This is a genomic window from Mesorhizobium sp. USDA 4775 (assembly GCF_054062655.1).
Genome location: NZ_JBSSFM010000001.1, coordinates 2,387,400 through 2,445,070, shown reverse-complemented (window position 1 = coordinate 2,445,070; position 57,671 = coordinate 2,387,400). Strand labels below are relative to the sequence as shown.

Here is a 57,671-nt window from a genome sequence, read left to right as displayed (position 1 = left end):
GCTTCTGCTCCTCATGGAAACGCCTGATGTTGTCTATGCCGAAGCCGATGCTTTCCACGACATCCTTCTCGACCTTGTCGAAGGCCGCATCGAACTCGGCTTCCGACACCTGCAGTCCGCCTTCGGCGACATTGGCCTTGTCGAGCTCCCTGGCGAAGCGGATCAGCGCGGCGTCACCCTCGTCCTTGACGGCCTGGATGATCGGGCGGACCTTTTCGACGAAGACCGACAGATCGGCCTCGGCGCGCTTCAGCAGGCTGGACCGCTGGGTGGCGTCGAGCGATGACAGATCGTGGAAGCTGACGTCGGACATGGATATTCCTCTTTGTTGGAACGCAACGCTCCGGCCGGTTACGTTGCGCAAGACGTTGATTTCGAACCTTTAGCGCTGCCTCAAATCGATGCCAGGAAGCCGCCATCCACCGGAATGGACTGGCCGGTTATGTAGGCCGCCGCATCCGAGGCAAGGAAGACGGCAACGCCGTGCAGGTCGCTGAGATCGCCGAAACGGTGCTGCGGGATCTTGGCGAGCATGGACTGCTGCCATGCCTCGTTGCTGTAGAACACATCGGTCATCGCCGTCCGGAAGTAACCCGGGGCGATGGCGTTGACCCTGATGCCGAGACCCGCCCACTCCGCCGCCAGCGCCCTGGTCATGCCGAGCAGGCCCGACTTCGACGAACCATAGGGCACCGCGGTGGGAATGCCGACTTCTGATGTCAGTGAGCAGAGATTGATGATGGCGCCGCCATGCCCGGCATCCCGCATCTGCAGCGCGGCCGCCTGGGCGCAGAAGAACGCCCCCTTGAGATTGGTGTCGATGATCCGGTCCCACAGCGCTTCGTCGACGTCGAGAGAGGGCCTGACCTCTTCCATTCCGGCATTGTTGACGAGGATGTCGAGACCGCCAAGCAGGCCCGCAGCCTCGGCGGTGGCCGTCCGGCAGCGGTTGACATCGGTAACGTCGAGAGCGACGGCATGCGCAACCCCGCCGGCCGCGCGGAGCGCCGCCGTGACCTCATCGAGGGACGCCAGGCTGCGCGCGGTGACCGCGACGTCGGCGCCGGCAGCGCTCAACGCTTCGGCAATGCTGCGGCCGATTCCGCGGCTGGCGCCGGTGACAAGCGCTTTCCTGCCGGCGAGATCGAACAGAGAAGCATTGCGCATGTGATCCTCCTTGCCGGTGTCGCGCTTCCGTTCCGATAGCGAGACTACCAGATCAAGTTACATATACAAGCATATACAAACAATTTCGGCTGCGCTACTTCTAGCAAAAATTCGCTGCACCAGTGCGCCTGTCAATGACCTGACTCACCCCGGGAACGATGCGGCGAAACCCAGTGTTTCAGAACCCGGTCGATGATGGGGTCCGCCGGCCGACCGCAGAGGAGCCCGCTCGTGTCGAAAGCATCAGACATGGTCCGAACCGAAGTCACGCGCCTGTCGCCTTACAATTCCGGACTGACCATCGCCGAAGTCATGCAACGATATGCTCCGGCCAGGATCGCCAAGCTGGGGTCGAATGAAAACCCCCTCGGCCCGAGCCCGACGCTGGCCACGATGGTGCAGGCCGGCGCCGAGATGTTCCGGCTCTATCCAGATCCGGCCGGGCGCGAACTGCGCCAGGCGATCGCCGCCAGATATGAATTCGGCGAGGACCAGATCATCCTCGGCAATGGCTCGGAGGACCTTCTGTCCGTCATCAGCCGTGCCGTGCTGAGGCCCGGCGATACCGTCGTCACGCTTTATCCATCGTTCCCGCTGCACGAGGACTACGCGACGCTGATGGGCGCGAGCGTCAAACGAGTGACCGTCAACAACGACCTCACCATCAATGTCGATGCCCTGATCGACGCGGTGCGCGAGCGGCCCCGCATGCTGCTGTTCTCCAACCCGATGAACCCGGTCGGCAGCTGGCTGTCCGCCGGCGACCTGTCGAAGGTTCTGGATGCGGCCGGCGACGAGACGCTGATCGTCGTCGACGAAGCCTATGCCGAATATGCGGAAGGCGACGACTATGCTTCGTCGCTGCATTACCTCCGCAAACGCGACCGACCCTGGATCGTGCTGCGGACATTTTCCAAGGCGTTCGGGCTCGCCGGATTGCGGATCGGCTTCGGCATCGTCGGCGACCCGGAATTGCGCGCACTGCTCGACAGGGTGCGCACACCATTCAACGCCAATGGCATGGCACAAGCCGCAGCGCTGGCGGGGTTGGCGGACGAGGAACACCTTGCAAGGGTCGTCGCGCTGGCCAAGGCGGAAAGAACGCGGGTCGAGAGTTTCCTCCGGAACATGGGCCTCGACGTCGCCCCTTCCCGCGGCAATTTCCTGTTCTTCAACTGCCGGCAAAATGCCTCCGCCTTCGCCGAGGGCCTGCTGCGCGAAGGCGTCATCGTCAAACCCTGGAAGCAACAAGATTTCGACAGCTATGTGCGTGTCAGCATCGGCTCGCCAGCGGAGAACGACCACTTCATGGCGGCGCTGTCGCCGCTGTTGTGATTTCCCGATAGCCATGCTGAATTGCCTGGCGCGCGCCGGGCACGATATTGGACGGTCTGCCGTTCCCAATATGGAGTTTTCGCAAGTGGCGCATCGCTTTCGGCCAACGGCTTCCATCCAGCCTCTCGGGCCTGTGTTCCTCCCGGGTCACCTTGACGATACCCAGCATGCTTGAGAGCAACCCACCGAAAAGCCTCTACCGCGAAACGGCCGGCGGTACCGGCAATTACCCTGCCCTTGCCGGGGCGCAGCGGGCAAGGGTCGCCATTGTCGGCGGCGGCTTCACCGGCCTTTCCACCGCCTTGCATCTGGCGGAAGCGGGCGACGACGTTGCCGTGCTGGAAGCGGCCCAGCCGGGCTGGGGCGCTTCGGGCAGGAATGGCGGCCAGGTCAATCCCGGCCTCAAATACGATCCCGACACGATCGAGGCGATGTTCGGCCCCGACCTTGGGCCGCGGATGATCGATTTCTCCTACGGCGCGCCGGATTTCACCTTCGGCCTCATCCGGCGCCTGTCGATCGCCTGCGAGGCCCGGCAGAATGGCACGATCCGCGCGGCCATCCGGCCGAAGCCGGAAGCCGCGGTGCGAACCACGGCCGCGCAATGCGAGCGGCGGGGCATGCCGGTCAGCATGCTGGATGCACAGGCGATGGCGACACGAACCGGTACCGGCAGATACATAGCCGGCATGTTCGACGCCCGCGGCGGCGACCTCCATCCCCTGAAATACACGATCGGCCTGGCAGCCGCCGCGCGGAACGCCGGCGCGCGGATTTTCGGTGGCAGCGAAGTGCTTTCGCTGAAGCGAGAGGCTGGACGATGGGTCCTCAAAACCGCCAACGGCTCGGTCAGCGCCGAGAAGGTGCTTGTAGCAACCAACGGCTATACCGGAGCCCTGTGGCCGGGCCTGGAGCAGTCGGTTGTTCCGGTGTTCAGCGCGATCGCGGCGACCGAACCGCTTGCGCCGGCAGCCGCGGCCGCAATTCTCCCTGAAAGGCCGGTCGTCTACGAAGCCGGCAATATCACCGTGTACTACCGCATCGACGCGCAGAACCGTCTTCTCATGGGCGGCCGGGGACCGATGAAGCCGATCGGCGATGCTGCCGCCATCCGCTACCTCACCGACTATGCGCTGCGGCTGTGGCCGGCGCTCGCCGGAGCACGCTGGACGCATGGCTGGAACGGCCGGGTCGCGATCACCAAGGACCATCTGCTGCACATTCACGAGCCGGAGGACGGCGTGCTGATATGCCTTGGCTACAACGGTCGCGGCGTCGCCATGGCCTCGGCGATGGGCGCTGCCCTGGCGCAACGGCTGCAAGGCCGCGAGACGTCGCCGTTTCCCATGCCGATATCGGCGCTCGAGCCAATCCGGTTTCACCGCCTCTGGCCGCTCGGGGTGAAGGCCGCGATCCTGTCGGGGCGGCTGAAGGACCGGTTCGGCCTCTGACGCGAAGCGTTCGACCGACCTGACGGCTCGTGAGGTTGGAAAAGCTGCTCCTAACTAGCGATACTTCGGAAACGCGTCGCCGGCCGGCGCGTTGGCCCAGCTCTGCAATGTCTGGCCGCCGTCGATCAGCCAGTCGACGCCGGTGACGTGCCTTGCCTCGTCCGAGGCGAGGAACGCCACGGCGGCCGCGACATCGTCCGGCTGGCCGATGCGGCGCAGCGGGATGCGGTCGGCGAAATGCTGGACGCTGCTCTTGAAATCGCCATCGGCTGTCCGGCACCTATGCTTTCGGCGCGACGGTTGCCGATTTCTGGGGCGAGCGCGGCGAGAAGGACAATGCGCGCATCGCTCACGAAGTCGATGCCGACCGCTTCTTCAAGCTGATGTTCGACCTGTTGCGGGATTAGCCCGCTCGGGGATATGCCGTTGCTTCAGCGTGACCCGGTGCCACGAACCGGGTCAGCCAGTCTTTCGGCGTGCCATCTCAGATGGTCGTCCATGAATGTCGAAATGAAGAAATACGAATGGTCGTAGCCGTCCTGCATACGCAAGGTCAGCGCAATGCCGGCCTTGGCGCAGGCCGCTTCCAGCAGCCACGGCCTCAGCCCGTCCTTGAGAAAGCCGTCCGACGTCCCCTGATCGACGAAAAGCTCGGGGAAACGGTGGCCATCCTCGATGAGCAAGGTGGCATCGTAGCCCCGCCATGAAGCCTCGTCGGCGCCGAGGTATTTTTCGAGGGCGGGCCGCGACCAGCCGGCGGTGCTTGGCTGCACGATCGGCGCGAAGGCCGAGCAGCTTTTGAAGCGCTCGGGATTTTTGAGCGCGATCGTCAGCGCGCCATGCCCGCCCATCGAATGGCCGAAGATCGCCTGGCGCGTCATATCGGCCGGAAACTCCTGCGCGATCAACGCCGGCAATTCCTCGGTGACATAGGAATACATGCGGTAGTTCGTGGCGTAGGGCGCCTGCTTGGCGTCGAGGTAGAAGCCGGCGCCGCTGCCGAACTGCCAATTGTCCTTCTCGTCGGGAATATCGGCGCCGCGCGGGCTGGTATCGGGACAGACGACGATCAGGCCAAGCTCCGCGGCCATGCGCCGGTATTCCCCCTTGTCCATCACATTGGCATGGGTGCAGGTGAGGCCGGAGAGGTACCAGACGACGGGGCAAGGTTTCTCACGCGCCTGCGGCGGCACGAAGACGGCGAAAATCATGTCGCAAGAGCAGGCGTCCGAAGCATGGGAATAGACGCCCTGCACGCCGCCATGCGACTTGGCCGAGGAGAGGGTCTTCATCCGGTCCGACATCTTGTTTCTTCTCCGCCAACGTCCTTCACGGCCGCCTGTCTACGGCATGGGCCGGGACCGCGGCAACCCTGATGGATTTGGACCATGGTCGCGAGAGCAGCTCCGGCCTATTCCGCCGCCAGAGCCGTCATTTCCCGCCGGAACGGCAGCGCATCGCCGATATCATGTTCGTCCAGCTCCCGCGCCAAGCGGTGGCCGCCATGGGTCGCGGCGGCTTCGGCATCCGAGGACAACGCACATCGCCACGACATTATTAGCGCGGATCCAGCAGGATCATCTCCGCTGCCTTCTCGGCGATCATGACGACCGGAGAGTTGGTGTTGCCCGAGACGATTGTCGGCATGATCGAGGCATCGACCACGCTCAGTCCGGCAAGCCCGTGAACGCGTAGCCGGTCGTCGACCACCGCCATCGAGTCCGAACCCATCTTGCAGGTGCCGACCGGGTGGAAAATCGTCGTGCCGATATCGCCGGCCTTGCGGATAAGGTCTTCGTCGCTGTCATATTGCGTACCGGGCAGCATCTCTTCGGGCGCAAAGCGTGCCACGGCCCGTGCCTTCATCAGGCTGCGCACATGGCGCAGCGATGCGACCGCGACGCTGCGGTCTCCCGTGGTGGAGAGATAGTTCGGCCGGATCTTCGTCGCTTCGCGCGGATCGGACGATGCCATATGCACGGCACCCCGGCTTTCCGGGCGCAGATTGCAGACCGACACGGTGACCGCGGGAAAGCGATGCAGCGGCTCGCCCAGACGGTCTGTGCTGAGCGGTTGCACATGATATTCCAGATCAGGTGTTGCGAGGCGCGGATCGCTCCTGGCAAAAATGCCGAGCTGGCTCGGCGCCATCGACAACGGCCCGCTGCGTTTGAGCGCATACTCCACACCCATCGCCGCGCGGCTGATCAGATTGTGATAGCGCTGGTTGAGCGTCGCGGCATTGGCGACCTTGAAAACCGTGCGTATCTGCAGATGGTCCTGCAGATTTTCGCCAACACCCGGCAAGGCGTGTCGAACATCCACGCCAATGCTCGAAAGCAGGTCAGGGCGCCCCACCCCCGACAGTTCGAGGATCTTCGGCGAGTTGATGGCACCGGCAGCAAGGATCGTCTGTCCGGCGCTGACCTTGTGCAGGCGGTCGCCTTGGCGGAAGCGCAGTCCGGTGACGCGTCGGCCGTCGAATTCGAGCCGTTCCGTCTCAGCCCCCGTCACCACGCGCAGATTCTGACGCGCCGCAATGCCGCGCAAAAATGCCTTCGATGTGTTCCAGCGCACCCCTTGCCGCTGGTTGACCTCGAAATAGCCCGAGCCTTCATTGGTGCCGGTGTTGAAATCTTCGGTGCGGGGAATGCCGAGTTCCTCGGCGGCTTCCCGGAACGCGTCGAGGATCGGCCAGGACAGACGCTGCCGTTCGACCCGCCACTCGCCGCCGCTGCCGTGCATGGCGCTCTTGCCGCCGTGATAGTCTTCCGACTTACGGAAATACGGCAGCACATCGTCCCAACCCCAGCCGACATTGCCGGCCTGTCGCCAGCCGTCATAGTCGGCTGCCTGGCCCCGCATGTAGATCATGCCGTTGATCGACGAACAGCCACCAAGCACCTTGCCGCGCGGATAGTTGAGGCTGCGTCCGTTGAGACCGGCTTCCGGTTCGGTCTTCATCATCCAGTCGGTACGCGGATTGCCCATGCAGAAGAGGTAGCCGATCGGGATATCGACCCAGTGATAGCGGTCGCTGCCGCCGGCTTCGAGCAGCAGCACCCGGTTGCGCGGATCGGCCGAGAGCCGGTTGGCGAGCACGCAGCCGGCGGAGCCGGCGCCGACGATGACGTAGTCGTAATCGCCGAAAGGGGATGGTGAAGTTTCGCTCACGTGCGTGCCTGCCGTGCGGCGATGCGCTCCCACATCGGAATCATCGCCTGGTTGATCTCGCCATAAAGGCGATACCCTCCCGCGTAGGCCTCGGCAACCGCCACCCATGGCCGCTGCAGCCGATGGCAACGATCTCGCCGGCACCGATGCCGGCTTCGGCTATGCTTTGGCCGATGACCGAAACCGCGTTGCGCCAGAAGCGCCGTGGTGTCGGTCCCCTAGTCTAGATATCGATGCGCTGCTCGCTGCCGGGGTCGAACAGGTTGGCGCTGGCCGGATCGACGGCAAGGAATATCGGCTCGTTTCGCCGGCCTGCAAACCTCGGCGGCAGGCGGGCGATGATCGACTGGTCGCCAACCTGCACCGTCACCATGGTTTCAGGCCCTGTAGGCTCCACGACATCGATCACCCCGGTGACCGAAGCTTCATCGCGCCCGGCCACCTTCAGTTCTTCAGGCCTTATGCCCAGGATCACAGGGCGCTCTGAATCAACCGGCCGCTTGCCGGTCTGCAATGCGACCGACACGCCGCTCGCCGCGAAACGCACGCCATTCGCGTCCGAGACCAGACGCCCGGGCAGGAAGTTCATCGCCGGCGATCCGATGAAACTTGCGACGAACACGTTGGCGGGCCGTTCATAGATGGTGCGAGGATCGGCAAACTGCTGGATATGGCCGCCCTTCATCACCGCCACCTTGGTGGCCAGCGTCATCGCCTCGATCTGATCATGTGTCACATAGACGATGCTCGTGCCGAGACGCTCGTGCAGGCGCTTGATCTCCGTGCGCATTTCCACACGAAGCTTTGCATCGAGATTGGAAAGCGGCTCGTCAAAAAGGAACAGCTCCGGGTCGCGCACGATCGCCCGCCCCATTGCAACGCGCTGCCGCTGTCCTCCCGAAAGATTGGCAGGGCGTCGGTCGAGCAGATGCGAAATCTGCAGCAGCCGCGCGGCGTCGTCGACGGCGCGCTTGCGCTGATCGGCGTCCACGCCACGCATTTCCAATCCGAAGCCGATATTTCGCTCCACCGACATGGTCGGGTAAAGTGCATAGGACTGGAACACCATCGCGATATTGCGGTCCTTGGGCGCGAGATCCACGACCGAGCGTCCGCCGATCAGGATGTCGCCGCCGGACGTGTCGTCGAGGCCCGCAATCATGTTGAGCAGGGTCGACTTGCCGCATCCCGACGGCCCGAGCAGAACCAGAAAGCCTCCGTCCTCGAGCTCGATATCGACCCCGTGAAGGACCTCTACGGAGCCATAGGACTTGCGCACGTCCTTGATGGAAAGTGTCGCCATGCGAATGCTCCTAAGGACACGTCGATAAATTGCTGAATCGATAAAGCTCGTTTTGGGGGATTCCGAAATCCTGCGTTGCTTTGTAGACATGGGCGGTGATCGATGTCGCCGCTATAAAGCTCCGCTATGATGCGGTTAGCCCCGTGCTGGACGAGCGTGGTCGTCGCCGCTTTGCGGCGGCGGAAGCGCTCACCGCGGGCTGGGGCGGGATCGCGGCGGTGTCCGCGGCAACGGGGATCGCGCGTAGCACCATCGGATATGGATTGCGGGAACTGCGCGGCGCGGCGCCGGATTCAGCTCTTGGCGGCATCCGGCGCAAGGGTGCCGGACGCAAACCTTTGACGCAGACGGATCCGACACTTCTCAGCGACCTGGAAAGGCTTGTCGACCCCGCCACGCGTGGCGATCCGATGTCACCCTTGAAGTGGACATCGAAAAGCTTGCGGAACTTGGCGGCGGCGCTTTGCGCCATGGGCCATCGTGTCGGTCATGACGTCGTCGGTACTCTGTTGAAAACGCTTGGGTATTCTCTTCAGGGCAATCGAAAGACGCTGGAGGGATCGAGCCACGTCGATCGCGACGCACAGTTCCAGCACATCGCCAGGACGGTCAAGGACGCCATTACGGCCGGTCAACCTGCGATCTCCGTCGATACGAAGAAGAAAGAACTCGTCGGCGACTTCAAGAATGGCGGACGTGAATACCGACCGGCCGGAGCACCAGAGCCGGTCCGCGTCCATGATTTCGTCGACCCGAAGCTCGGTCGTGCCGCGCCCTACGGTATTTATGATATCGCCGATGACAAAGGGTGGGTCAGCGTCGGGATCGACCACGATACCGCTGCCTTCGCCGTCAACGCCATACGCTCCTGGTGGATCAGCATGGGGCGTGATCGCTACGCGCACGCTCATACCTTGACGATCACCGCCGACGGCGGCGGAAGCAACGGTTCGCGCGTGCGCCTGTGGAAAGTCGAACTCCAAAAGCTGGCCGACGAGTTGGGGTTGACCATCGCTGTCCTCCATCTCCCGCCCGGCACCAGCAAATGGAACAAGATCGAACACCGCCTCTTCTCGTTCATCTCGAGAAACTGGCGTGGACGACCGCTCACCGATTATCGCACCATCGTCGAACTCATCGGCGCCACAACCTCGACGGCGGGACTGACCGTTCGTTGCGAACTTGATGAAAACCGCTATCCCGCCGGGATCAAAGTCTCCGACGAGGACATGGCCAGCTTGAACATCATTCGCAACGAATTCCACGGTGAATGGAACTATACAATCAAGCCGCAATCCCAAAAATTAGCGCGATAAATTATCGACACGTCCTAACCTTTGATGGCGCCCGCGGTCAGCCCCTGAACCATGGTTCGCTGGACGATGGCGAAGAGGACGATGACAGGCAGGATGCTGAGAATGCCGCCTGCCGCCAGCACACCCCATGGAAGCTGGAATTCGCCGACCATCAACTGCAGGCCCACGGGCCAGGTGCGTGATCCCTGCCCTGTCGTCAGCATCAGGGCGAACAAGAACTCGTTCCAGGCAGCGATGGCAATGAACACCGAACTTGCCACCAGACCGTTGCGCGCAAGCGGCATGACGATGCGGACCATGGCGCCAAGCCTTGTCGAGCCGTCGATGCGCGCCGCGCTCTCGAGTTCCTTGGGTGCGGAATCAAAGAAACCTTTGAGCATCCACACGAACAGCGGCAAAAGGAAACTCGTATAGGCAAGCGCAAGTCCGAAACGGCTGTCGACGAGGCCGACGCCACGCATGACGACATAAAGGGGAATGATCATCATCACGGCGGGGAACATGCGCACGACGAGATAGCCGAGCATGAGCTGCGTTCGGCCGCGAAATGCGAAGCGTGAAAATGCATAGGCGGCGAGCGTGCCCGTGGCGACGCAGATCGTCACCGTCAGGAAGGTGACGACCAGGCTGTTGGCTATCAGCCGCGGGAAACCGGACTGCGTCCAGATCGCCACATAATTGTCGAAGGTGACGCGCCTCGGTATGTACTGCATGGTCTGGGTGACGATGTCGGCCTCGTATTTTAGCGATGTCAGAAACATCCAAATCATCGGACCGATGCAGAACATCGACAGGGTCGCGAGGACCAAGTAGGTGGCGATGTTGGCGATCACCCGCCGGCGGCGCTTGCTTTCAATCATCGCCGTCTCCCTTGGTGATCCTGGACAGGCGGATATATGCCGTCGCGAAGATCATCAGGATTACGAACATCACCACCGACAGGGCGGATGCGTAGCCGAAATTGAATTCCTTGTACGCGGTCTGGAAGGCGTATAGCGACAGGACCTGCGTGGCATCTCCCGGTCCGCCACCGGTGAGAATGAGGAGCAGATCGGGCGAATTGACCAGCCCGATGACGCGCAGGATCACCGCCGCCGCAATCACGGTCTTGAGCATCGGCAAGGTGATCAGCCTGAGCTGCGCCGGGACGCCCGCGCCGTCCACCGCGGCTGCCTTGTAGAGATCTTCGGGAATGCTCTTCAGGCCCGCGAGCAACAGCAGCGCGAAGAATGGAAATCCGTGCCACGCCTCGACAAGGACGGTCGCCGCAAGCGCGGTATTGGGATCCGCGAACCATGCCTTGTAGGTGTGCAGGACGCCCGCGCGGACGAGAAGATCGTTGATGACCCCAAGCCTCGGATCGAGCAGCAGGGCCCACATATGACCCGCCACGACGTTGGGCAGGAAATAGGGAAGCAGGATCAGCACGGCGAAGATCTTCGTGCCCGGCAAATCCCTGTTGAGGGCGGTCGCGGCGAGAAGGCCGAGCGCCAATTCCAGCACGACGGCCGCGGTGACCCAGACGACCGTGTTCTTCAGGGCGATCCAGAAGACAGGATCGGACCACATTGCCGCATAATGTTTGAAGCCGACCCAGCCACCCAGACCGGGACGCGTCAGACGCATCTCGCGAAAACTGATGGCCATGCCGTAAAGCGTCGGATAGGCGATCACCAGGAGGATCATGACGAGGCTGGGAAGGAGCAGCAAATACATCCAGTAGCGGGTCTCGGACAATTCGCCGAGAGCCCGCAATGGCCGATATCCGCTTGAGCTTGATGTCATGGATCCGCGATGCGAATGCATCGTCCCGTTGCGTTCAACGCATGGCCGCACGCCGGAGCCGGCCGTGCAGGGATGTATCAGCGAAGGGCGGCCTCGAGGCCCTGGATCATACGGTCCACAGCCTGCTCCGGTGTCGACTGGCCCGTGAGCACTGCTTGGAAGGCGGGATTGACGACATTTTCGGACCAGCCCGCCGCGCCCACGAAATTGTTCGGCAGACGTCCGAACTCGAGCGTTTCGACCGCCGCGTGATAGATTGGATTGCCGGTGATCCGCGGATCTTGCAGGGCAGCGGCGGAGGCCGGGAAATAGCCCGTGCCTTCGAGCAAGGCCAGGGCAGCATCGGTCTCGCCCCAGAAACTCACCCAGCGCCAGGCGGCCTCTATATTGTCTTCCTTCATGATGCCATTGCCGGCGTAGGCAACGCGAGCGACATGCGCCTTCGGACCCGCCGGCATGGGTGCGGTCGAGAATTGTTTGCCCTGCTTCATCGCGGCCGAGATTTCATTCAGCGAACCGGTGTGGTGCCACACCATTGCCGTCTGCCCGGTGCGGAAGCCCTCCATGATCTGGCGGTAGCTGTCGTTGGGCGCGCTCGGCGGCACGACCTTTTCCTTCAGGAAGAGATCGGAATAGAACGTTATCGCCTCGATCGCCGCGGCCCTGTCGATGGCTGGCTGCCCATCCTTGACGATCGGCGAGCCGAACGCCTCCATGACATCGATAACATATTTGAAACCGCCGGCGCCGGCGCGCATGCCGAAGGCATATCTACCCTTCGACGGATCGGTCAGCTTGCGGCAGGCGCTCAGGAATTCGTCGAAATTCCGGGGCGGCCCGGCCAGCCCGGCCTCCTCGAAATAGTCTGCGCGGTAGTACATCCAATCGACGAAGGCGAAGGCGGGAACCGCATAGATCGCGCCGTTGCTGGAAAGCCCGGTCCAGCGATTCTCGGGGAAATTGGCCTTGCCCTTCCACCCGTTCACCCGATCGGCAAGATCGATCAACCCCTCCATCGCGGTAAGATCAGCGAAACGCTCGGCGATCACCATGGCGGTATCCGGACGGCCACCGGCCAGCACGGCCGAAGAGACCTTCGCCATATATTCAGAGTTCGGGATGTTCTCCTGCGTCACCGCCACATCGGCATTGGCCGCCTGAAACAATGCGATGATCTTCAGCAGGCTGGCCATTTCCGACTGGCTGGTGAAATGGTGCCAGTAACTGATGGCACTCGCGGCACGGGCGCCGCCGATATGCCCTGCCATCGCCAGGGCCGCCGTACCCATGAGAAACTGCCTCTTGTTCAACTGCATCCCATCTCCTCCAAGATATCAGATCATCAATCTGATCGATCAGTTGAAGTTTGGGTAGCATCCTTTCCCACGCCATGCAACCGCCCGGCGCGCAACTGGACTAAGCGACGGATCACGATTGACCTGTCAGACGAGACCCAGGCTTCGCTGCATCGCCGCCTGGAAATGCGCCTGCAGTTTTGCCTCGGCGGCGTCGGCATTCCTTGTGCCGCAAGCCTCTAGGATATCGAGGTGCTCCTTGAGCGTCCGGACCATGATGGGTGTCGTGATCTTCCTGTCGAGCCGCAGCAGACGCAGATAATTGTGCATGCGCCGGTAGGTGCTGTCGATCAGGGGATTGTGCAGCGCGGCGATGACCGCGCCGTGCAACTCTCCCTCCAGCGCGTCCATCTCCTCCAGTTGTTCTTTTCCGAGACCATCGCGCTCGACGCGCCGAAGCAGCCTGGAATGCCGGATTTCCAAGGCATTCATGACGGCCTCATCGCCTTGTTCCGCAAAGACACGGATCGCGGCGCGCTCGACGATGGAGCGGAATTGGTAGGTGGCACGCGTAAGCTCCAGGCCAGGCCTGACGAACTGGATGCCGGAGCGCGGGTGGATGGTCAGGATCCCTTCCGCCTCAAGAACACGCAGGGCGTCGCGAAGCGGGGCGACAGGCACGTTGACGATCGCGGACAATTCGTTTTGCGAGATGAATGCCCCGGCCGGCACGCGCCGGTCGAACAAGCCCTCCAGGATTCGTTCATAGGCGACATCGCTCATGCGGGCGGCCGCCACGAGGGGAGAAGAGTCCGTTTTTGCCTTGCCCGCCACTTGCGGCCCCTCCATTGGTCCGGTACTAAGATGCCATCTGATAGATCAGTTGGATATCGTAACCGATCAGAAAGCCCTTGTGATGAGCCTTTCGCATTTTCGTATAACCCGATTTCAGTTCGCCCGCGACCGGGTAATCGGGGACAGCCAGGTTCGGGCCGACGATGTCAACGTCGCCGCGCTGGAGCTCGTTTCCGAGAGTGGCGAGGTGGGGCTGGGATTCATCCAGACGCTCTTCAATCCACTGCCTGATCAGCAAGAGATCGAGAGCGTTTTCGAACATGAGGTTTGGCCGAGCCTGAAGGGAAACAGGGCGATCGCCCTGGTCCACCGTGTGCACCGCCCGCGCGGCGGCAATCAGCGGGCTTACTCCCTGCCCTTTCACGAAGCGATTCAGGTGGCGCTTTGGGATCTTGCGGCCAAAGAAGCTGGCCTGCCCCTTCATGTCTTGCTTGGAAGTCGCCGCAACCGGGTGAAAGCCTATGCCAGCGGTCTCGATTTTCACCTCGACGATGAGGCCTTCGTCTCGCTGTTCTCCCACGCGGCTTCGATTGGCTACTCGGCTTTCAAGATCAAGGTCGGCCACCAGGATTTCGACCGCGACCTGAGGCGCTTGGAACTGTTGAAGGCCTGTGTCCCGGCCGGGTCCAAAATCATGATCGATCCGAACGAGGCCTGGACCTCTAAGGAGGCGCTCACGAAGTTGGTGGCGATCCGCGAGGCCGGCCACGAACTTCTGTGGGTCGAGGATCCAATCCTGCGTCACGACCATGAAGGGTTGAGAACACTCAGGCATGCCGTCACATGGACCCAGATCAACAGCGGCGAGTATCTGGATCTCCAGGGCAAACGGCTGCTCCTGGAAGCCCATGCGGCCGATATCCTGAATGTCCACGGCCAGGTGACGGATGTCATGCGCATCGGCTGGCTGGCCGCCGAACTCGGGATACCGATCAGCATCGGCAACACGTTCCTGGAGGTCGGCGTGCATATGGCGGCCGCGCTTCCCGAGGTCGAATGGCTGGAATATTCATTTCAGAACTTCGATCATCTGGTGGAACAGCCTATCGAAATCCGGGACGGCTACGCCTACGCGCCCGATCGGCCAGGCCATGGATTGGTCCTATCGGAAAAGGCGCGCGGCGAGTGGATCAGGCCAAGGCGCCTGGCACGGTCGGAGCTCGGCGCCGCGCCGGAAAATCCACGCCTTCCCGTGAAGCAGTAGAGAAGATGAAGCCCAGACCAGGGCTGCGGCGGTCGGCCCACTATCGTCGTTGGTTCAAAGTGAGGGGCTTGGACCGGGGCGCAATGGCTGTTGATGTCAATGTCTGCTTTTTGAAGGGACAAAAATCGTCGCCAAAGGGGGCGAAAGTTCATGGAGATGCAGCAGGTCCGCTACTTTCTGCCCCTGTCCAGCACGTTAAGTTTCACGAGAGCGGCCGAGGAATGCATGGTCCGCCAAAAAGTTACGCTTTTTGATTTTAAAGGGCAAATCGCCATGAACGATATTCTGAGATTTCAGCATCAGTCGCAGTCAATCGCGCTTTTCGGTCGACTTCAGGTGCCGATATGTCCTCGCCGCCAGAAACTGAAAAGTACCGTTACGTGTCTTTCCTGGAGTATCCATCCACTGCCCCGCTTGCCGCCGCCGATCTCCGACTGACCTACCTTTGGCCGCTCGGCCGCTTTGCGCCAGTCCTGTCGCCACGACTGCAATGTCCACACAGTGAATTGCAGCACCAGTCAGAACCCTGAAGGCGATGCACCATCAATGCGATCAGTTAGATGATTGCTTTATCATTGCCTGATGAACATCCCCGTGTAGGTCTGGCCGGCAAGCGTATAGGTTCCGGCCAGGGTGTCATCCGACAGCATCACAAGACTGACGTCCGCGCCGTTCGGTAGGCGCCCAAGTTTCAATGTCCTGCCTATGATTTTTCCGACGCCGGCGGCCTCTCCTGGATTGTTGTCGCCCAGATTCCCCCATGCAAAGGTGACCGTCACTTCGCCATTTGGAGAAATCGTCTGCACCGCGACTTTGGCTTCATACGTCCCCTCCAATCGTCCAGCCCACATACCCGAAAATGCGGCGTACTTTGTCGGAATGCCCTTTGCAGGGGGAGTGATTGTCACGGATTGATCCATGATTGCCGAGCGAGGAGGAACCACGCCGGGATCCAAGACGGGTTGAGGAGGGACGGTAGCAGGCTCTGACGCAGGCTCGAGAGCGGTGTGGTGGGGCACTGGAGGAGGCGATTGGCACGCAGCCAGGGCAACTGCCACGAAACCCAGGATGGTGTTTCGCATAGAATTCTCCCCGTCATCAAGCGTCGTTGGGCAGTGGACGCGCCTAATTCCACGTCATTCTAGACCGCGGCCCGATGTCATGTTTATCGCGCTTTACATCCGCGCACGACTGCGTTTCAGATCAATCAGCCTGTGTAGTATGCCCGAAGCCGAGAGTCACCTAGTGGCAGCGCCGTGCGCTGCCTGGAAAGACTTTTCGTGCTTGGAGATGCAGTTCGACCCACGACGACCAAACGGGTGGTGGCGCCGGCCAACCGCCGGCTTGGCCAAGAGAGGAGCGGCCAGCCGCTGCTCGACGCTCATGTTGAGGCCGCCGCCGGTGGTGACGTTGATGACCGCGTCGGTCGCCTGCTTGATGCGCGGCAGGAACTGCATGAAACGCCGCCGGGTCCGGCGTTGGACGGCCGTCCTTCGGATCGCGTGCGTGCAGATGCAGGATCGAGGCACCTGCCTCGGCCGCTTCGATCGACTGGCGGGCAATGTCGTCCGGCGTGAAAGGCAGCGCATCCGACATGGTCGGCGTGTGGATGCCGCCGGTGACGGCACAGGTGATGATGACTTTCTTCGACAGGTCGGCCACGGGCTGATCCTTTCCTTGCACGGGAAGCGACGATTGTTCTAATGGTCCTGAAAGGCTACGCGCCGGCGTGTGGGCACCAGCGAGAGGCCGGTATTCGACGCGGTGTTTCATCACCTTTGTTCCCGCTTTGGAGAGACACTTCGAGCGAGGAGGTCGCCAGCAGGCCTGGTGACAGCTTGTCTAACAAGGGCCAGAATTTCGAAGCCATTGCACGGATAGTTTTTGCTTGTGCATGCGCAGGCGGATTGTAGCTTGCCCTTGTGTTGTTCGGCAGGGGTAGCTCGCGAGGTGACCGCCAGCATGTTTCCCAAGGACAAATCATGCATCTGAAAGCAGCGGCCCACATCGAGGCCATGTCTGCGTTCGCACTGGCGAATTTCGGCGGCTACGATCGGACGACCCTTGCACAGAACGAAAGCGCCTTTCCGCCCAGCCCCAGAGCGATTGCTGCCGGCAGAGACGCGATGACCCGCAGCCATCTCTATCCTGATCCGGACTGGACGGAATTACGCAAGGCGATTGCGCAGACCTATGGTGCCGAGCCGGATTTGACCTTGTGCGGTGCCGGTTCGATGGATTTGATAAGCTGCACCATCGCAGCCTTTTCGGGACCGGGCAGCCAGGTTCTGGGCACCTCTTACGCTTATAATTTCGTGGCCTCCGCCGTTGCGCGCGTCGATGCGATCTATCTTAAGGCCCCTGAACGGGATTTCGCCGTTTCGGTTGACAACATTCTCACGACCCTCACGCCGGCAACGCGGATCGTCTTCGTCTGCAATCCCGGAAATCCGACCGGCACTGTAATCCCGAACGCCGAACTGCTGCGCTTGCGCGCCGGCTTGCCAAGGGATGTGCTGCTGGTTGTCGACCAAGCCTATGGCGAGTTCGACGATCAGGATCCAACACCTGTCTTTGCGCTTGTCGCGCGTGGCGATACCGTCGTGTTGCGCACGCTTTCCAAGGCCTATGGCCTGGCTGGCGCGCGCGTCGGATGGGGATTGTTTCCGCCTGCGGTCGCGGCGCAAGTGCGCAAAATGCAGAATTCGAACCAGGTCACGACGTCAAGCCTCGCCATGGCCGTGGCGGCCATGGCGGATCAGGCCTATATGCGCGAAACGGTGGCCCGGACGGCCGGAATTCGCGATCAGTTTGCGCACGATCTGCGGTCCGCCGGCTACCATGTTCCCGAAAGCCGAACGAACTTCGTGCTGATTGGCTTCTCCAGCGCAGCCGCCGCGGAGGCAGCAGAGAAGGCATTGCGCGGCGCCGGGATCATCGTCCGCAGCTTGGGCGGTTACGGCCTCAGGGACTGTTTGCGCGCGACGGTCGGTCCGCAAGAGATGATGGACCGGGCCCTGCACATACTCATCGACATGCGCGGTGAATAGATCCAGCGACTGCATGTCTTGCGACTGCATCCTGAGGAGATTTGAGAATGCCGTATTTGCCCGTCCGTGATTTCATCGGCTATGGCGACAAGCCTCCGGCCGCTGAGTGGCCGGGCGGCGCCAAGCTGGCACTCAACATCGTCGTCAACTATGAGGAAGGCGCCGAATACAGCATCGGCGAAGGCGACGGTGTCTCCGAGGCGATCCTGTCGGACCTTGCCGTGTCTCCGGCGGTGCCGGGCCTGCGCAACCGCAACATGGAATCGCTATACGAATACGGCTCACGCGTCGGCGTCTGGCGATTGGCCTCGCTGTTTCGGGAAAAGAACATCATTCCGACCTTCTACGTTGTCGGACGAGCGCTGCAACTCAATCCGACGGCCGGCAAGGCAATCGCGACCCTTGGCAGCGACATCGTCTGCCATGGCTGGCGCTGGATCGATTACGCGCCGCTGAGCGAAGCCGAGGAGCGCAATCACATCGCGCTGACGGTGGACACCGTCCAGCGCCTGACCGGCATTCGCCCGCTCGGCTGGTACACCGGCCGGCCCAGTCTCAACACGCGGCGGCTGGTGGTGGAGCACGGCGGTTTCCTGTTCGACTGCGACGACTACAATGACGACCTGCCCTATTTTGTCGACGTCGATGCCAAGCGGCATCTGGTCGTGCCGCACAGCTTCGACAACAATGACAGCCGGTTCTCGCGCGGCTCCGGCCTGGAGACAGGCAGCCAGTTCTTCGAATATGTCAGCGATGGGGTGGACTGGCTGCTGGCCGAAGCCGGGCGCACGCCACGCATGATGACCGTCTCGCTGCACTGCAGGCTGGCGGCCCGGCCCGGCCGGATGATCGGGCTCGCCCGCTTCCTCGACAAAGTCAGGGCCAATCCCGACATCTGGATCTGCCGCCGCTCCGACCTTGCCCAACATTGGCTGGATCGATTCGGTGGCTGACACGATGTCCGGCTGCATTGTTTTGACGCAATTCCGGACGGAAAACCGCTTCACAATTTTCCTGGAATTGCTCTGGCCGCCGGCAACACGCTACTTGTTCGGAACCTCGTAGACCTTGCCGTGCCAGGGCGCTGCATCGATCTGGTCGAGCGCCATCACGTAGAGCACCTTCTCATCCGGTCCGAAGGCGAAGTTCGGCATGGATGGTGACGGCACCGAAAGCATGCGAAGCAGCTTCGCGTCCTTGTCGACAACGATGATCTTGCCTGGCGCGTCGAGCGAGCGGGAGCTCTGACCGATATACATCTCGCCGGCCTTGTCCATCTTGATACCGTCAGGCCAGATATGTGGCTGGTTCGGGAACAGATCGTCGAGGCGCAGGAAGACACGGCGGTGCAACAGGCTGTGGTCGGGCTGGACGTCGAACTCGATGATCCTGTTGTCCTCGGTCTCGACCAGGTACAGGTTTTTCCCGTCGCTCGACATGACCAGACCATTGGCATTGTGCAGGTCGCCGGCGACCTTCCTCACGCTGCCGTCCTTGCCGATGTAGTAGGCCGAGGCGTCGATCAGCGGTCCGCCCTTGCCGGACCCAGTGAAGTAGATGCCGCCATCCTTGTCGGGCGCAAAGTCATTCGGTCCGCTGAACGGATTGCCGTCCGTGTCCTTGTCGTAGGCCGGCAGCGTCTTGCCGTCGGCGGAGATGCGGCCGATCGAGTTGCTGTCGTAGCAGGTGACAAGAAACTCGCCGGTGGTCGTCGGCAGTACCGCCGAAGGGCCACAACCGTCCATCTTCCAGAAGATTTCGTTCTTCTTGCCGTCCCACACGGTCACAGTGCCGCGGCCATATTCGACGTAGAAGAGCTTGTCCTGATACCAGATCGGACCTTCGGCGAACCATGCGTCTTCATTGATGACCTTGACGTCTCCCGCATGCGCGGAGGATGTGAGGGCCAGGGCAAACATGGTGCCCAGCAGATGCCGTTTGATCATGCGATTCCCCTTTGTTGGCAGGCGGTCGAAATCTTCCTCGTTCAGCTTCGCCGGCGTTTCCGGCCTGCTAACGGTTTCCGCTGTTGGTTCACCGGGCGAACGGATAGCCGAGGCTCTACGAGCGCAGCCGCTTGCCTTCGGGGTCGAATGGCGGATGCGGCAGCAGGATCGCCTCGTGCGGCCTTCCCAGTATAGCGACCGAGACCTTGTCGCCGGCCCTGGCGGAGCCTGCCTTGACATAGCCGAGCGCCAGCGACTGCTCGACGAAATAACCGTAGGCGCCTGAGGAGACCTGGCCAATCGGCGTGCCGTCGGCGAGGAAGATCGGCTCGCCTCCGGTCGCGTCGGCATCTCGGGCGTCGATCGACAGCATGATCAGTTCGTCGCGTGCCGGCTTTTCGGCAATGGCGGCATAGGCATCGCGATTGAGGAACGCGCCCTTGTCCATTTTGACAAGGCGATCGAACTTGACCTCCTGCGGCCAATATTCGGGCGAGTATTCGCGGCTCCAGCTGCCATAACCTTTTTCGACGCGCAGCGACATCAGCGCGCGCGATCCGACCGGTCCGGCCCCGACTTCGTTGCCGGCCTTGAGCAGCGCGTCGTAAAGCTCGACCTGGTCGGCGGCCTTGCAATGCAGTTCCCAGCCAAGGTCGCCGGTGAAGGACACCCTGAGCGCCACCACATCGATGCCGGCGACGGTGATCCGGCGCGACTCCATGAAGGGGAATGCCTCGTTCGACAGATCCTCATTGGTCAAGCGCTGCAGCAGGTCGCGCGAACTCGGTCCCGCCACGTTGAAGCCGCAAAGGTCCTCGGTGCGCGAGCGGAAGGTCGTGCCCTGCGGCAACGGGACGGCCTTGAAGAACCTTTGATGGAAGCGCTCGGCCATGCCGGAACCGATGACCATGAATTCGTCTTCCGCGAGCCTGGTCACGGTGAAGTCGCCGGCAATGCCGCCGCGCTTGCCGATCAGCGGTGTGAGGCAGGAACGGCCTAACCTTGTCGGCATGCGGTTGGCGAACAGCGCATTGAGCCAGGACTCGGAGCCGGGACCCTTGACCTCGTATTTGGCGAAGTTGGAGATGTCGATGATGCCAGCGCGTTCGCGCAGCATGCGCGCCTCGCGACCCACCGGTCCCCACCAGTTCTGCCGGGTGAAGCCAATCGTCTCCTCGCGCGGCTCGCCCTCGGCGGCGAACCACAGCGGGTGCTCCCAGCCGAAATTGAGGCCGAAAACAGCGTTCATCGTTTTTTGCCTGTCGTAGGCGGGCCGGGTTCGCACGGGCCGTCCGGCGGTGCGTTCCTCGTTGGGGAAGTGGATCTTGAAGCGATGGCTATACTGATCCTCGACGCGGGCCTTGGTGAAGGACTTCCCGGCCCACTGACCGAAGCGCGCCATGTCCCAGGCGAACATGTCGAGCGAAGGCTCACCCTCGATCATCCACTCGGCTGCCAGCTTGCCCATGCCGCCCGACTGCGAGAAGCCGGGAATGATGCCGTTGCAGCAGAAATAATTGTTGAGTTCGGGCACCGGTCCGAACAGGACAGCGCTGTCCGGCGACCAAATCATGGGTCCGTTGATCACCTTTTTGACGCCGGCAGTGCCGACCGCCGGGACGCGCGCGATCGCGCGCAGCATGTTCTCTTCGATACGGTCGAGATCGTCGGGAAACAGTTCGTGGCCGAAATCCAGTGGCGTTCCGTCCTCGGCCCAGAACTTCATCTTGCGCTCGTAGGCGCCGATGAGCAGTCCCAGCCCTTCCTGGCGCAGATAGTACTCGCCGTCGCGATCGGCGACCGAAGGCAAGCGGCGGCCCATGGCGGCGATTTCCGGGATGGTCTCGGTGACGAAATACTGGTGCTCTGTCGGGATCAGCGGCAGCTGCAGGCCAGCCATCGCGGCGACCTCCCTACCCCACAGGCCGGCGGCATTGACCACCCATTGCGTGTGGATGTCGCCCTTCGGCGTGCGTACGATCCAGCTGCCGTCGGGTTGCGCCTCGGTGGCGGTGACCGGCGTGAAGCGATGGATCTCGGCGCCGCGCTGGCGCGCGCCGGCGGCGTATGCAGCGGTGACGCCGGACGGATCGACATTGCCGCCTTCCGGCTCGTACATGATGCAGCGTATGCCGTCGAAATCCACCAGCGGGTGCAGGCGCTCCGCCTCGTCACGCGCGACTTCGTAGAAATTCATCTTGTAGCGCCGCGCCTTGGCTTCCTGCAGCCTTAGCTGGTGCTCGCGCGCTTCGGTCTGGGCGAGATAGAGCGAGCCCGGCTGGAAGATGCCGCAGCCCTGGCCGGTCTCGGCTTCCAGTTCCTTGTAGAGCGCCATGGTGTAGTGCTGGAGGCGGCTGATGTTGGTGGAATCATGCAGGCCGTGAATGTTGGCCGCCGCGTGCCAGGTCGAGCCGGAGGTCAGTTCGCTGCGCTCCAGAAGGACGACATCCGTCCAGCCGAACTTGGCAAGGTGATAGAGGATCGAGCAGCCGATCAGACCACCGCCGATGACGACGGCTTGTGCATGAGTACGCATGTTTCTTCCCTTTGTTCGGCGACTTTATCTTGGCGTTTGATTTAGCTGATGGGTCAATCGCAGTCGCCCGGCGAGGTCAGGGGCGCAACATGCGCCCCTGAGATATTTGCTGTGACGGCCCGGCCTAGGCCTTGTCGAGCCAGACCTTATCCAGCTGCAGTTCGAATGTCTGATGCATGCCGAGATTTTTCACATAGGTCGCATGGTGCCGGTAGAGCGAACGCCAGAACGCCTGGATGAGGATGCCGGAATCCTGCAGAATTAACTCGACGTCCTTCATCAGTTCCTTGCGCTTGTCGACGTCCGCCACGGCGAGCGCCGCATTGAGCTTCTTGTCGAATTCCGGATTGGCGTAGCCCGACTCGTTCCAGGCCTCACCGCTGCGATAGGCGATCGCCAGCACCTGGACGCCGAGCGGCCGCATGCCCCAGTCGGTGGTCGACCACGGGTATTTCGTCCAGTCGTTCCAGAAGGAGGCTCCCGGAATGACGGTGCGCTTGACCTTGAAACCGGCCTCGCGCATCTGCGCGGCGACGACGTCGGCAGGGTCTTTGACATAGTCCGAATCGTAGGAGATGAGCTCGAATTCATGATCCATCTGACCGGCCTCGGTCATCAGCGCCTTGGCCTTGGCAATGTCGCGCGGCACTTTGGGCAATTCATAATATTCCGGATGGATCGGGCAGACATGGTGGTTTTCCGCGACCTGTCCGAGGCCGCTGTAGCCGAGCTTCAGCACGGTTTCGTTGTCGACCGCGAGCTGGATGGCGTTGCGCACGCGTTTGTCGTCATAGGGCTTGTTGGTCACGTTGGTGCGCAGCACGATGGTGCCGGCGGTGACGACCGCCTCCTTGACCAGGCCCATGCTGTCGTAGAGATCGACGGTGCCGCCGACGGTCTGGTAGTTGCAGTCGATCTCGCCGGCCTCGAAGGCGCTAGCGATGGCGGGGTTGGAGGCGTCCGATCCGTAGTCGGTCCAATCGACGCCGTCGAGATAAGGTTCGCCGCCGAACCAGGTGAAGTCCTTGCGCCGCCGCACCGAGGCCGACTCGCCGACCTTGTACGAGATCAGCTCATAGGGACCGGTGCCGGGCGTCTTGAGCATGTCCGCGCCGTTCTTGTCGAAGTCGCGATGGACGATGACAGCCGGATAGTCGGAAAAGCCTGGAATGATGGTGACGTCGGACTGATGGCATTTCAGTTTCACCGTGTGGTCGTCGACCTTGGTGATGGCGCCCGCGGCGGCTTTCTTGGTGGCGGGATCGATCAGGGAGCCCATGCGGCCGGCCATCGAATTGCCTTCGGCCGCCTTGTCGCACCAGCGCTCGATGTTGTGGACGATGTCGTCGGCGTTGAAGTCGTCGCCGTTCGACCACTTCACGCCCTTGCGCAGATGCAGCGTGTATTCCGTGGCGTCGTCGCTCACCTCCCAGCTCTCGACCAGATGGCCCTCGAAGGTGAAGTCGGTGGTGTAGCGGATCATGTAGTCGTTGCACTGGCGCATGACGTTGGCGATCTCTGACCAGTCCCAGGAGCGCGGATCCTTCATGTCCTTGATGATCATCTGCATCTTGAGGATGCCGCCCTTCTTGCCGGGCACGATCGCCGCGGCCTTGGCCGGGGCGATGCCGGCCATCGAATAGGCGAATGCCGTGGAAGCGCCCATCGCGCTTGCCATGGCCAGGAATTCGCGGCGATCCATCCTGCCGCTTTTGACTTCGGCTGCGTAGCTTTCGATGACCGCCGGGACGCGATCACCGTTGCTCTTGAACATTGTCATCGTTGTTCTCCGGTTCAGGGCTTTCCGCCCGTTACATTCCCCTTGCGACAGCCATGTTAGGGGCGATGCAAAAATCCCGGAAGGGCTCAAGCCCCGAAGAACCGCCAAAACCCGGTTCTAAAGGCCTAAAAAAACGATGCCATTGGCGTGTCAATTTTTTGAGCGCGAGCTTGCCGGCCGCTCGCGGATGGCTTTCAGGCGCCGTCTTCGCGGGCTCGCGAGAGGATCCATTCGCGCACGATGCGCGCGATGTTGCCTTTCGAGAGCTGGCTCTCGGTGAGGTAGTAATTCCAGGGGCTCGGCGGCCGAACCGGAAAGGGTTCGACGAGCAGCCCGCGACGCAGATAGGCGTGGGCAAGCGACCGCTGGGTGGCCACCAGTCCGGCTCCCATGGCGGCGAGTTCGAGCGCGATGTTGGAGGCGTTCGTCGACAGGCCCTTGTCGTGGTCGTCCATGTCGAGGCCAAGCGCCGTGGTGACCACCTGCCAGTATTCCTGGCGGCCGTGCACGAAAATCCAGTCCACCTTGAGAATGTCGCGCGGCGTCTTCAGCGCGTCTTCGCCATCCAGCAGCGCCGGGGCGCACAGCAGCAACAACTCGTCGTTCCAAAGCGGTATGCCCGCGGGCGGGCGGTCGTCGAAACGCCGCGTTGAAATGGTGATGTCGGCGATCTGTTCGCTCATATCCTCCCAGATCGTACCGTGCAGCACGATCTCGATCTCAGGATGCTTCTTGCGAAACGCGGCCATGCAACCCGCCAGCCAGTTCTCCGCCAGGCTCATCGGGCAGGAGACGACCACGGTGCGGTTGCGCGAAGAGGTCACGATCGCCTCCGTCGCCTGATCGATCTGATCGAGGGCCTGGCGCAAGGTCGGCAGGAACGCCTCGCCCATTTCGGTGAGCTTGAGGCTGCGCGGATAGCGGATGAACAATTGCCGTCCGATGTAATGTTCGAGCGCGCGGACATGCGTGCTGACAGCGGCTTGCGTGTATCCGAGTTCGTTGGCGGCGGCGGTGAAGGAGAGATGCCGGGCCGAACTCTCAAAGGACCTGATATAGTTCAACGGGGGTGGCGGCTTCATCGCTAACTCCTGCAAGACGCAAGGGGATAGCTATCCCACAGACGGGCCGGCGTTCAATCGCGCCTGGTCGCAAGACGTGAATTTTTTTGGCCAATGCCGCCGAACTAATTGCGTGAAAGCACGATGAACCCAAATTAATGATGTCGTGACGCAGAGGGGAGTAATGCCAGTGGCTGTGCCGTCGCATCGGCGTGAAGGGCCTGACGCGTGTACCAGCGTTGCCGTTCGCCTGGCCGACTTCGTGTTGCGGCGGCCGGCAGATGTGTTCCCTGTCCTGGAACGGGCGCGATATCTTCTGCTCGACACGCTCGGAATCGCCATTGCGGCTGGTCCTATGGAAGCCGGGCGGATCGCCCGCGACACCGCCACCCTTCTCTACGGCTCGGCCGATCCGCTGCATTCGGCGCGCATGCTTTTCGACGGCCGCCGCGCCAGCATCGCCGGAGCCGCTTATGCGGCCGCAACGCAGATCGACAATCTCGACGGCCACGACGGCTACAGCCCGACCAAGGGGCATATCGGCGTCGCCGTCGTGCCGGCGCTGGCAGCGCTTGCCGAGGCGCTCCCCGACCTCAGCGGCCCGGAAGCGCTGGCCTCCCTGGTCGTCGGCTACGAAGTCGCCGGCCGGGCAGGTATCTCGCTGCATGCAACCGTGTCCGACTACCACACGTCGGGCGCCTGGAACGCGCTGGGCGTGGTTGCGATGGCGGCCAGGTTGCGGCGGCTCGGCGACGATCAGCTGCGCCAGGCGCTTGGCATCGCCGAATATCACGGCCCACGTAGCCAGATGATGCGCGAGATCGCGAACCCGACGATGCTGCATGACGGCTCGGGTGTCGGCACTTTGATCGGCCTGTCCGCGGCCGTGCTCGCCGAACGCGGCTTTACCGGCGCCCCGGCGATCACGATCGAGGAGCCCGACGTCGCGACGCATTGGCAGGATCTCGGCGCCTTTTGGCAAGTGCTGCACCAGTATGTGAAGCCGTATCCGATCTGCCGTTGGGCGCATGCCGCAATCGACGCGACGCGCGGGCTCTGCCATGCGCATCATCTCGGGCCCTCCGACATCAGCCACGTCGAGGTGAACAGCTTCCACTACGCCGCAACACTGTTCGACGGCATGCCGGACACGACCTCCAAGGCCCAGTACAGCCTGCGCTTCGCCGTCGCGACCTTTATTGTCCATGGCCGCATCGGACTGGAACATATTTCAGGCAGCGGGCTTGAGGATGCCGCCGTCGCCGACATGCTGGATCGTATCAGCGTATCGGAATCTGCGCGCCACAGCGCCCGCTTTCCGGCAGGCCGCTGGGCCGATGTGACGATCACGACCCGCGATGCGCGCGTGCTCGCTTCCGGCGACGTTCACGCGCGCGGTGGACCAGAGGCGCCTCTGACAGAGGCTGAAATCGAGGCCAAGTACATGGACTACGCGACGCCGGTGCTGGGACAGGGCCGCGCCAGCGCGATCCGGGACGCAGTCCTGTCTCTTGCGGATCATGAAAGCCGTTTTTCCGATCTTTCGGTATTGATCTACGATCCGCCATTGATCAGTACGCTTCTCCAGCGGCCAGCGTGGTAGGCTAGATGCCGCTCAGACTTTTGAAATACGGTCTCAGCAGGACCTATCCGGTCAGTGGCGACATCCCCGCGACGCCGGACCTCAAGCCATCCTACGATGTCGTCATCGTCGGCGGCGGCGGCCACGGATTGTCGTGCGCGCATCACCTGTCGAAATATCACGGCATAAGCAGCGTCGCCGTAATCGAGAAGGGTTACCTCGCGGGCGGCAACACCGCGCGCAACACGACCACCATCCGCTCGAACTACATCACGCCCGAGGGCATCGCCTTCTACAAGGAAGCCGTCGAACTTTTCGAGAATCTCTCGCAGGAACTCGACTTCAACGTCATGTTCTCGCAGCGCGGCCAGCTAACCCTTGCGCACACGGAAGCAACTCTTCGCAGCTTCCACGCACGCGCCGAGATGGGCAAGCATCTGGGCACACGGACCGAAGTGATCGACCAGAAGGCGGTTGAGGAACTCGTGCCGTCTCTCAACATGGACTATGGCGGCGCGCTCGAGATCCTTGGCGGACTCTGGCATGCCGACGGCGGCACCGCGCGGCACGACGCGGTGGCATGGGGCTATGCCGCCCAAGCGTCGCGACGCGGTGTCGAGATCCACCAGCGTACCGAAGTGGAAGGCTTCGAGGTTGTCGGCGATCAAGTCCGGGCCGTCAGGACCAACCGCGGCCGCATCGCCTGCGGTCAGGTGCTGATCGCGACCGGGGGGATGAATTACGACGTGGCGATGATGGCCGGCGTGGAGCTTCCGATCCGCTGCTATCCACTGCAGGCGATGGTGACGCAGCCGCTGAAGCCTTGGCTGCACACGCTGGTTTCCTCCGTATCCCTGCACACCTATCTGGTGCAGTCCTCGCGCGGCGAGGTCGTCATCGGGGGCGGCTCCGATCCCTACCAGCTCTATTCCACGCGATCGACGCTCGACATGAAGGAGCACCTCTCCGAAGGCGCCGTCCACCTCTTTCCGTTCCTGCAAGGTGTGCGGCTGCTCCGGCAATGGGCAGGGGTCACCGACATGACGCCTGACTACAGCCCGATCATGGGTGCCAGCCCACTCGAAAATCTATGGCTCGATTGCGGCTGGGGCACATGGGGCTTCAAGGCAACGCCGGTCGCCGGCAAGCGGATGGCGCAGGCCATCGCCACGGGCCGTGTGCCAGACATCCTGAAGCCATTCGCGCTTGAGCGCTTCGAGACATTCCGGCTGCTCAACGAAATGGGCGCTACGGCGGCCAGTCACTGACCATGAAACGCCACTGACCATGAAGATCCTGACCTGCCCGATGAACGGCCCGCGCAACATAGACGAGTTCCAATCTTTCGGACCCGTCCGCGCGGAGCCGGATCCGGATATGACCGCCGATGCCGACTGGTCGCGACACCTGTTCCGCGCCGAGAACCGCAGGGGTATGGTGGTTGAGTGGTGGCGGCATGTGCCGAGCAATTATTTTTTCCTGGCCGAGCGCGACCTCGTCACCAACGAGATCATCCGCACTTTCGACGCTTCCGAACGTCGGGCCCAATCATGAATCGGCTAGCTGAGCCCTGGGGGAGCAGAATCGACCGCAGCCGTCCGATCCCCTTTACTTTCGAGGGCAAGCATTTTGAAGGCTATGCCGGCGATAGCATCGCCAGCGCGCTCGCGGCCTCCGGACAATGGGTGCTGTCGCGTTCCTTCAAATACCACCGGCCGCGCGGCATCCTCTCAATGACCGGCGCGGACGCCAATACGCTGGTGCAACTGCCGTCCGAGCCGAACGTCGCCGCCGACCGCACGCCGATCAGCACGGGGCTGCGGGTCAGCGCCCAAAACGTCAACGGCTCGCTCGAACGCGACCGCGACGCGATCATTGACAGGTTGGGGCGCTTTCTGCCTGTTGGTTTCTACTACCGCACCTTCATGGGACCACGCCGTGACAGCTGGCTCAAATTCTGGGAGCCGATGATCCGCCGCAAGGCCGGGCTGGGCGTGGTCGACACCACGGCCCCGCACCGGCATTTCGACAAGACGCATCTGCATTGCGACATCCTCGTGGTCGGCGCGGGTCCGGCCGGACTGAACGCCGCGATCATCGCCGCCGAGGGTGGCGCGGATGTCGTGCTCTGCGACGAGAACCCGGAGATCGGCGGATCGCTGACCTATGGTCGGTATGATCCGGCCATGCTTGTTGACCTGTCCTCCAGACTTCGGGTGCTGCCAAATCTGCGTCTACTGATCGGGACGGTCTGCAACGGATGGTATGAGGACAACTGGCTGCCGCTGATTCAAGGTGACCGGCTCCATCGCACACGGGCGCGCGCGGTTATCCTGGCCACAGGCTCCATCGAGCAGCCCGCCATCTTTCGTAACAACGACCTGCCGGGAATTATGCTGGGCAGTGCCGCGCAGCGGCTGATCCGGCACTATGGCGTGCGCCCGGGACAAAAGGCTGTGGTGCTGGCCACCAGCGACGAAGGCTACTGCGTCGCGCTCGATCTGGTCGAGGCCGGCGTCTCGGTCATGCTAGTCGCTGATCCGAGATCCAGCAGCGAGACAGGTCCCTTCGAAGCCGAGTTGCACGGCAAGGGCGTGACGATCCAGAAGGCCGCGACGATCGACGCCGCCGAGGGGACGGCGGGAAATCGCCATCTTTCCCGGGTTCGTGTCGGTGGAAGCTGGATCGAATGCGATCTGCTCGCCGTCTCGGCCGGCCAGGTGCCTGCCTGGCAACTGCCTTGCCAGGCCGGAGCAAGGGTCGGCTATGACGCCGATAGCGGATCGATGACACTCACTCTCCCGAAAGCGCCGATCCACCTTGCCGGTGCCGTTTCCAGAGGCAGCGATCTGCAGGGCGCGATTGCCAGCGGTCGTCAGGCGGCGGCCGCCGCGCTTTCGCGGCTCGGCCAAGCGGTCGTAGAAGACAGAATCCCCAACAAGCCGACCATCACCAGCCGGCTCCATGTGGAGCCGATCGTCGCCAATCCAAAGGGGCGCGATTTCGTCGATTTCGACGAGGACTTGCAGGTCAAGGATCTGCTGAACGCGGTCAAGGAGGGCTATCGCGAGATCGAGCTCGTCAAGCGCTTCACCACCGTCGGCATGGGTCCGAGCCAGGGGCGCCATTCCGCGCTGGCAACTGCGAGGATCGTTGCCGAAGCGACCAACCGCACGGTCGCCGAAGTCGGCATCACCACTGCCCGCCCGCCGGTCGGACCGGAGACGCTGGGTGTGCTCGCCGGCCACCACGAGCCGCTCGAACGGCGCACTGCGCTGCATGCAAGACACCTGGCGCTCAACGCCGTGATGAAGCCGGTCGGCGCCTGGTGGCGGCCGTATTTCTATGGTGAGGCAAGCGAGGCGGAAAAGGCGATCCGCGGTGAGATCACGGCGGTGCGCGAAGGCGTGGGCCTGCTCGACGTCTCGACGCTCGGGAAGCTCGAACTGCGTGGGCCGGATGCCGGCGCCTTCCTCGACCGCCTCTACACCATGGCGCATGCCAACCAGCCAGTCGGGCGCGTCCGCTATTGCCTGATGCTCAACGAGATGGGCTCGGTGGTCGATGACGGCGTCGCCTACCGCATGGCGGAAGACCGGTTCTATGTGACGGCCACCACGGGTGCGGTCGCGCGTGTTTACGCCGACATGCTGTTCTGGAATGCGCAATGGCGTTTGCGGGTCGATGTCCTTAACCTCACCGGCGCGTTCTCCGGCTTGAATGTCACCGGACCCAAGGCCAGGTCCGTGCTTGAGGCGCTGGACAGCGATATCGATTTTGGACGCGAAGCATTCCCCTATCTGAGCGGCCGCGAAGGCGTTGTCGCCGGTGTGCCGGTGCGTGTCATGCGGATCGGCTTCACCGGCGAGCTGAGCTACGAACTGCACTGTCCGTCAAGCCTCGCACCCGTCCTTTGGGACGCGGTGATCACTGCCGGCAAACCGTACGGTTTGAAGCCTTACGGTCTCGAAGCCTCGCGCATCCTTCGCCTGGAGAAGGGGCACATCCTGATCGGCCAGGACACCGATGCCATCACCACGCCGGACGAGCTCGGCTTTGGCTGGGCAGTCTCGAAGAAGAAACCGTTCTTCGTCGGCAAGCGGTCGATCGAAATGCGCGCAAGGCTGGGCCAGGCGCGCAAGCTCGTCAGCCTGCGATTTCCGGCCGATGCCAGGGATACTCCCGGCGAAAGCTGCCTCGTGCTTCGCGGCAATGCTCCCGTCGGACAGATCACCTCGGTCGGCTTCTCCCCGACGCTCGGCTGTACCATAGCGCTCGCCTACGTCCATGTTACCGACGCCACGGAAGGGAGCCGAGTGACCGTAAAGTGCCGGAACGGGCAATTGGTCGAAGCACCGGTGGTCGGTCATGCTTTCTTCGATCCCGCGAATGCACGGCAGGAGATGTAAATGCCAGCATCCCCTGTGTTTCCGTTCATGCCGGGTGGCGCCGCGGACGGCGCGAGTCTGCCTTCGGGAGCGGTGATGCTGACCGATCTTACGGGCAGTCTCCGCTTCGGCCTTAAGGGCGGCGGCAGCGCCGGCTGGCTCGCGTCGCGAGGCGTGCCCTTGCCTGCTGTCAATCGCATCGAGAGCTGGCGCGGTGCACGTGTGCTGCGCCTTGGCAACGACGATATCCTGTTGCTGGCCGAAGACGCCGACAACGCGCTCGCCGAGCTTGCAGGCAACTGGCATGGCGCAATCGAGCCAAAGGGCTATTCGTCATGGCGCGAGGAAGGCTGGGCATGGCTACGCCTCTCGGGCCCGCGGGCGCCGAGCGCCATGGAGCGGCTATGCGCGCTTGATCTCAGAGCCGACAGATTCGGCACAGAGGACATTGCGCAGACGCGCGTTGGCCACATCGAGGCCGTCACGTTCCGTTCCCAGGCGGGCTTCGACGTATTGTTCGACATCACCGCGTCGGCGTACTTCGCCAGGATGGTAACGGCGGCTGCCAGGCACTGCACAGATTTGCTGATCGACACGGAAGGACGCACATGACCCGCCCGCAAGGAACCATCGCACCGATCCTGACGCCGTTCGAAGACGATGGCCGCATCGCGCGCGACCTCTGGATAGGCCACGCCAAATGGGTGCTGGGCCAGGGGGCACATTTCCTGTCTCCCTTCGGCACCACCGGTGAGGCGCTGTCGCTCTCGCTCGATGAACGCACCCAGGCGCTGGAGTGGCTGATCGAAGCCGGCATTCCGCCAAGCCGGCTGATGCCCGGCACCGGCGTTACAGCGCTGCCCGAAACCGTCGAACTGTCGGCGCACGCGGTCGGGCTCGGCTGCGCCGGGGTGATGGTGCTGCCTTCGTTCTTTTACACCGCCGTCGGCGACGATGGCCAGAAACGCTACTACAGCGAACTGATCGAGCGGATCGCGAATCCTGCGATGAAGATGATCCTCTACCATATCCCGCAGAACTCTGGCGTGGCGGTGAGCCCTGGCTTGACGGCGCTTTTGAGCGAAACCTTTCCTGACACCGTTGTCGCCTACAAGGACAGCGCCGGCGACTGGAACAACACGGCTGCGGTGATTGCAGCGGCGCCCAAGGTTGCGGTGTTCCCCAGCTCTGAAGCGCAATTGACCAAGGGCCTGGCCCACGGCGCGGCAGGCTGCATCTCGGCCACCGTCAACCTCAATGCCGCGGCCATCCGCTCCCTCTATGATCGTACGCTGGCAGGCGAGGACGTCGCCGAGGCGGATGCCGCGATCAAGGCGTTCCGCAAGATCATCCAGGATGCCGGGCTGATCCCGGCGATGAAGGCCGTCCTGGCGGTGCGCTCGGGCGATAGGCGATGGCTGAACCTGCGCGCTCCACATGAGAACGCGACGCTCGAGAGCGGCGAGAAACTGCTCGCAGCGCTCGGTCCTTCGGCCCATCACATTGGCCGGAGCTGAGACCGGCATCATGTCCCCTCGCCCAACCGTCATTTTGCACACCGACAAGCCGGCCGGCGCGTTGGCCGTGCTCGTGGAGACGCACCCGGACCTGCCGGTGCATCCCTGCGAGAGCTACGCGGCGCTTCCCGAGTTGATCGAGCGCGTGGCGGCGGAAGTGGTCTATTCCATCCGCTTCGATGGGACGCCGCGCTATCCACGCCAGGCCCTCGTCGAAAGCCCGACCGTAAAATGGGTGTCCATCGGCGGCTCCGGCACGGATCATCTGGGTCGCTGGGATCCGACGCGCGTTACGGTGACCAATTCCGCGGGCGTCGCCGCCGGCATGCTTGCGGAATATGTGTTGGGCGCCATGCTCTCCTTTTCGCTCGACTTGCGCGGCTTCGAACGCCGCCAGCAGGCTCGCCAGTGGGGAGGCGGCCGTGTCGAGCCGATCGAGGGCAAGACCGTACTCATCATTGGCCTCGGCAAGACCGGTGAGGCCGTCGCCAAGCGGGCACAGGCAATGGGCATGCACACGCTCGGCATTCGGGCACGCCCCAAGCCGATGCCTTGCGTCGAAGAGGTGCATGGTCCGGACGCGCTCCTGCCGCTGATTGGCCGCGCCGATTTCATCGTCTGCTGCGTGCCGTTGCTGTCCAGCACGCGCGGCCTGGTCGGTGAGGCGGCCTTCGCCGCGATGAAGCCGTCAGCCGTGCTCATCGACATTTCGCGCGGCGGCGTCGTCGAGGAGGCAGCACTTCTGGCCGCGCTCGACGCCAAACGGATCAAGGGCGCGGCGCTGGATGTCTTTGCGACCGAGCCACTGCCCCCAGAGCATCCGCTTTGGGGTTACGACAACGTCGCCATCACGCCGCATCGCGCGGCGGTCTATGACGGCTGGGACATCAAGTCGGTTCGCATGTTCGCCGACAATCTGAAGCGCTATCGCAACGGCGAGCCGCTGGAGAACGTGGTCAGTCCGGAACGCGGCTATTGACGGCCGGGAAGGAATAAATCCGATGTCACAGGACAGGCGCGGCGGTGGCCGCAGATCGAAGCTGGGACGCAGCGGCGGCGGTATCGCGCAACTGCCCTGGCAGCATGTGGAGAACCCCTACCCGCCGATGCAGTTGCTCGACGAAGAGCGGATGGAGCGGCTTCACGACACCTCGATGCGTATACTGTCTGAACTCGGCATCCGCGTCATGAGCGAGCGGGTGATGGACCTGTTCGCTTCCGCCGGCGCCATCGTCGACCGCGAGGAAAAGACCATCCGCATCGACGAGAGCCTGGTGAACGAGGCGCTGCGGGCGGTGCCGTCCTCCTTCACGCTGACCAGCCGCAATCCTGAGAAGCAGGTGCATCTCGGCGGCAATTCGCTGGTCTTCGGCCTGGTAGCGGGTCCGCCGAATGTGCACGACCGCATCCACGGCCGCCGTCAGGGCAATCTTGCCGACTACCAGAACTTCATCAAGCTGGCGCACCACTTCAATGCCATCCACATCATCGGCAACCAGGTGGTGGCGCCGATGGAGCTGCCGGCCAATTCCCGCCATCTCGACACCTACCATGCCAATCTGACGCTGAGCGATCTCTCCTTCCACTGCACGGCGATCGGTCGCGCGAGGGCGATGGACGGGATCAACATGATGGCGATCGCGCGCGGCATCTCCGTCGAGGAGATGCGCGTCTCGCCCGGCGTGACCACGATCATCTCGATCAACTCACCGCGCCTGTTCGACGATGCGATGGCGGAAGGGTTGATCGCAATGGCCGAACATGGCCAGCCGGTGACCGTCACGCCTTTCACCCTGATGGGGGCAATGACGCCGGTGACGCTTGCCGCAGCGCTTTGCCAGCAGAATGCCGAGGCGCTGTTCGGCGTGGTGCTGACCCAGCTCGTCAATCCCGGCACGCCGGTGATGTACGGCGCCTTCACCTCCAATGTCGACATGAAGTCGGGAGCGCCGGCCTTCGGCACACCGGAGAACGCCAAGGCCAACATCGTCGCCGGCCAATTGGCGCGGCGTTATCATCTGCCCTACCGCACCTCCAATGCCAACGCCTCCAACGTGGTCGACCTGCAGGCCGCCTATGAGACGGAAATGGCGACCTGGGGCGCGGTGCTCGGCGGCGCCAATCTGATTTATCACGCCGCCGGCTGGCTGGAGGGCGGGCTCACCGCCTCCTATGAAAAGCTCGTGCTCGACGTCGAGATCCTGCAGAACATGATGGAGTTCCTGCGGCCGCTGCCGTTCCAGGAGGACGATCTCGGTTTCGAGGCCATCAAATCGGTGCCGGCCGGCGGCCATTTCTTCGGCGCCGAGCACACAATGTCGCGCTACACCACCGCCTTCTACCAGCCCATGCTCTCCAACTGGCAGAACCATGGCGCCTGGGAGGAAGCCGGCGGCAAGGATGCGCTGGAGCGGGCTACGGAGCTCTGGCAGCAGGCGCTGCACGACTACGAAGAACCGGCGATGGACCCCGCGATCCGCGAGGAGCTCGACGCCTATGTCGCGCGCCGCCGCGAGGAGATCGCCGCCAATCCTGAAGGTTAGGACCTCTGCCCGATGCCCTGTGATCTCGTCATCCGCAACGCGACGCTGATCGCCGGCGACGGCTCGAAACCTTTCAAGGCCGACATCGCCGTCACCGGCGACAGGATCGCCGCCATCGGTCGGCTGGACGACGCGACTGGCATCGAGGAAATCGATGCCAGGGGCAAGGTGGTGGCGCCCGGCTTCATCGACGTGCACACCCATGACGATGGCGCGCTGCTGGCTCCGCGCGGCATGGACCCGAAGATCAGCCAGGGCGTGACGACGGTGATCGCCGGCAATTGCGGCGTCAGCCTGGCGCCGCTGCTTTTCGACAAGACGCCGCCACCGCCCTTCACGCTGGTCGGCGGCCGCGAGAATTTCCGTTTCGACCGTTTTGCCGACTATGTCGCTGAGTTGAAAAAGTGTGGCATCGCCACCAACGCAGCCTTGTTGGTCGGCCACACCACGTTGCGCCAGCACTGCATGCCGGTGACCGACCGTCCGGCCAACGAAGCCGAGACGGCGGCGATGCAGGAGGCGGTCGCCGAGGCGATGGCCGAAGGTGCGTTCGGGCTCAGCACCGGCCTTGACTATCCGCCGGCGGTCAACTCCTCGACCGAAGAGGTCAAGGCGCTCGCTGCCACGGCGGCAAGCCTCGGCGGCCCTTATGTCACCCACACGCGCAACTATTTCGAGACGATGGACGAGGCCATCGAGGAAGCCATCGACATCGCCGACCATGCCGGTGGCAAGCTCTTCATCTCGCACCATCAATGCACCGGCCGCGCCAATTTCGGCAAAAGCACCCCTTCCCTGAAACGGATCGACCAGGCGCGCCAGACGATGGCCATCGGCATGGATGTCTACCCCTACGCCGCGAGTTCGACCGTGCTTCGGCTCGAGCGCTGCGACACCGGCCTGAAGATCCTCATCACCTGGTCCGATCCGCATCCCGAGATGGCCCGGCGTGAGATCGCCGACATCGCGCTCGAATGGAATTGCAGCGAACGCGAGGCGGGCCAGCGCCTGCTGCCGGCAGGTGCCGTCTATTTCCAACTCGACGAGACGGATGTGCGCAACATCATCGCGCATCCGCGCACCATGATCGGGTCGGATGGCCTGCCGCACGACATCCATCCGCATCCGCGCCTATGGGGCACGTTTCCGCGTGTGCTCGGTCACTATGCCAGGGATGTCGGCCTGTTCAGCCTGGAGGAGGCTGTGTTCCGCATGACCGGCCTGCCCGCACGGGAATTCGGCATCGCGCAGCGCGGGCTTCTGGCGGAAGGCAATTTCGCCGACCTCGTCATCTTCGATCCGGAAACGATCATCGACACCGCTACCTTCGAGGAGCCGCGCCGGCCCGCTACTGGCATCGAGAATGTCTTCGTCAATGGCATATCCGTCTGGCGCGGCGGCAGGGCGACCGGAGCATTGCCGGGCGCGGTTCTCAAGCCCTCGGCTTCAAAAGTTGTCGGAGGCGCATGCGGTTGCGGCGTCGATCACAGCGCCTCGTAAATCCGGTCGACCGTCTCTAACGTGTAGACGAATTCCACCGGCCGCGTGCAGCGCCAGCCGTCGAAGGGCTGGCCGGCGAGCGCCTTCTGTGCCTCGGGCAGGCGCAATATGCCGCCGCCATAGAGCCGGTTGGCCATGTCGAGCATGCCGGTGCGGTGCATGGCCTCGCTCATGCTGCCGCAGGCATCCTTGACCAGCCAGACCCTGAACCCCTGATAGACCGCGTCGAACACGCTCTCGGTCACGCAGCTGTCGGTCAGGACGCCGGTCACGATCAGGTTCTCGACCTTGAGGTCGGCAAGCCGTCTTGAAAGATCGGTGCGGCGAAAGGCGCTTGGCCAGTGCTTATGGATGACGATGTCGCCGGGCTGCGCGGCCACCTCGGCGCAGATCGCAGCACCTTCGCTGCCGGCCACGGCGGAGCGGAATTCCTCGGTCAGGATTTCTTCCTGCCGCGCATAGCCGTCGCGTTCCTCCGGCTTCACCCAGGCCTGGGCATGGATGACCGGCACGCCCGCCGCACGAGCGGCTTCGATCAGCGTGGCGGTGTTGGCGAGCACCGCGTCATAGCCGATCACCGGCCAGGCGGCACCGGGGCGGTATTCGTTCTGCAGGTCGATGACGAGCAGGGCGGTCGCGGCAAGGTTCATGGCTGTCCCAGGGGATTGTCGAAGTCGGTGACGAAGCGAAGAAGCAGGCGGATCGCCTGATCGAGATCGGCGATCTCCATCGCTTCATGCGGGTTGTGGCTGCCGTTCTCATTGCGCACGAAGATCATGGCGGTCGCAATGTCGGCGCCGGCAAAGGTGGCCGCGTCATGCCCCGCCCCGCTCGGCACATGCGGCGACCGGATCTGCAGCTCTGTGGCAGCGCGGTCCAACCTCGTAATCAGCGCCCGCGACATGGTCGCCGGCTCCCAGGTGAAGCGTGGCCCGGCCTCGAAGCTGACACCACGCTTCGTGCTGACCTCGGCGAAGATCGCGTGCAGCCTCGCCGCGATCCGTTCCAGGACAGCGGCCTCGGCGCTGCGCACATCGAGCGTGAAGCGAAGCTCGCCCAGGACGCGGCTGCCGCCATGCTGGCTCGGATCGGATTCCACCCGGCCGAAGGTGATGGTGGCTTCGTGGCCTTCGCGCTCGAGCGCGTCCCATTCCGCTTCAAGGCCGGCGACCAGATCGGCAAAGCCAAGCACACTGTCATGCCGGGCAAAGCGCGGCTCGGCGCCGGAATGGCCATAGGCGCCGAAGCATTTTGCCTCGACATAGCGGAAGCCGCCGGCAATGCCGGTGACGATACCGACCGGCGCGCCGGACGCGACAAGGCGCGGTCCCTGCTCGATATGCACTTCGATGAAAGCCGCGATCCCGCCGGCATCGATGCCAGGCACGCCGCGCCGCACGGCATCGGGGTCGAAACCCTCTTCCAACATGTGCTCGGCTAGCGTGCGTCCGCTGTCCGACCGCTTTGCGTCTAGCGCGGCCGGCTGCAGCAGGCCAAGTGCGGCCTGGCTGCCGGGATAGGACAGGGGAAACCAGACAGCCTCTTCGGCGCGGGTCGCCAGCACGATCAGGTCGCGCGGCAACTGGATGCCTCGCCCAACCAGTTCGGCCATCACCGCCAGCCCCGCCACGACACCAGCGGCGCCGTCGAAATTGCCGCCATGCGGCACACTGTCGAGATGCGAGCCGATGACAATCGCCGGCAAATCCGGATTGCGGCCCTTCAGCGTCAGATAGAGATTACCGGCGGGATCGACACGCGCCGTGGCACCGAGCTTTTCCGCTTCGTCGCGCACGAGACCATGCGCAAAACGCTCGCCGGCTCCGTAGGCGACGCGCGTGATCCCTGGCGCGTCAGTGGTGGCCTGCGCCAGCCTCTCCAGCAGATGCCCGGCCAACGTGCCGCCGGCTGTGAGGGCGGCGTTGCTCATGAAGCAACCTGCCTGGTTTGAGACTCGCCGCCGCGCAGCCGGTGTGGCGTGAGGTCGTCCAACGACACACCCTGCCTTGCGACCTCGTCTGGAAAGCCCTTGCCCGCGATCAGGCTGGCGCAGACGCGCGACAGCGCCGGCGAGGTCTTGATGCCGTAACCGCCCTGCCCGACCAGCCAGACGAAATCCGGGACCTCGTCATCCGGTCCGACCACCGGCGAGCCATCGGCGACGAAGGTCCGCAAGCCCGCCCATGAGCGCGATACGCGCTGCACTTCGATCGTGGTGGCCCGTTCAAGACGCTCGGCGCCGATCGCGACGTCGATGTCCTCCGCATAGGCATCCATCGGTGGAGAAAGCGTCGCATCGGCAGGCGAGACGAACAACTGCCCGGCATCAGGCTTGAAATAGAATTCGGCGCCGACATCGTTGACCAGCGGCCACTCTGATATGTCGACACCGGCGGGTGCTGGAATGTTGAAGGCGGTGCGGCGCTTCGGTTGCAATCCGACCGGACGCACGCCCGCCATCAAAGCGATCTCGTCGCCCCAGGCACCGGCGGCATTGACGAGCGTTGGCGCAAGGAATGTTCCCGCCGGGGTTTCGACCCGCCACTGGCCGCCTCGGCGGTCGATGGCGTTAACGCCGGCATTGGTGACGATGCGCGCGCCACGCGCGCGGGCGCCGCGCAGATAGCCTTGATGCAGGCCGTTGACATCGATGTCCATCGAATGCGGCTCGATATAGGCGCCGGCGAGATAATCCGCGCGCAGCACCGGCACGCGCGCAATCGCCTCGGCCGGTGTCATGACGACGATCGAGGGCACCAGCGCCTGCGCGGCCTCTAGATCCTGCGCCAAGAGGTCGAGCTGATCGGCGCGCGCCACGGTGATCATGCCGCGCTTGCCGAGCAGCGGATAATCGCTGAAGCCGGCTGGCGGCTCGCTCAGGAAAGCCCGGCTTGCCAGCACGATGCGGCGGATGATGCCGTTGCCGTAGTTCTCGGTAAAGCTCGCCGCCGAGCGGCCGGTGGTGTGGTAGCCGCAATGGCTTTCCCGCTCGAGCACGACCACCTTGGAAGTGCGGGAAATCTCGAAGGCGGCGCCTGCGCCGGCAATGCCGCCGCCAATGATGATGACTTCGGTTTCCTCGGCGGCATTCATATCAGCCCATCCTTCAACACGATTGCACGGTCCTGCTTTTGCGCGGCGCGGCAGGAGGCTCACCCAGGCGACCGCGGTGAGCGCGGTCGCGGGCACCGCGACCCTCGGCCAGGTTCTCCGCCAGCGAATTCTGCAGGGCGCAATCTCCAAGTGCGAGGTCGGTGACAAACGGCACCGGCTTGCCGGCGATCGCCATGCCTTTCAGCCGCGCCCAGACAGCGCGCCGCTTGCGCACCTGGTGCGACTGCAATTCGCTGATCTCGGCAATGCCGGTCTCGCGCTTGATCTCCAGCGCGCCGGTTTCGACGGCCGCGTCGAACAGTTCAAGGCCGCGCCTGGTGCGCACGATGATGCCGTTGAGCGCCTCGTCCTCGACCGCCGGCCCACCATTCAGCCAGGCATCCGAAACGGCAATGTCCGCCACCTGGCCGATCGCGTCGGGACAGATCTTGCAGCGCGGCTGGATCATCCATTTGTCCTCGTCTTCCCACAGCTGCCGATAGCTAAGCTCGAAGGCGCGGCCGTCCCTGGTTTCGATCCGGTTGAGGCCGGGATTGCCGTGGCCGCGATAGCGGAACAGCGCGAGCTCGTCCTCGGCGAGGCCGAAACGCTGCAGCACCTGTTCCGATTTCGAAAGGTCCGATGCGCCGCCGCAGACGAAGGCCAAGGCATAGCGCATGTACTCGTCGACGCGCGGATCGAGCCGCGCCAGGTTGCGCACGGCGGTGATGTCGCAAGGCTTGGCAATCAGCGCGAAGGGTTCGCCGCGATCAAGGATATCGCCGAAATCCACCAGGGTCGCAGCCGGGCCATAGCGCGAGCCCGCGCCCTCGAGCATCGAAGCGGCATCGAAACTCAGCCGCGTTTCGCTGCGCATCGGCTGGGAATGTGACGCCGCGACATGCAGCACGAATTTGACACGCCCGGAGCTCAGCAGGAACTGGCCGAGCGCCGTCAGCACCCCGCCGCCGGAACCGATAAACCGCACGCTCGGATCTCCGGCGCGGCCGAGCACAAGCCTCTCGACCGGTCCCCAGACCGTGTCCATCAACGCGGTTTCGCCTGATCGGGCTGGCGGCGGACCTGCGATGCGCGTTCCCGGACAGACGGCATTGATCCGCATCAGCGTCGGCCTGTCCAGCGCCTGTCTCGCCACCGGCCGCTCGCGGCCCTCCGGCGTCATCACCATTTCGATGGCATCGGGCGTGGCTATCGAACGGCAGAGGCCGCAGCCGATACAGAGTCCATTCTCGACGATCTCGCCGAGTGACAGCGGATGGGCCGCGCGCGGCATCGTGTCCTGATTGGCTTCGAGGAGGCCCATCTCGCTCGATCTCAGACCGGTTCCGAAATGCGCCGGTACTGGTCGGGGCGGCGATAGAGCGCGAAGTTGAAATTCACCTTCCGGCAGGTCTCGATCAGATCGAGATCGGCGCGATGGACGATTATCTCGTCGTCGAGCGACATCGCCTGCGCGGCGATCTCTCCGGTCGGCGCGATGATGCAGGATCCGCCGATCAGTGCCTGGCCGTCTTCGAGGCCAGCCTTGGCAGCCGCCGCCACCCACAGCGTGTTCTGGTAGGCGCCGGCCTGCATCGGCAGATGGTTGTGGAACATTCTCAGATGCGCCAGTCCCGGCGCTTCGTCGAGAAGCAGCGGCGTGTTGTAGCCGAGCAGCACGACCTCGGCGCCATTCAGGCACAGCATGCGGTAAGTCTCCGGCCAACGGCGGTCGTTGCAGATCGCCATGCCGACACGGACGCCGCGATAGTCGAAGACGGGAAAGCCGAGATTGCCGGGTTCGAAGTAGCGGCGTTCGAGATGCGTGGTGGTGCCTTGCTCCGGCTCGCTCGACCCCGGCACATGCATCTTGCGGTAGCGCCCGATGAAGCGCCCGTCCGGGCCGACAAGGTCCATCGTGTTGAAATGGCGCGTGTGGCCGTCTTCCCTGGCGATCTCGCAATAGCCGAGCGCGAAGCCGACCTTGAGGCGCGCGGCGGCATCGTAGAGGCGCTGCGTTTCGGGGCCTGGCATCGACTGTTCGAAGAAGGCGTCGATCTCCGCCTGGCCGTCAATGCGCCAGCGCGGAAAAAAGGTGGTCAGCGCCATCTCGGGAAATACAGCAATCTCCGCACCTGCGACGGCGGCCTGTTCCAGCAGATGGACAAGGCGATCGACTGTTTCGGCACGCAAGGCGCTGCGCTGTATGGGTCCGGTCTGGGCAACCGCAATAGTCAGGCATCGAGCCATGGCGTCGTCTCCTCGACTGGTTTTCGCGAAAGAGCCGGATCGGCGGCGGTGCGCGCTACGAATTGTCCGAACCCCGGCCGCACTTGGAGCTTGCCGTCCACGACCACCGGCACGCCGCGCACCAGCACGGTGGTCGGCTTGCCGGTCACGCTCCTGCCCTCGTAGGGCGTGAAGTCGACGCGCGAATGCAGCGCCTGATGCCCGAGCGTCCAGGTCGCGGTCGGATCCCACAGCGCCAGATCGGCATCGAGGCCGACCGCTATCCGCCCCTTGGCATGGGCCAGACCATAGATCGCGGCGGCATTGCGGGAGGTGAGATCGAGATAGCGGTCCAGCGTCAGCCGGCCGGTGAGCAGCCCTTCCGAGAAGAGCAACGGCAGACGAGTCTCGATGCCGGGAATGCCGCTCAGCGTGGTGGTGAAGGCGGGCGTCTGCGATCTCGCGATCTTGTCGGCGAAGAAATAGGGCGAATGGTCGGAGGACCAGAGATCGATGCCGCCATCGATCAGCGCCTGCCACAGATGCCGATGGCTGAGCGGCGAACGCGGCGGCGGCGAAAAGACAAAACGCGCCGCATCGATGGCCGGGCGGTCGAGGTCGGCTGCGCCGATGAACAGATATTGCGGGCAGGTCTCGGCGATAGCGCCGACGCCGCGCGTCCTCGCTCGCGCCACCTCCTCGGCCGACTGCCAGGACGAGACGTGGACGATGGTCATGCGCGCGCCTGTCATCTCGGCGAAGGCCAGCGCACGATGCGTGGCCTCGCGCTCCATCGTCTCGCTGTGGGCAACGGCATGGTAGCGGATATCGGTGCGGCCGAGATCGATCAGCCGCTGGCGTGTGCGCCTTATCGCGGCATCGTTCTCGGCATGGACCATGACGATCCAGCCAAGCCTGTGGGCAGTATCGAGCACCCTGAAGAACAGGTCGTCGTCGACGGCAAAACCCTGATAGGTCATGAACAGCTTGACCGAGGCGATGCCGCGACCGGCAAGTTGCGAAAGCTGTTGTTCTACATCCGGGCCGGTGCCCATGGTCACCACAGCGTGCAGCCCGTAGTCGATCACCGCGCGGCCTGTGGCGCGATCGAGCGCTCGATCAATGGCGCCGACAGTGCTCATCTCGGGACCCGGCATTCCGAACGGGACGATGCATGTCGTGCCGCCGAAAGCCGCCGAGATGGTGCCGGACTCGAAATCGTCCGCATTGCCGGCCCCGCCCCAGACCGGCTGGTCGAGATGGCAATGGGCATCGATGCCGCCGGGCATGACCCAACGACCGCCGGCGCCGATCACGGATTTACCGGCCAGGCTGGTGCCAATAGCGGCGATGCGGCCGTCGTCGACGGCGATCTCGCATTCGGCCCACCCGTCGTCGAGCGCAACGCGTCCGCCTTTGATCACCAGCTCATGCATTCGGTTTTCCCACCCCAAACGGCGTCAGCCGACCGCCGCCGTGACCATGATCTCGACGCGATACTGGTCGCCGGCAAGCCGCGCCTCCACCGTCGCGCGCACCGGCATGGCGCTGCGATCGATCCAGGCATCCCATGCCGCATTCATCATCTCGAAGTCGGCGATGTCGCGCAGCCAGATCTGGGCGCTGAGAAGTTTCGACTTGTCGCTGCCGGCCTTGGCCAGAAGGGTATCGATCTTGCCGAGGATCTGCCTGGTCTGCGCGGTGGTGTCGCCGGAAAGGTCGTCCGCCGTCAGGCCGGCGACATAGACGGTACCGTTATAGCGCAGCACTCGGCAGAAGCGTTGGCCATTCTCAAGGCGTTCAATCGTCATCTCCTGGTCTCCTCTCGATCTTCGGCAGGCGACCTATCGTAGGGAGCGTGCAAAAGGACTGTAAAGGCTGTCGCACGGCACAACCCTGTTTTCCGCAACTGGGATGGCCAAAAAAAATGACGCCATAGCCGTGTCAATCTTCGCTTGTGGCATGCATGGCGAGGTGTAGCTTCCCTCAGGGAGAGCAGCCGCCGGCCAGCGTGACTGCCAAGGGGAGCCGTCGCAATGCGTAAAAGTCCGGCGTCGGTCAGTGATCCTGCTTGCGATCTCCGGCGCCCGTCCTAGCCGGCCGACGGCTGCATTCATGGGATCGATCGCTCAATCCGCGATGCGCTTGTGGCGGAATGCCGAGCGCTCCCGCGCCACGCTGCCGATCATGGCAAGCGTCTGCCTCGCCTGTATCGGCAGCGCCATGCTGACGACCGCTGTCTCGTTCCACCTCGGCAAACCCGGCGTCGACCCCGACATCGTGCAGATCGTGCTGACCGCCTATCCGGTCGGCTTCCTCATCGGATGCCTGATGACGCGTCCATTGGTCGCCCGCTACGGCCATGAGCGGACCTTCCTACTGATCCTGACGACAGCGCTGCTGTCGGCCCTGGGCTTCGTCTTCACCGACTTCATGCCGGGCTGGTTCTGCTTCCGGCTGCTCGGCGGCATGTCGATGGCGTCGATGTTTGTCGTCTGCGAGAGCTGGATCAATCTCTATGCCGAACAGCACAATCGCGGCGCGATGTTTTCGATCTACATGCTGACGACGGCGATTGCCGTGCTGCTCGGCCAGATCCTGGTCGCGCTGGTCGGTCCACAATCTCCGCATCTGTTTCTGGTCGCGACCGCGACGGTCCTTCTGGCCTTCACGCCCAACTTCGCGGGGCTGCGCTGGCCGACGCTGCCTCCTGTGCCGGCCGAGCCGGCGCCCGCGCCCGGGGCGAAGACGGACAGGCGGCTCGGACCGCTGGCGCTTTTCAGGCTGGCGCCGGTGACCGTCGTCGCCATTTTCCAGGCTGGCATCACCAACATGAACATCTTCGTGCTGACGCCTCTTTACGGCACGCAGATCGGACTGTCGGCGGCGGCCACGGTTTGGCTGGTGACCACGATAAGCATCGCCGGCATGCTGGCGCAGACCCCGGTCGGCTGGCTGTCGGACCGGTTCGACCGCCGCCTGATGCTGCTGGCGCAAGGGCTGGTGTCGGTGACGGCCTGCGCCGCGATCGCATGGGTCGGCACCCTGTCGGTGCCGCTGCTGTTCGTGCTGTTCTTCCTCTATGGCGCCACGGCGCTGACGATCTATCCGGTGGCGATGGCCTTCGGCGCGTCTCAGCTTCATAGCCGGCACATGGTCGCCGCCTCCGGCACGCTGCTTCTGCTCTACTCGATCGGCAATGTGGCAACGCCGGGTGTCGCCGCGGGGTTGATGGCGCATCTTGGGCCTCCCGCCATGTTCCTGCTGCTCGGCGGCGGCGCTGCCCTGGTCACGCTCGCGGCCTGCTACAATCTTCTGCGCCGGCCGGTCACGGCACCGGTCATGCAAAGCGCCGAGGAACGGGTTTGAGGTCGCCGCGATGAACCGACTGCAAGGCAGCGTTGTCCTGATAGCGGGCGCCGCAAGCGGCATTGGCGCCGCCATTGCCCGACGCTGTGTTTCGGAAGGCGCCAGCGTGGTCTGCGCCGACTATGATCTTCTGCCGGCGACACAGCTTGCCGGTATACTTGGTCCTTCGGCTGCCGCCTGCCAATGTGACGTGACCGACATCGGTTCCGCCCGGGACGCCGTCGAATTCGCGAGACAAAAATTCGGCCGGCTCGACGGGTTGGTGCACAACGCTGCCGCGCCGTCGACGAACGCCACCGTCGTCGATCTCGACGAACAGTCCTGGCGCCGCGAACTCGACGCCAGCCTGACCGGCGCGTTCCTGATAAGCAAGTACGCGGTGCCGTTGATCGCCGCGGGTGGCGGCGGGTCGGTGGTGTTCATCGGATCGCAGTTCGGACGGGTCGCGACGACCAGGGCCGTCGCCTATTGCGCCGCCAAGGCGGGGCTGATCCATCTTGCCAAGGCGATGGCGGTCGACCATGCGCCGGATAAGGTGCGCGTCAACAGCCTGTCGCCGGGCGCGGTGGCGACGACGCGCCTGTTGCGCAGATTTCCGGACTTCGAGGCGGCCAATGCAGGTCTCGGACCCGCGCATCTGCTCGGCCGCATCGCGGAGCCGGATGAGATCGCCGCGGCGGCTGCCTTCCTTTTGTCATCGGATGCATCCTTCGTCACCGGATCCGACATGCTCGTGGACGGCGGCTATGCGACGCGCTGACCCTCATCATTCAACCACCAAGGAGTTCGCATGACGCTACTCGTCACTGGCGGCACCGGCTTTGTCATGAGCGTGGTCGCGCGCGCCTGGCTCGACCGCGATCCGCAAGCCCGGGCCGTGATCCTCGACCGGTCCGGCCTCGACACGGCGGCCGAAAAGCATTTCGCCCCGGTACGCGACCGGCTCACGGTGATCGCTGCCGATGTGCTCGACCCGAAGGCCTGGTCCGCGACACTCGACAAGCATGGCATCACGGCAATCGTGCATGGCGCGACGATCACGCCGATCTCGCGCGGCAGCGCCTCCGAGGCAAAACGCCAGCCAGAGGCGGAAGACCCTGCCCGCATCGTCGACGTCAATCTGATGGGCACCGTGCGAGTGCTGGACTGGGCGCGCACGAGGCCGGAGGTAAAGCGCTTCGTCTATGTCAGTTCCGGCTCCGTCTACCGTCACAATGGACCCGACTGGGGCGGCGAGCCGCTGCCGGAAGACGGCTATGTCGCGCCGCTGACGCTCTACGGCATCTCGAAATTCGCCTCCGAGATGGTGACCAACCGCTATGCCGACCTGTTCGGCCTGTCGGCTGTCTCGGTGCGGCTTGCTTCGGTCTACGGCCCGATGGACCGCGCGACCGAGAGCCGCAACTTTCGCCATGTTCCCAACCGCGTCGCGCATATGGCTCTGGCCGGCGAGACGATCAGGCCGAACAGCCTGGAGCCTGTCGGCGACTATGTCGCCTCGACCGACGTTGCCGACGCGATCCTCGCGCTGATCGATGCGCCGCGCCTCAACTACCGCCACTACAACATCGGCTCCGGCTCGAGCCAGACCATCGGCGAGATCATCGGCTGGGCAAGGGAACGCGTGCCCGGACTGAAGGCCGAAGTGACATCGGGAGAAAACGCCAACATCGTCCAGGATGTGAGACTGAAAGGCGGCATGTGGGGCGCGTATGACATCGCCCGCATCCTACGCGACACCACATGGCGGCCGCGCCCCGGCAAGGAAGCCTTCCACGCCTACATGGACTGGATAGAAGCCAACGAAACGAGCTGAGAGGAACTTGCCATGACGCCGAGCGCTGCCTCGCAACCGACCCAGCCGAGGGATTTCGTCGGCTATGGTCCGCGCCCGCCCTTCATGACCTGGCCCGGCGGCGTCAAGCTCGCCATCAACCTCGTGCTCAATTACGAGGAAGGCTCGGAGTACTCCTGGCTGGAGGACGGCCGAAACGACAATTGGGGCGAATACAATCTCACCTCCAGCCCGCCGGTGCGCGATCTCGGCACCGAGACGCATTTCGAATATGGCAGCCGCGCCGGTGTCTGGCGGCTGGCACGGCTCTTCGATCGCTACGACATCCCGATCACCATCTCCGCTTGCGCGGTAGCGCTGGACCGGAACCCGCCCTTCGTCGAATGGATGAAGACGCGGCGGCACGATCTGCTCGGCCACGGCCTGCGCTGGATCGACTACACGACCATGGAGCGCAGCGAGGAAAAGCGCCACCTGCATGAAGCGATCGCGCTTTACCAGAAGCTGCTGGGCAGGCGCCCCCTCGGCTGGAACTGCCGCTCGCTGCCCAGCATCAACACGCGCGATTTGCTCGTCGAGGAAGGCGGCTTCCTCTACCACTCCGATCCCTGCAACGACGACCTGCCCTATTTCCTCGATCATCGGGGGACCGAGATCCTGGTCGTGCCCTATTCCAAGACGCTCAACGACAGCCGCTATCTGGTGGCGCCCGGCTACAGGAATCCGCGCGACTTCGCCGAGGATTGCCGCTCGGCGATCGATTACATGCTCGACGAGGCGGACGAAACCGGCGGCCGCATGCTGACGATCGGCATCCACGCGCGCTGGATGGGCCAGCCCAACCGGGCGTCCGGGCTGCGCGAGGTGATCGAGCATGTGAAGCAGAACCCGACCGCTGCCTTTATGCGGCGCGAAGACATTGCCCGGTTCTGGCTGGACAATCATGCCGGCTTCGAGCGGCGCGGCTGACAAGAGCAACGAGAACGGCGACATGTTCGAAACGCTGATCCGGGGAGCCACCATCGTCAACGCCGAAGGGTTCGAGCGGCGCGACGTGGGCATCACCGACGGCCGCATCGTGGCAATGATCGCGCCCGGCGAGACGGCTTCGGCCAGGACCGTTGTCGATGCGGCCGGTGCCTATCTGCTACCCGGCCTGGTCGACGCGCATGCGCATCTGCGCGAGCCCGGACTGACGCACAAGGAGGACTTTTCCTCCGGCACGCATGCCGCGGCCCTTGGCGGTGTGACGACGGTGCTCGACATGCCGACCGACGAGCCGTGGACGGCCACGGCCGAACAGCTTGCCGACAAGATGGCGATGACCGATGGCCGCATCCATGTCGATGTCGGCTTCCAGGCCGTGGTCAGCAACGACCTGTCGCACATCTCAGGCCTGCTCGATCTCGCGCCGGTCTCATTCGAACTGTTCACAGCCGATGTGCCCGATGACTTCCTGTTCGCGACGCTCGACGCCGTGGCCGAAGCGTTGAGAGCTTTCGTCGGCAGCGACACTTTGATCGGCATCTCGCCGGGCGATCAATCGATCCTGACCGGCAGCACACTGCGTGACCGTTCCGGCACCATCGCCGCCTTTCAGGCCAGCCGGCCGCCGCTGGCGGAGGCCAACGGCATTGCCCGCGCGCTTGGCGCCGCCGCCTCGGCCGAGACCAAGATCCATGTCCGCCAGATCAATTCCGAACTCGGCATCGAGACCTGGAGCCGGCTGCACGGCATGGCCGACGCCAGCGTCGAAACCACGCCGCAGAACCTGTTCTTCACGGCGCAGGATTACGAAACACAAGGCGCCAATCTGAAGGCCTCTCCGCCCCTGCGTTCGCCGCATGATGTCGACGCGCTGCGCGCGGCGCTGAGCGCCGGCCTGATCGACATCATCGCCACCGACCACGCGCCGCATGCACCGGCCGAAAAGGCCGCGCGCTATGCTGCTTTCGCCGACATTCCGGGCGGCATGCCTGGGCTGCAGACGCTGCTTCCAACCGTGCTGAGGTTGGTCGAGGAAGGGCTGATAGCGCTGCCGGATGTGGTGCGCATGTGTGCCAGCAATCCAGCCGAGCGCTTCGGCCTCGGCCGGCGCAAGGGACGGATCGCCACCGGCCACGATGCCGATATCCTCATCCTCGATCCCCGCCAGTCGAGCACGATCGCCAATGCCGATCAGGTGTCGCGAGCGGGCTATACACCATTCGACGGCTGGACGGTCCAGGCACGGCTGACAAGCGTCCTCCTGCGTGGTCGTGAGATCGTGCGCGAGGGAAAACTGATTGGCCCGAGCGTTGGAAATATTGTCACCCGGGAAAGCTGAGGACCATGCCCCTGCTCACAGACAAGACCGCCATCGTCACCGGAGGCAGTTCCGGCATCGGCCGCGCGATCGCGCTGAAATTCGCGGCCGAGGGCGCGAACGTCGTCATCGCCGACACGGTCGAGCAGCCGATCGAGGGCGGTGAGAGCACCGTGGAGTTGATCCGCTCGGCCGGCGGAGCTGCCGTTTACATCCGGACCGACATCTCCGACTGGAGCGCCGTCGATGGGCTGGTCGGTGCGACGGTCACGCAGTTCGGACGGCTCGACGTGATGGTCAACAACGCCGCGATCTACACCAGCACCAATCTGATCGACACCACGCCGGAACAATGGCAGCGCGTCGTCGGCGTCAACCTGACCGGATTCTTCTACTGCTCGAAACGGGCGGTGATACAGATGCTCGCCCAGGCGCCGGTCAACGACGTGCGCGGCCGTATCATCAACATCTCCTCGCAGCATGGCATGGTGGCCTGCCCGGGCGACTTCCCCTATTCGGTGAGCAAGGGCGGCATCGTGCAGATGACACGGCAGATCGCCGTTGACCACGCCGACGACCTGATCGTCTGCAATGCCATCGCACCCGGCAAGATCATCACCGGCAAGCCAGGCGTTGCCAACGACCCTGGCGCGCTCGACTATTCACACCGCCGCACGCCTTGGCCGCGGCTCGGGCATCCGAATGACGTGGCAGGTGCCGCACTGTTCCTTGCCAGCGACATGGCAAGCTACGTCACCGGCATCAACCTGATGGTCGACGGCGGCTGGATGGCGGGCTGACCGAGGAGAACTACATCCGCCCGTGCCATAAGACGCGTTCGCTGTGCTTTCCCCAGGACTGGTTCCACAGTGCCGTCCGCTCGCCGAGGCTTGTGCATCGCTAGCTATTCCCCGCGACAGAAACGGTGGATGCGGTTTATCGAGATGCCTCCTCGCGGCCTCGCTTCAGCGCCACCCCTCCGCTACCAGAGCAAGACAAAAGACTTAGAGCAGTTCGCCTTTTCCGTGAGACGGTGAACTGATCCAGCGTCCATTCTTCAGGTCATCGGCGGGCGCTCAAGAGGTCGGTGCAGCGGCCGCAACCAATCCGGCTTGCTTGAGATCAGCCCATAGCTCCGACGGAATATCCTCCCGCAGATAGGCCAGATTCTGCTTCAATTCCTCGGCAGAGCGGGCGCCCGGGATGACACTCGACACCAGGGGATGGCCGAGCGGGAACTGCAGCGCCGCCGCCGGCAGCGAAACCTTGTGGCTGGCGCACACCGCCTCGATGCGGCGGACGCGTTCGAGCACCGGCTCGGGAGCCGGCCTGGTGTTGAAGGTCGCGCCCTTGACCGCGCCCGTCGCCAGGATGCCGGAATTGTAGGGGCCGCCGATAATGATCCTCGTGCCGCGCTGTTCACAGAGCGGCAGCAGGTTCGCCAGTGGCTCCTGTTCGAGCAACGTGTAGCGGCCGGCGAGCAGGAAATAATCGAAGGCGCCGGCAACGACGAAATCGGACAGCATCTGCCATTGGTTGATGCCGACGCCGACCGCCTTGATGACGCCTTGCGAGCGCAGTTCGTCGAGCGCTGGATAGGCGCCGTCCATGGCTTCCCGGAAGCGGCTCCGGGCATAGGGATCCTCGCCGGGGCCGAAATGAATGGCCTCGTCGGGATCGTGGATCGAGACCATGTCGACATAGTCGGTGTCCAGCCGCTTCAGCGTGCCCTCGAGCGAACGCATCACCGCATCGCGCGAATAGTCGAATTCGGCGCGGAAGGAGCCGGGCTGGTCCCACAGCGCCGGCTTCAATTCTTCGGGCGGGATCGGCACGAGGTCGTAGCCGATCTTCGACGAGATGACGATGTCCGCGCGGGGCAGCGACTTGATGGCGAGGCCCAGACGCGTCTCGCTGACGCCAAAGCCATAGACAGGTGCGGTGTCGAAATAGCGGATGCCATTGTCATAGGCCGCCTGCACAGTCTTCACCGCCGCATCGGTGTCGACGGCGCGGTACATGTTGCCGAGCCCCGTGCCACCGAGCCCGATCGTCGTCACCTTCAGGCCGCCCTTGCTAACAGCCCTGAATTCGATTTCAGCCATTTTCTCTTCCTGTAATCCCTGATCGTCCATTTGTGCCGCCCAGAAGGCCGCCTTCGCGCCATTAGGCCGCAGAGGGCCGTCCTGAACTCGGCGGCGAAAAAGCATTGACACAAAAGTTGTCATATAACAATGTAACCAGATGACAAATGTAGCGATGCCTACAAAGCGACAAGGGAGGAACGCATGGACGACGAGACGAAAAATCTGATGGAGATGGTGAATGCCGGCATCAGCCGGCGCAGTGCCTTCGCACTGGCCGGGAAGCTCGGCCTCGGTGCCGCAGGCCTCGCCAGCGGACTGGCAGGTGCAGGTCTGGCCGGCGGCATCAGTGCCGCACGAGCAGCCGATTCATCGCCCGGCCTGCCGAAGAAGCCCTACAAATTCCACTTCGTCTGCCACGTGACGCTCGACCAGTTCTTCACGCCAACGGTCTACGGCATCCAGGATGCCTGCGCGGCTTTCGGCTGCAGCTATCAGTGGACAGGTTCGCAGAAGAACGTCGTCTCCGAAATGGTCAGCGCCATGCAGACGGCGATCGCGCAGAAATCGGACGGCATCGCGGTGTGCCTGGTCGATCCGACGGCCTTCGACGCCGCCACCGACATGGCCGCGCAGGCGGGTATCCCGGTTGTCGCCTTCAACGCCGACGTGCCGGTCGGCAGCCCCAACAAGCGGCTCTCCTATGTCGGCCAGCCGCTCTATCAGTCCGGCTACAACTCGGCGCTGAAGTGGCTGAAGCTGATTCCCAAGGGCGGCCATGTCATGCTGTCGATCGGCGTGCCCGGCTCGCTGAACACGCAGCCGCGTCTCGACGGCTACATCCAGGCGATCAAGGACAGTAACAGCGGCGTCACCTACGATGTCGTCAACACCGGTCCGGATCCGGCAACCGAAATCTCGCGCGTCGAGAGCTATTATCTCAGCCACAAAAACGTCAACGGCCTGTTCGGCACCGGCGGTTCCGACACCTATGCCTGCGGTTTCGTGTCCAACAAATACGGCCTGGTGAAGGGAGGCGGCGCGGTGGCCGGCTTCGACCTGTTCCCGCAGACGCTGGACTTCATCAAGGCCGGCGACGTCAACTTCACCACCGACCAGCAGGCCTATCTGCAGGGCTTCCTGCCGGTGCAGCAGATGTACCTCTACAAGCTCTCCGGCGGTCTCGTCGGCCCGGCCAACAGCGACACCAGCCAGGCCTATGTGACGAAGGACAATGTCGACGCCTATGTCGGCAAATCGCGCTTCGAGGGCCGCAGCGACGTCGAGCCGACCTGACACGGTCAACCCTGTGAAACGCCTGCCCTCGCCGCGTCATTTCGCATGATGTGGCGGGGGCGGCGTCGGCTGCCGACCTGGCTGCTTTCGCCTCATCGCAAATCCTCTTCTTCGCCCAAAATTCGAAATCAAGAAGAAGTTCGAAATCAGGAAGACAAGAGTGCCGCCCACAGAAACCAAGCCCGCGAAGAAGACCGGCGTCAAGGTCCCGCACACGATGACGGAAAGGCTGCTGATCCTGCTTTCGCGCTATCGCGAGGCCAGCATCGCCGTCGTCGCCATCGTGCTGGTCATCTATTTCCAGTTCGGCAGCGATGGCGGCTTCCTGTCGCCGCAATTCATGAGCGTGGTGCTGCGCGACACCGGCCGGCTCGGCCTGATCGCCGCGGCGGAAGTCATGCTGATGATCACCGGCGAGATCGACCTGTCGCTCAGCGCCATCTTCTCGATCGCCCCCTATGTCATGGCTCTGCTGTCGGTCACCTATGGTGTACCGCTCGCCGTGGGTGCGCTGATCGGCGTGCTGATCGGCATATTGGTCGGCGCCATCAACGGCATCATCACCGTGCGCTTCAAGGTGCCGTCGCTGATCACCACCGTCGGCATGCTGTTCTTCCTGCAAGGCATCGTCGTCTCAATCTACAACAGCCAGCCGATCGTGGCGCCGGTCGAGCAACCCTTCAACGCCATCTTCGGACAGAGCCTCTACCAGCCATCGGATGCGCTCTTGTCCTGGCATGGCATCACCGCCTTCACGCCCTTCCTGTGGGCGGCGGTGCTGGTGCTGGTGCTGGCGCTGGTTCTGAACCGCACCACCTTCGGTCTGCACACCATCGCGACGGGCTCCAACATCATCGGCGCGCGTGAGATCGGCGTGCGCACCGACCGCATGAAGATCTACAATTTCATGATCGCCGGCGGCTTCGCCGCCTTCGCCGGCATCATCAACACCGCGCAGTTCACCTCGGCTGATCCGCAGGCCGGCAGCCCGTTCCTCACCCTGCAGGCGATCGCCGCGGCGGTCATCGGCGGCACCTCGCTGCTGGGCGGCTCCGGCACGGTCATCGGTGCGCTGATCGGCGCCTTTGTCGTCGCCTCGCTCAACAACGGCCTGGTGATGATCGGCGCGCAGGCCACCGTATCCGACATCTATCTCGGCGCCGCCATCATCGCCGCCATGATCCTCTCAATCCAGGTCGACCGCCTGCGCACACGGAGGCGCGTATGAACACGCAAGATATTCCACCCCTCAGCAAGGATTCTCCCGTCGTGCTGGAGATGTCCAACATCTCCAAGAGTTTCGGCGCGGTCACCGCCCTCGTCGACGTCTCGATAAAATTGCGCCAGGGTGAAGTCCTGGCGCTGGTCGGCGACAATGGCGCCGGTAAATCGACGCTGATCAAGATCCTGTCCGGCTTCCACCAGCCCGATACCGGCACGATCGTCTCGCAAGGTAAGGAGGTGCGTTTCGCCTCGCCGCGCGATGCGCGCGCCCAAGGCATCGAAACCGTCTATCAGGACCTGGCTCTGATCGGCGACCTCAGCGTCTTCCACAATATGTTTCTGGGCCGCGAGTACCACAAGCGCTTCCTTGGCCTGAACCTGCTGGACAACAGGAAGATGCGCGAACAGGCGCAGCTCTATCTCGATACGCTCGGCATCTCGATCCCCAGCGTCAACAGCACAGTCGATCTCCTGTCGGGCGGGCAGCGCCAGTGCATCGCGGTCGCCCGCTCGATCTATTCGTCACCGAAGATCCTGGTGCTTGACGAACCGCTGGCGGCCCTTGGCGTGCGCGAGAGCGCGCATGTGCTGGGGCTTATCCAGAATTTGCGCCAGCAGCGCCAGGTCTCGGTGATCCTGATCGTCCATAACTACAACCAGATCTTCGAAGTCTGCGACCGCATCAACTTCCTGCATTCGGGCGAGGTCGCGCTGGACGCGTCCACCGCCGACACCAGCGAGGAGGAGCTGATCCGCATCGTCAAATCGGGCCTCGGCCGCAAGGCGATCGACGCCGCCGCGGCTGAAGTGCGGCCGGGCCTCGTATGAACCTGCCTCGCGGCTGAACCAATCCCCGCCGGCCCGACCACCATCGGCCCGGCCCCTCGCACGGAGTATTCGTTTTGACGTTCTCACCCACCGAACTGACCAGATCCCTTGGCCGCGGGCTGCTGTCCTTTCCGCTGACCTTCTTCGATGATGACGGCGGCTTCAACGAAGGCGGCTACCGCGCCCATGTCGCCAGCCAAGGCGCTGCCGGCGCCAGCGGGCTGTTCGCCGCCGGCGGCACGGGCGAATTCTTTTCGCTGACGCTCGAGGAATACAAGCGCGTCGTGCGTGCGGCGTCTGACGAGGTGCCTGATCATTTGCCGCTGCTGGCCGGCGTCGGCTACGGCACGCATATGGCGGTCGAGTTCGCCAAGGCCGCCGAGGCCAATGGCGCCGACGGGTTGCTGGTGCTGCCCCCCTATCTGGTCAAGTCGGAGCAGGAGGGCCTGCGCCGGCACCTGACCGCCATCTGCCGCTCGGTCGGCATCGGCGTGATCGCTTACAGCAGGGACAATGCCATTCTGACACCCGAGACGCTCGAGCGTGTGGCTCAGGATTGCCCTAATTTGATCGGCTTCAAGGACGGCGTCGGCGACATCGAGTTACTCACCGCCACGCGCTACCGAATGGGCGACCGGCTGGTCTTCATCGGCGGCATGCCGACGGCCGAGGTCCATGCGAGTGCGGCGGGCCGCCATCGGCATGACGACCTATTCGTCGGCCATCTACAATTTCGCGCCCGCGATTGCGCTGCGCTTCTTCAATGCGCTGCGCGCCGGCCACAAGACGGAAGTCGACGACCTCATCCGCTCGTTCTTCCTGCCCTACCTCGCCATCCGCAACCGACGCGCCGGCTATGCCGTGTCGATCGTCAAGGCCGGTGCGCGCATCGCCGGCATCGATTGCGGCCCGGTCAGGTCGCCGCTTCTCGACCTGACTGATGATGAGGAGCGGCAGCTCGCTGATCTCATGCAGTCCTGCGAGATGCCGGTCGCGGAGCTGGCGTAGGACGGGATGATTTGCTGGAGTGGATCGAAGACCCGAGTTGACGGCGCGCTACGATCGGGCCGAACCGTCGACCATGCGGCGATAGCGTTCCCGGCCAGCCTCCAGATGCTCGCGCAAGGTGAAGCGGGCGGCTTCGACATTCTGCCGCTCGATGGCCTGATAGATGCGGCGGTGCTCCATCTGGACCTGTTCCAGATAGTGCCGCCGCTGCTCCGGCGTTTCGTCGCGCGGACGCATCAGCTGGCGTGGAATGACGACAGGGCCGAGAAAATGCATGAAGCGTTCGAAATAGGGATTGCCGGTGGCCGAGGCGATCGCCCGATGGAAGGCAAAATCCGGCTCGATGGCGCTCTCTCCCGCCGCGATCGAGGCATCGATGGCGTCGAGGCAGTCGCGCATGCGGGCAAGGTCGTCGTCGCTGCGTTTCTCGGCGGCGATGCCGGCGGCTTCCTGTTCCACCGCCAGCCGGAGCTGCAGCACGTTCTGGACTTCGGTCAGCGAGTGCAGCTCGTCGGAGACGATGCGAAACGTGGTGTTGGCCTGATGGTCGGCGACGAACACGCCAGAACCCTGGCGGCTGACGACGAGCCCTTCCGATCGAAGAGAAGCCATGGCTTCGCGGATCACCGTGCGGCTGACACCGAATTGCGCGATCAGTTCCTGCTCGGTCGGCAGTTTCTCGCCGCTCGTCATATGGCCGGCACGTATTTCGCGCGCAAACCAGTCGGCAACCTGCGCCGTGCGGCTGATCTGCGGGGGAAGGCCAAAGGAGCGTTTCATCGCCACCAAGCAATAAACGAACCGCCGTCCTTGGCAACCGATTATTTATACGGTGATATGATGAAATTTGCGGAATGCTCGCCACGACCAGTCTTCATTCGCCTTGCCATATCAGCGCGAACATGTCCGCGGTCTCAGCGAAAGGACTGGATGTGATGCTGACCGACAAACCGGTCCTGTTGACCGGAGCCTCCGGCACGATCGGGCGCCTGCTCTCAGTCCGGCTGGCGGCGCTGGGCTGGACCTTGCGGCTCACCGATGTCGTGCCGTTACCGATCTCGCTGCCGCCAAACGCAAGCTTCACCATCGCCGATCTCGAGGATCAGCAGGCGGTGAACGATCTGGCGGAGGGTTGCGGCCTGATCCTGCATTTCGGCGGCATCTCCACCGAGCAATCCTTCGAGACCGTGCTTGGCCCCAATTTTCGCGGCAGCTTCCACATCTACGAGGCGGCACGCAGCCAGAAGGCGCGCGTGGTCTTCCCGTCTTCGGTCCATGCGGTCGGCCTCTACGAGCGGACGCAGATCCTCGATCAGGACTGCCTGCTCAGGCCCGACGGCTATTACGGCCTGTCGAAGGCCTATGGCGAGATGCTGGCGCGGCTCTACTTCGACAAGCATGCGGTGGAAAGCGTGCTGATCCGCATCGGCTCGGTGCTGCCCGAGGTGCCGGACGAACGCATCCTGTCGACCTGGATTTCGCATGACGATTTCGTGCGGCTGATCGAGCGTTGCGCAGCGGCGGAGCGGGTCGATTGCTCCGTCATCTGGGGCCAGTCCAATAACAGCCGCGGTTTCTGGCGGCATGATGCCAGGGACAAGATCGGCTGGACCCCGCTCGACAGTTCAGACGCCCAGGCCGAACGCGTGCGC

General features: G+C 63.6%; 49 protein-coding genes and 4 pseudogenes (2 of these 53 cut by a window edge). 27 read left to right on the top strand and 26 right to left on the bottom strand.

The window, feature by feature from the left end; translation table 11 throughout:
• Together hisD and ACVILI_RS11715 are read right to left on the bottom strand one after the other, a co-directional pair.
• Window positions 1-313, bottom strand: the 5' end (the start) of a protein-coding gene (gene hisD, locus ACVILI_RS11720; RefSeq protein WP_038645064.1) for a histidinol dehydrogenase. 1,010 nt of this gene lie to the left of the window's left edge; 313 of the gene's 1,323 nt are visible here — the first part of the coding sequence; its start codon is at window positions 311-313; its stop codon lies off the left edge, out of view.
• Between the two features lie 80 nt (window positions 314-393).
• Window positions 394-1,167, bottom strand: a complete 774-nt coding sequence (locus ACVILI_RS11715) for an SDR family NAD(P)-dependent oxidoreductase (RefSeq protein WP_038645062.1) — start codon at window positions 1,165-1,167, stop codon at window positions 394-396.
• Window positions 1,168-1,398: 231 nt separating this feature from the next.
• Here ACVILI_RS11715 and ACVILI_RS11710 point away from each other — a divergent pair, with 231 nt between their 5' ends.
• Entirely contained in the window at window positions 1,399-2,502 is a 1,104-nt protein-coding gene (locus tag ACVILI_RS11710; RefSeq protein ID WP_051726906.1) for a histidinol-phosphate transaminase, read from the top strand.
• A gap of 167 nt (window positions 2,503-2,669) precedes the next feature.
• Window positions 2,670-3,953 (top strand): NAD(P)/FAD-dependent oxidoreductase, encoded by a 1,284-nt coding sequence (locus ACVILI_RS11705; RefSeq protein ID WP_038645058.1) that lies wholly within the window; start codon window positions 2,670-2,672, stop codon window positions 3,951-3,953.
• A 54-nt stretch (window positions 3,954-4,007) separates the two neighbouring features.
• Here the strand turns inward: ACVILI_RS11705 and ACVILI_RS11700 are convergent.
• Window positions 4,008-4,205: pseudogene (locus tag ACVILI_RS11700) on the bottom strand (SDR family oxidoreductase); the annotation flags it as partial.
• A gap of 17 nt (window positions 4,206-4,222) precedes the next feature.
• On the opposite strand from ACVILI_RS11700, the pseudogene ACVILI_RS11695 reads away from it, so the two are divergent.
• Window positions 4,223-4,360 (top strand): annotated as a pseudogene (locus ACVILI_RS11695) (nucleoside hydrolase); the annotation flags it as partial.
• 24 nt (window positions 4,361-4,384) lie between these two features.
• Here the strand turns inward: ACVILI_RS11695 and fghA are convergent.
• From fghA to ACVILI_RS11675, 4 genes are all read right to left on the bottom strand, one after another.
• A complete protein-coding gene (fghA, locus tag ACVILI_RS11690) occupies window positions 4,385-5,257 on the bottom strand; it encodes an S-formylglutathione hydrolase (protein ID WP_038645056.1) in 873 nt (290 codons plus the stop codon).
• A gap of 107 nt (window positions 5,258-5,364) precedes the next feature.
• Window positions 5,365-5,490 (bottom strand): hypothetical protein, encoded by a 126-nt coding sequence (locus tag ACVILI_RS11685; protein WP_019856667.1) that lies wholly within the window; start codon window positions 5,488-5,490, stop codon window positions 5,365-5,367.
• A 20-nt stretch (window positions 5,491-5,510) separates the two neighbouring features.
• Window positions 5,511-7,127: a GMC family oxidoreductase gene (locus ACVILI_RS11680; protein WP_038645054.1), complete on the bottom strand. Its 1,617-nt coding sequence runs from the start codon at window positions 7,125-7,127 to the stop codon at window positions 5,511-5,513.
• Window positions 7,128-7,350: 223 nt separating this feature from the next.
• The gene (locus ACVILI_RS11675) at window positions 7,351-8,430 is read right to left on the bottom strand and encodes an ABC transporter ATP-binding protein (RefSeq protein WP_240564869.1); all 1,080 of its coding nucleotides are present in this window, start codon (window positions 8,428-8,430) and stop codon (window positions 7,351-7,353) included.
• Window positions 8,431-8,525: 95 nt separating this feature from the next.
• Here ACVILI_RS11675 and ACVILI_RS11670 point away from each other — a divergent pair, with 95 nt between their 5' ends.
• A complete protein-coding gene (locus tag ACVILI_RS11670) occupies window positions 8,526-9,746 on the top strand; it encodes an ISAzo13 family transposase (protein ID WP_038650363.1) in 1,221 nt (406 codons plus the stop codon).
• Window positions 9,747-9,760: 14 nt separating this feature from the next.
• Here the strand turns inward: ACVILI_RS11670 and ACVILI_RS11665 are convergent, their stop codons facing one another.
• The 4 genes from ACVILI_RS11665 to ACVILI_RS11650 form a co-directional block, all read right to left on the bottom strand.
• Window positions 9,761-10,606, bottom strand: a complete 846-nt coding sequence (locus ACVILI_RS11665) for a carbohydrate ABC transporter permease (RefSeq protein ID WP_019856663.1) — start codon at window positions 10,604-10,606, stop codon at window positions 9,761-9,763.
• Window positions 10,599-11,501, bottom strand: coding sequence for a carbohydrate ABC transporter permease (locus tag ACVILI_RS11660; protein WP_223217774.1), 903 nt, complete (start codon window positions 11,499-11,501; stop codon window positions 10,599-10,601). The genes ACVILI_RS11665 and ACVILI_RS11660 overlap by 8 nt, the downstream gene beginning before the upstream one ends.
• A 107-nt stretch (window positions 11,502-11,608) precedes the next feature.
• A complete protein-coding gene (locus ACVILI_RS11655; RefSeq protein WP_038645050.1) occupies window positions 11,609-12,847 on the bottom strand; it encodes an ABC transporter substrate-binding protein in 1,239 nt (412 codons plus the stop codon).
• A gap of 126 nt (window positions 12,848-12,973) precedes the next feature.
• Complete coding sequence (locus tag ACVILI_RS11650; protein WP_240564868.1) at window positions 12,974-13,609, bottom strand: GntR family transcriptional regulator; 636 nt, start codon at window positions 13,607-13,609, stop codon at window positions 12,974-12,976.
• A gap of 133 nt (window positions 13,610-13,742) precedes the next feature.
• On the opposite strand from ACVILI_RS11650, the gene ACVILI_RS11645 reads away from it, so the two are divergent.
• Window positions 13,743-14,885 (top strand): mandelate racemase/muconate lactonizing enzyme family protein, encoded by a 1,143-nt coding sequence (locus tag ACVILI_RS11645; RefSeq protein WP_027046557.1) that lies wholly within the window; start codon window positions 13,743-13,745, stop codon window positions 14,883-14,885.
• A gap of 572 nt (window positions 14,886-15,457) precedes the next feature.
• Here the strand turns inward: ACVILI_RS11645 and ACVILI_RS11640 are convergent.
• Both ACVILI_RS11640 and ACVILI_RS11635 read right to left on the bottom strand, forming a co-directional pair.
• Window positions 15,458-15,793: a hypothetical protein gene (locus ACVILI_RS11640; protein ID WP_223217776.1), complete on the bottom strand. Its 336-nt coding sequence runs from the start codon at window positions 15,791-15,793 to the stop codon at window positions 15,458-15,460.
• A 432-nt stretch (window positions 15,794-16,225) separates the two neighbouring features.
• A pseudogene (locus ACVILI_RS11635) lies at window positions 16,226-16,481 on the bottom strand (3-keto-5-aminohexanoate cleavage protein); the annotation flags it as partial.
• Between the two features lie 386 nt (window positions 16,482-16,867).
• On the opposite strand from ACVILI_RS11635, the gene ACVILI_RS11630 reads away from it, so the two are divergent.
• A complete protein-coding gene (locus tag ACVILI_RS11630) occupies window positions 16,868-17,935 on the top strand; it encodes a pyridoxal phosphate-dependent aminotransferase (protein WP_019856654.1) in 1,068 nt (355 codons plus the stop codon).
• Window positions 17,936-17,982: 47 nt separating this feature from the next.
• Window positions 17,983-18,888, top strand: a complete 906-nt coding sequence (locus ACVILI_RS11625; RefSeq protein WP_038645043.1) for an allantoinase PuuE — start codon at window positions 17,983-17,985, stop codon at window positions 18,886-18,888.
• 90 nt (window positions 18,889-18,978) lie between these two features.
• Here ACVILI_RS11625 and ACVILI_RS11620 read toward each other — a convergent pair whose 3' ends face one another.
• The 4 genes from ACVILI_RS11620 to ACVILI_RS11605 form a co-directional block, all read right to left on the bottom strand.
• A complete protein-coding gene (locus ACVILI_RS11620) occupies window positions 18,979-19,881 on the bottom strand; it encodes an SMP-30/gluconolactonase/LRE family protein (protein WP_038645041.1) in 903 nt (300 codons plus the stop codon).
• 115 nt (window positions 19,882-19,996) lie between these two features.
• Window positions 19,997-22,417 (bottom strand): GcvT family protein, encoded by a 2,421-nt coding sequence (locus ACVILI_RS11615; protein ID WP_038645039.1) that lies wholly within the window; start codon window positions 22,415-22,417, stop codon window positions 19,997-19,999.
• A 124-nt stretch (window positions 22,418-22,541) separates the two neighbouring features.
• Entirely contained in the window at window positions 22,542-24,197 is a 1,656-nt protein-coding gene (locus tag ACVILI_RS11610) for an ABC transporter substrate-binding protein (RefSeq protein WP_019856650.1), read from the bottom strand.
• Window positions 24,198-24,391: 194 nt separating this feature from the next.
• Entirely contained in the window at window positions 24,392-25,279 is an 888-nt protein-coding gene (locus ACVILI_RS11605; protein WP_019856649.1) for a LysR substrate-binding domain-containing protein, read from the bottom strand.
• Window positions 25,280-25,448: 169 nt separating this feature from the next.
• Here ACVILI_RS11605 and ACVILI_RS11600 point away from each other — a divergent pair, with 169 nt between their 5' ends.
• From ACVILI_RS11600 to ACVILI_RS11560, 9 genes are all read left to right on the top strand, one after another.
• Complete coding sequence (locus tag ACVILI_RS11600; RefSeq protein WP_240564867.1) at window positions 25,449-26,861, top strand: MmgE/PrpD family protein; 1,413 nt, start codon at window positions 25,449-25,451, stop codon at window positions 26,859-26,861.
• Between the two features lie 5 nt (window positions 26,862-26,866).
• A complete protein-coding gene (locus ACVILI_RS11595; RefSeq protein WP_019856647.1) occupies window positions 26,867-28,108 on the top strand; it encodes an FAD-dependent oxidoreductase in 1,242 nt (413 codons plus the stop codon).
• Window positions 28,109-28,127: 19 nt separating this feature from the next.
• A complete protein-coding gene (locus ACVILI_RS11590; RefSeq protein WP_019856646.1) occupies window positions 28,128-28,394 on the top strand; it encodes a sarcosine oxidase subunit delta in 267 nt (88 codons plus the stop codon).
• The gene (locus ACVILI_RS11585) at window positions 28,391-31,249 is read left to right on the top strand and encodes a 2Fe-2S iron-sulfur cluster-binding protein (RefSeq protein ID WP_038645033.1); all 2,859 of its coding nucleotides are present in this window, start codon (window positions 28,391-28,393) and stop codon (window positions 31,247-31,249) included. Before ACVILI_RS11590 ends, ACVILI_RS11585 begins: the two co-directional genes overlap by 4 nt.
• A gap of 75 nt (window positions 31,250-31,324) precedes the next feature.
• Window positions 31,325-31,840 (top strand): aminomethyltransferase family protein, encoded by a 516-nt coding sequence (locus tag ACVILI_RS11580; RefSeq protein WP_240564866.1) that lies wholly within the window; start codon window positions 31,325-31,327, stop codon window positions 31,838-31,840.
• The gene (locus ACVILI_RS11575; RefSeq protein ID WP_038645029.1) at window positions 31,837-32,745 is read left to right on the top strand and encodes a dihydrodipicolinate synthase family protein; all 909 of its coding nucleotides are present in this window, start codon (window positions 31,837-31,839) and stop codon (window positions 32,743-32,745) included. Before ACVILI_RS11580 ends, ACVILI_RS11575 begins: the two co-directional genes overlap by 4 nt.
• 10 nt (window positions 32,746-32,755) lie before the next feature.
• Window positions 32,756-33,724, top strand: coding sequence for a D-2-hydroxyacid dehydrogenase (locus ACVILI_RS11570; protein ID WP_020628788.1), 969 nt, complete (start codon window positions 32,756-32,758; stop codon window positions 33,722-33,724).
• A gap of 22 nt (window positions 33,725-33,746) precedes the next feature.
• A complete protein-coding gene (locus ACVILI_RS11565; RefSeq protein WP_038645027.1) occupies window positions 33,747-35,288 on the top strand; it encodes a trimethylamine methyltransferase family protein in 1,542 nt (513 codons plus the stop codon).
• A gap of 12 nt (window positions 35,289-35,300) precedes the next feature.
• Complete coding sequence (locus ACVILI_RS11560) at window positions 35,301-36,788, top strand: N-acyl-D-amino-acid deacylase family protein (RefSeq protein ID WP_038645025.1); 1,488 nt, start codon at window positions 35,301-35,303, stop codon at window positions 36,786-36,788.
• On the opposite strand, the gene ACVILI_RS11555 is transcribed toward ACVILI_RS11560, so the two are convergent.
• From ACVILI_RS11555 to ACVILI_RS11525, 7 genes are read right to left on the bottom strand one after another with little or no spacing between them, the layout of a single operon-like run.
• Window positions 36,773-37,438 carry a cysteine hydrolase family protein gene (locus tag ACVILI_RS11555; protein ID WP_038645023.1) on the bottom strand — a complete coding sequence of 222 codons (666 nt, stop codon included), beginning with the start codon at window positions 37,436-37,438 and terminating at the stop codon, window positions 36,773-36,775. The two genes, ACVILI_RS11560 and ACVILI_RS11555, sit on opposite strands and share 16 nt — an antisense overlap.
• Window positions 37,435-38,718, bottom strand: coding sequence for a Zn-dependent hydrolase (locus tag ACVILI_RS11550; protein WP_038645021.1), 1,284 nt, complete (start codon window positions 38,716-38,718; stop codon window positions 37,435-37,437). Before ACVILI_RS11550 ends, ACVILI_RS11555 begins: the two co-directional genes overlap by 4 nt.
• On the bottom strand, window positions 38,715-39,881 hold the full coding sequence (locus tag ACVILI_RS11545) for an NAD(P)/FAD-dependent oxidoreductase (RefSeq protein ID WP_019856637.1): 1,167 nt from the start codon (window positions 39,879-39,881) through the stop codon (window positions 38,715-38,717). The genes ACVILI_RS11550 and ACVILI_RS11545 overlap by 4 nt, the downstream gene beginning before the upstream one ends.
• Window positions 39,882-39,894: 13 nt before the next feature.
• Window positions 39,895-41,205 (bottom strand): Coenzyme F420 hydrogenase/dehydrogenase, beta subunit C-terminal domain, encoded by a 1,311-nt coding sequence (locus ACVILI_RS11540; RefSeq protein WP_038645019.1) that lies wholly within the window; start codon window positions 41,203-41,205, stop codon window positions 39,895-39,897.
• A gap of 11 nt (window positions 41,206-41,216) precedes the next feature.
• Window positions 41,217-42,131: a nitrilase-related carbon-nitrogen hydrolase gene (locus ACVILI_RS11535; RefSeq protein WP_038645017.1), complete on the bottom strand. Its 915-nt coding sequence runs from the start codon at window positions 42,129-42,131 to the stop codon at window positions 41,217-41,219.
• Window positions 42,116-43,546, bottom strand: a complete 1,431-nt coding sequence (hydA, locus tag ACVILI_RS11530) for a dihydropyrimidinase (protein ID WP_038645016.1) — start codon at window positions 43,544-43,546, stop codon at window positions 42,116-42,118. The genes ACVILI_RS11535 and hydA overlap by 16 nt, the downstream gene beginning before the upstream one ends.
• A gap of 24 nt (window positions 43,547-43,570) precedes the next feature.
• The gene (locus ACVILI_RS11525; protein WP_019856633.1) at window positions 43,571-43,921 is read right to left on the bottom strand and encodes a RidA family protein; all 351 of its coding nucleotides are present in this window, start codon (window positions 43,919-43,921) and stop codon (window positions 43,571-43,573) included.
• Between the two features lie 304 nt (window positions 43,922-44,225).
• On the opposite strand from ACVILI_RS11525, the gene ACVILI_RS11520 reads away from it, so the two are divergent.
• Genes ACVILI_RS11520 through ACVILI_RS11495 form a run of 6 tightly spaced genes read left to right on the top strand, consistent with a single transcriptional unit; the run spans window position 44,226 to window position 50,379 of the window.
• Entirely contained in the window at window positions 44,226-45,479 is a 1,254-nt protein-coding gene (locus ACVILI_RS11520) for an MFS transporter (protein ID WP_038645014.1), read from the top strand.
• Window positions 45,480-45,489: 10 nt separating this feature from the next.
• Window positions 45,490-46,239 (top strand): SDR family NAD(P)-dependent oxidoreductase, encoded by a 750-nt coding sequence (locus tag ACVILI_RS11515; protein ID WP_038645012.1) that lies wholly within the window; start codon window positions 45,490-45,492, stop codon window positions 46,237-46,239.
• Between the two features lie 30 nt (window positions 46,240-46,269).
• Entirely contained in the window at window positions 46,270-47,295 is a 1,026-nt protein-coding gene (locus ACVILI_RS11510) for an NAD-dependent epimerase/dehydratase family protein (protein WP_020628787.1), read from the top strand.
• Between the two features lie 12 nt (window positions 47,296-47,307).
• Window positions 47,308-48,243 (top strand): polysaccharide deacetylase family protein, encoded by a 936-nt coding sequence (locus tag ACVILI_RS11505; protein WP_038645010.1) that lies wholly within the window; start codon window positions 47,308-47,310, stop codon window positions 48,241-48,243.
• Window positions 48,218-49,600 (top strand): dihydroorotase, encoded by a 1,383-nt coding sequence (locus tag ACVILI_RS11500; protein WP_240564864.1) that lies wholly within the window; start codon window positions 48,218-48,220, stop codon window positions 49,598-49,600. Before ACVILI_RS11505 ends, ACVILI_RS11500 begins: the two co-directional genes overlap by 26 nt.
• Window positions 49,601-49,605: 5 nt before the next feature.
• The gene (locus ACVILI_RS11495; protein WP_038645008.1) at window positions 49,606-50,379 is read left to right on the top strand and encodes an SDR family NAD(P)-dependent oxidoreductase; all 774 of its coding nucleotides are present in this window, start codon (window positions 49,606-49,608) and stop codon (window positions 50,377-50,379) included.
• Between the two features lie 276 nt (window positions 50,380-50,655).
• Here ACVILI_RS11495 and ACVILI_RS11490 read toward each other — a convergent pair whose 3' ends face one another.
• Window positions 50,656-51,684: an aldo/keto reductase gene (locus tag ACVILI_RS11490; RefSeq protein ID WP_457102448.1), complete on the bottom strand. Its 1,029-nt coding sequence runs from the start codon at window positions 51,682-51,684 to the stop codon at window positions 50,656-50,658.
• A gap of 183 nt (window positions 51,685-51,867) precedes the next feature.
• On the opposite strand from ACVILI_RS11490, the gene ACVILI_RS11485 reads away from it, so the two are divergent.
• From ACVILI_RS11485 to kdgD, 4 genes and pseudogenes are all read left to right on the top strand, one after another.
• Window positions 51,868-52,959 carry a sugar ABC transporter substrate-binding protein gene (locus ACVILI_RS11485; RefSeq protein WP_069091517.1) on the top strand — a complete coding sequence of 364 codons (1,092 nt, stop codon included), beginning with the start codon at window positions 51,868-51,870 and terminating at the stop codon, window positions 52,957-52,959.
• A 160-nt stretch (window positions 52,960-53,119) separates the two neighbouring features.
• A complete protein-coding gene (locus ACVILI_RS11480; protein ID WP_051112817.1) occupies window positions 53,120-54,187 on the top strand; it encodes an ABC transporter permease in 1,068 nt (355 codons plus the stop codon).
• The gene (locus ACVILI_RS11475; RefSeq protein WP_019856623.1) at window positions 54,184-55,011 is read left to right on the top strand and encodes an ATP-binding cassette domain-containing protein; all 828 of its coding nucleotides are present in this window, start codon (window positions 54,184-54,186) and stop codon (window positions 55,009-55,011) included. Before ACVILI_RS11480 ends, ACVILI_RS11475 begins: the two co-directional genes overlap by 4 nt.
• Before the next feature lie 74 nt (window positions 55,012-55,085).
• Window positions 55,086-56,019, top strand: a pseudogene (gene kdgD / locus ACVILI_RS11470) (5-dehydro-4-deoxyglucarate dehydratase).
• A 48-nt stretch (window positions 56,020-56,067) separates the two neighbouring features.
• Here the strand turns inward: kdgD and ACVILI_RS11465 are convergent.
• Window positions 56,068-56,799: a FadR/GntR family transcriptional regulator gene (locus tag ACVILI_RS11465; protein ID WP_019856621.1), complete on the bottom strand. Its 732-nt coding sequence runs from the start codon at window positions 56,797-56,799 to the stop codon at window positions 56,068-56,070.
• A gap of 155 nt (window positions 56,800-56,954) precedes the next feature.
• On the opposite strand from ACVILI_RS11465, the gene ACVILI_RS11460 reads away from it, so the two are divergent.
• Window positions 56,955-57,671, top strand: partial view of an NAD-dependent epimerase/dehydratase family protein gene (locus ACVILI_RS11460; RefSeq protein ID WP_457102447.1) — the 5' portion only. Its footprint extends 108 nt past the window's final position; 717 of the gene's 825 nt are visible here — the first part of the coding sequence; it begins with the start codon at window positions 56,955-56,957; its stop codon lies beyond the right edge, outside the window.

Coding starts and splice junctions, on each gene's coding strand:
- ACVILI_RS11715 (WP_038645062.1), bottom strand. CDS start 1,167: ATGCGCAATGCTTCTCTGTTCGATCTCGCCGGCAGGAAAGCGCTTGTC.
- ACVILI_RS11705 (WP_038645058.1), top strand. CDS start 2,670: ATGCTTGAGAGCAACCCACCGAAAAGCCTCTACCGCGAAACGGCCGGC.
- fghA (WP_038645056.1), bottom strand. CDS start 5,257: ATGTCGGACCGGATGAAGACCCTCTCCTCGGCCAAGTCGCATGGCGGC.
- ACVILI_RS11675 (WP_240564869.1), bottom strand. CDS start 8,430: ATGGCGACACTTTCCATCAAGGACGTGCGCAAGTCCTATGGCTCCGTA.
- ACVILI_RS11665 (WP_019856663.1), bottom strand. CDS start 10,606: ATGATTGAAAGCAAGCGCCGCCGGCGGGTGATCGCCAACATCGCCACC.
- ACVILI_RS11655 (WP_038645050.1), bottom strand. CDS start 12,847: ATGCAGTTGAACAAGAGGCAGTTTCTCATGGGTACGGCGGCCCTGGCG.
- ACVILI_RS11650 (WP_240564868.1), bottom strand. CDS start 13,609: ATGAGCGATGTCGCCTATGAACGAATCCTGGAGGGCTTGTTCGACCGG.
- ACVILI_RS11645 (WP_027046557.1), top strand. CDS start 13,743: ATGAGCCTTTCGCATTTTCGTATAACCCGATTTCAGTTCGCCCGCGAC.
- ACVILI_RS11630 (WP_019856654.1), top strand. CDS start 16,868: ATGCATCTGAAAGCAGCGGCCCACATCGAGGCCATGTCTGCGTTCGCA.
- ACVILI_RS11625 (WP_038645043.1), top strand. CDS start 17,983: ATGCCGTATTTGCCCGTCCGTGATTTCATCGGCTATGGCGACAAGCCT.
- ACVILI_RS11620 (WP_038645041.1), bottom strand. CDS start 19,881: ATGATCAAACGGCATCTGCTGGGCACCATGTTTGCCCTGGCCCTCACA.
- ACVILI_RS11615 (WP_038645039.1), bottom strand. CDS start 22,417: ATGCGTACTCATGCACAAGCCGTCGTCATCGGCGGTGGTCTGATCGGC.
- ACVILI_RS11610 (WP_019856650.1), bottom strand. CDS start 24,197: ATGACAATGTTCAAGAGCAACGGTGATCGCGTCCCGGCGGTCATCGAA.
- ACVILI_RS11605 (WP_019856649.1), bottom strand. CDS start 25,279: ATGAAGCCGCCACCCCCGTTGAACTATATCAGGTCCTTTGAGAGTTCG.
- ACVILI_RS11595 (WP_019856647.1), top strand. CDS start 26,867: ATGCCGCTCAGACTTTTGAAATACGGTCTCAGCAGGACCTATCCGGTC.
- ACVILI_RS11590 (WP_019856646.1), top strand. CDS start 28,128: ATGAAGATCCTGACCTGCCCGATGAACGGCCCGCGCAACATAGACGAG.
- ACVILI_RS11585 (WP_038645033.1), top strand. CDS start 28,391: ATGAATCGGCTAGCTGAGCCCTGGGGGAGCAGAATCGACCGCAGCCGT.
- ACVILI_RS11580 (WP_240564866.1), top strand. CDS start 31,325: ATGCTGACCGATCTTACGGGCAGTCTCCGCTTCGGCCTTAAGGGCGGC.
- ACVILI_RS11575 (WP_038645029.1), top strand. CDS start 31,837: ATGACCCGCCCGCAAGGAACCATCGCACCGATCCTGACGCCGTTCGAA.
- ACVILI_RS11570 (WP_020628788.1), top strand. CDS start 32,756: ATGTCCCCTCGCCCAACCGTCATTTTGCACACCGACAAGCCGGCCGGC.
- ACVILI_RS11565 (WP_038645027.1), top strand. CDS start 33,747: ATGTCACAGGACAGGCGCGGCGGTGGCCGCAGATCGAAGCTGGGACGC.
- ACVILI_RS11560 (WP_038645025.1), top strand. CDS start 35,301: ATGCCCTGTGATCTCGTCATCCGCAACGCGACGCTGATCGCCGGCGAC.
- ACVILI_RS11555 (WP_038645023.1), bottom strand. CDS start 37,438: ATGAACCTTGCCGCGACCGCCCTGCTCGTCATCGACCTGCAGAACGAA.
- ACVILI_RS11550 (WP_038645021.1), bottom strand. CDS start 38,718: ATGAGCAACGCCGCCCTCACAGCCGGCGGCACGTTGGCCGGGCATCTG.
- ACVILI_RS11545 (WP_019856637.1), bottom strand. CDS start 39,881: ATGAATGCCGCCGAGGAAACCGAAGTCATCATCATTGGCGGCGGCATT.
- ACVILI_RS11540 (WP_038645019.1), bottom strand. CDS start 41,205: ATGGGCCTCCTCGAAGCCAATCAGGACACGATGCCGCGCGCGGCCCAT.
- ACVILI_RS11535 (WP_038645017.1), bottom strand. CDS start 42,131: ATGGCTCGATGCCTGACTATTGCGGTTGCCCAGACCGGACCCATACAG.
- hydA (WP_038645016.1), bottom strand. CDS start 43,546: ATGCATGAGCTGGTGATCAAAGGCGGACGCGTTGCGCTCGACGACGGG.
- ACVILI_RS11525 (WP_019856633.1), bottom strand. CDS start 43,921: ATGACGATTGAACGCCTTGAGAATGGCCAACGCTTCTGCCGAGTGCTG.
- ACVILI_RS11520 (WP_038645014.1), top strand. CDS start 44,226: ATGGGATCGATCGCTCAATCCGCGATGCGCTTGTGGCGGAATGCCGAG.
- ACVILI_RS11515 (WP_038645012.1), top strand. CDS start 45,490: ATGAACCGACTGCAAGGCAGCGTTGTCCTGATAGCGGGCGCCGCAAGC.
- ACVILI_RS11510 (WP_020628787.1), top strand. CDS start 46,270: ATGACGCTACTCGTCACTGGCGGCACCGGCTTTGTCATGAGCGTGGTC.
- ACVILI_RS11505 (WP_038645010.1), top strand. CDS start 47,308: ATGACGCCGAGCGCTGCCTCGCAACCGACCCAGCCGAGGGATTTCGTC.
- ACVILI_RS11500 (WP_240564864.1), top strand. CDS start 48,218: ATGCCGGCTTCGAGCGGCGCGGCTGACAAGAGCAACGAGAACGGCGAC.
- ACVILI_RS11495 (WP_038645008.1), top strand. CDS start 49,606: ATGCCCCTGCTCACAGACAAGACCGCCATCGTCACCGGAGGCAGTTCC.
- ACVILI_RS11490 (WP_457102448.1), bottom strand. CDS start 51,684: ATGGCTGAAATCGAATTCAGGGCTGTTAGCAAGGGCGGCCTGAAGGTG.
- ACVILI_RS11485 (WP_069091517.1), top strand. CDS start 51,868: ATGGACGACGAGACGAAAAATCTGATGGAGATGGTGAATGCCGGCATC.
- ACVILI_RS11475 (WP_019856623.1), top strand. CDS start 54,184: ATGAACACGCAAGATATTCCACCCCTCAGCAAGGATTCTCCCGTCGTG.
- ACVILI_RS11465 (WP_019856621.1), bottom strand. CDS start 56,799: ATGAAACGCTCCTTTGGCCTTCCCCCGCAGATCAGCCGCACGGCGCAG.